We start from the raw sequence: 57,671 nt of genomic DNA on the forward strand, positions 1-57,671 counted from the left end.
CGTTGGGGATGACGATGCCGTCCAGCACCAGGTGCGCGGCCTCCAGAGTGTGGTGCAGAGCGGGCGCCATCTCGATGGGCACCTCGGATCCCTCGTCGGTGGAGCGGCCGATGCCGTGGTCGCCGGCCAGGGTGGCCGGCGACGTGCCGTCGTGGTATTGGCGCAGTAGGAGGATCGCCTGGTGGAAGCAGGTCAGGGCCCGGCTTTTTTTGGGGGTGCGGCGCCGACGGCGCTCTGCGGCCAACAGCTTCGCGACGAAATGAACGGCTTCCCTGGGGACGTCGAGGATGGCACGATAGGTGATCACGTGGAGCCTTTCACGGTAGCCCGGCGGAGCTTCGACACCTCGCCTTCTACCTGGGGCTCCACGTCTACGTCTGAGGAACGGGCACTCCGACCTTCCTGTCGCTTCCGCGCACTTCATCGCTTTCTTGGTGATCCAAAAACACTGGGATCACCCCGCTGAAGTTCCGAGCACGCTACTTCCACGTGTGAAGAATCGTGATGGAGTGAATCCGGACATCGAGCAGCGGTTTGAGGACTATAGGGGGCAGTATTGGACTGTATATAATGGAATCATGGAGGATAATAAAGATTACATGGAAGCAAAGAAGGAATGAGAATTAAATATGTCAGATGATTCGAGGCGTCGATTCCGAATATTCGGGGCCAGGACTTGGAAGTGCTCGGCGCTTGCAGCTGCCGGAGCTGTCGTTCTGGCAGCAAGCGCGCTCACCATATCCAGTTACGTCGATCTACAGCATGAAACGGTAATAGATACGGGGACCAGTCCCGACGATGCCCGTCAGGCATTTACCCAAGATGATCTAGAAAGCGTTGCATCCTTCCTGCGGGATGACTCTACATATGGAGAGTTAAGGCGGCTCATTCCCACGCGCTACGGAACGGTTGCTCTGATGGACAATGGGGCAATCTCCGTAGATAATGACACGCTCAAGATTCGCTGGTCGTATCTCGTAAACGACAAGGAAGTCTCAGCGAACGTCACGGATGTTAGCAATGTCGGGTTTGATGGTCAGAGGGTTGTGTTGGCTTTTGATTCATTTGATTTTCTAGGAAATGACCTTCGGGTTGTGGCAATCGACGTCAAGACCGGTGAACTTGTTTCGGAGAGCGCCTGTTCTAAGAATATTGCTGGTCCAGGGGATGTTGTACGGTGGGTGACAGCCGGAGAGTGGTTTAGAGAAGAAGATGACAGCAAGTCGCAGGAATTTTATGCTTATTCACTGGAGTCCGGTGAACAGCAATGGTCGTACTCGTTGCCAATTGGTTGTTCGGTAACTACGGATGATCGGGATTCCAAGAGTGTTCTAGCGACGCAGCGCGCGCTAGTGCTGTCATATTCATGTTCAGCCAATGAGACGGTTCACATAGTGACTTTGGACAGGTCTACCGGTGAACAAACGGGGGAGCGCACTTGGAGTGGTTCTGACGCTCCATCACTGGCGTACGTGGACACACTGTCAGTTCCTGGATCTGCCAGCGATGCAGCTGGAAAAATGGCGGACGGAGGTTTTGGCAAAGACTACGCAGTTCTGTACTTCGGGTCCCGAGAGAACGAGGTCCCCGATCCTTGGAAGAAGACTCCTGAACTTGATGATATTTCGCCTTCTCCCATAAAAGATTCAAATTCTCTTCCGCAGACTGTGGTCATCGGCGATGGTGCATTTATCGACATGCAGGTACCGCTGAGGGTGGCGCACCGACTTTTGGATGAAGGTGTCCTGAATTTGGACGATGCGGTAAGCGCAAGTGTCCTGGTCGAAGATCCGGACGGAGAGAAGAAGCTGCCCGTTCACCCAGTGCAGTGGCAGATACAACCTGATGAGACGGCTATCAATCTTAGCAATCTTATCAGCGACAGTATGTCAGCGAAGAGTGGATGAGATCCTGGCACTGCAGCCGTCGTTAGCCTGGATTCGTCAGAGGGGTGCGGTCGCTGACCGGTCCGGCGGTTCGCCCTGACTCCAACGGTTCCTCGGCAGGTGCACGCCTTCTTCCGGGCCCACTCACCCGGCCAGCTTCTGCAGCTAGCCGCGCCCTGGACCAGTCCGTGGTACCCGCCGGGCAACGAGCAGGACGTCAGGAAAGACGCCTAGGAGCATCGGGATCAGCAGGGCCCATGGCTTTGCGGAGGGTGCGGGACAGCTGGACGGCGACGTCCCGACGACTCATTCCACTCTTCAGCGACAGCCAGGCGCCGAAGAGCAACACCCAGAACGTCGTGATCACCCACGTCGGCGAGAGCTCGGAGTCGATCTCGTGGCCGCGCTGCCCGCGCTCGATCACCGTGACCAGGTTCTGATCGCGCTCCTCGCTGTCGTCCCAGGTGTCGGGGTCGACAGGTGCGTTGTCGGCGAACACCAGGCCGAGTACCGGCCCGAGTCCCAGGTACTCCTGCGCTAGGCGGTCCAGCGAGTTCAGCACACCTTCCTCGCCGAGCCGCGCGGCCGCGTCCGCACGAGCGAACCGGGTCCGGCACTCCTCGTCGATCGCGGCCAGCAGATCGCCCCGATCGATGAAGTGTCGGTGCAGCGTGGACCGGCTGACGTCGCCCGCGTCGGCGATCTCGGCGAGTGTGGCTGAAGGGTTCGCCGCGAGCGTCCCGATCGCGGCGTCGACGATCAGCCGGCGGGTTCGGCGCGCGGTCGGAGACGGTTCGGTGGTGTGCCGGGGCTGGGGCATGAGGCGATTGTAGATCGCCACTGCCGTGCAGTAGGTGCTGCGCGTCTGATTTTGCGACATGCGTGTGTCAAAATGATTCACATGAGACGCAGTTCTGGAGTGCGAGGCGTGTGGCTGCTGCCGACAGGTCTCGTGGTCGCTGCGCTGGCGAGTGGGATACTTGCCGTGGTCGGTCCGCCGCCCAACGGTCCGTTCGGGGTCCCGCTGATCGTGCCGGTGCTGCTGGCTGCCGCCTTTGCCGCACGGGTGCTGCCGGGCCGGATCGGTGCCGGTATCGGACTGCTGGCGGTCGTCATCGCCGTCGCGGCCGCGATCAGATTCCTTGGTGCCGATCTGGTGGGCGATCGCAGTGTGGTCGAGGTCGCGGTCGGCCTCGTCCAGTTCGCCGGACTGGGCGCTGCCGCCTACGCGGCAGTGCGGCAGCTGATCGCGCGCCGGTCGGACGCCGAAGGTCGGAGCCATGACGCGTCCCGTCCGGCCCAGATCATCGGACTGCTGGGTATGTGCGCGATCGGCGCGGAACTCCTGGCGGCCTATGACGACAGCACCGGTGATCCGGGCGCCGTCGCATTCGCTCTGATCTTCTTCGGCGCGCTCTACGGTGCTCCGGCGCTGCTGGCCCGCGATCTCGTGCGCAGGTGCGGCTGGGGCTGGCCCAGCCTGCTGCTGCTGTTCGCGGCGTTGGGCACGGCCCAGGCCTGCCTGATCGACCAGTCGATGTTCAGCGTCGACTACCAGGGATACGAGGGCTGGCAGGAGACGCGGCAGGCGACGCTCATCCCGGCTCTGGGCATCGGCGCGACCAACGCCTACAACTTCATCGTCGGCCATGTGATCTACAGCTTCGCGGCCCCGGTCGCCCTCGCCGAAGCCTGGGTACCGCGGCGCGCGCGGCAGCCGTGGCTCGGACCGATCGGAACGGTGGTCGCCGTACTGGCCTACGGGGGAGCCGCAGCGTTGATCCTGTCCGATCCGGAATCGCGCTCCGGCACACCGCCGCAGCTCGCGGTCTCGGCCGGGATGGTCGCCGCGTTCATCGCGGCCGCCGCGCTGATCGGGCGGCGACGAGCCTCCGGATCGCACAGGACGACCGAGTTCGCGGGTCGGCTGCCGGTAGGGCCGGTGTTCGCGATCGCGCTCCTCGCGGCCGTGATCCCCGCGCTCTCCTCAGAAGGCTGGGGCGGGGTGCTCGTGAGCCTGGCCGTCACCGGCGGATTCGGGATCGCCATCCTGGTCACGGCGCGGACCCGGGGATGGTCGCTCCGCCACAGCGCGGTCGTCGCATTCGCCTTCCTTCTGGTCCGCGGGCTGCTGGCGTTCACCTACTTCCCGCTCATCGGCGACGTCGCACCGGTCCCGAAGTACGCCCATAACACGATCCTGATTCTGGTCGTGGTCGCGACCGGCTGGCTGGCGGTCCGGCGAGGTGCGGGCGACGGGCGGAAAGAAGCGGCCCACGGCAGCTGAGCCGGGCCCGCAAGCACCGGATGGGAGGCCGACAGCACGGGCGCGGAGTCACCTCGCGCACCGACCAAGCGGCGGCGCGGGTACCGCAGGCGGCCAGGTATCAGGTGTTCGGTTCGCTGACGCGGCCCGGAGAACAGGGGGTCGACCTGCGTCTGCCCCGCATTTGGGCGCCGCCCCCTTGGACATGCCAACGCCTGCACTCGGCGCTGGGCTACCTCCCGTCTGCCGAATTGTCTGGGCCCGGGTTACGTACAGGAGTACTGGATACGCGCTTAGATCCACCTTGGTCGGAGGCGTGCAAGCTCTACGACGCCGCATTCAGGGGACACCCCTCCAACACCGCGCCGTCGCACGAGTACACCACCTGCATGCCCGAACCCTTTGCTCTTCCTCTACTAATCTGCCAAAGTAACTCGGCAGTTGGTCCTGGGGAAGCACTGAAATTCGGATGTCCCTGCTTACTTTGAGTGTCTCGCCCTCGGCTAGATAACGGCTGCGGCAGGGCCCCTACCTGTGGATTCGCAGGAGGGCTGCTGCCCGATCTTCCGGCCTGCATACAGACGAATTTTGCCAAAGCATGGCACGGATCTGGGTTCACAGGCGACGTAGAGATGTAATTCCATGATCGCCGTTTTCAGTGTCTCGAGTCACCACTGAAAACCCACTCAAGGAAGGATGGGACTGGCAATGGAAGAAGTGGGAGTGCTTCTCTGTTCTGCGTTGGGGCTTGCAGCCGTAGCTGGACTGACTCATTATATTAAGAACGCAGCGGAAAACGGTAGCCTGGACAGGAACTCTACGAGTGGGCTGAGGACACGGATCACGAAGTCCTCAGACGTGGCCTGGACAGCGGGCCACAGGGCAGCGGCTCCCTGGTTGATGTCCTGCGCCTTTACGGGCTACTTCATGAGTGTTCTGACCGTGGCGGCTGCACTAGTTACAGTGTCAATGGGTTCCTTTGGCCCCGCTATCTTGATCCTTCCAGCTTCCGGATTTTATGGCAGTCGTCGTCATCCTTGTGATTGCAACAGCCATCGCAAACAGGCGCGGTAAAGATGAAATCACCAATCGCGAATAACGGCAGCCAGAGGGATGTGTCGAAGCAGCGAATCACCGTCGAGACGGCCGGCGTGTCCAACCCGGGAGTCGCGTGCAGACCGTAGGCGGGTCTACTTCGCCTACAAGCACCGCGTCCTTCGCGAGACCGCAGGCCTGGACCTCCCGCTGTTCACCGTCCGGGAGCGGTTGCCGTACTCCTGCGTCATCGTCGCCACCCGCGGCGGGTCAAACGCGCACGTCACAACTCCTACCGGGCCAAACGCCTCACCGATGACGGGGTCACGCACCAGCACGGACCCGCACCCGCACTGATATTCGCCGCTTCAATTAGCGGCATTGGGCCCTGGGCCCCGAACGTGTCGCGGCCTCGGTGACGGGTGGGCCGCCGGATCAGGTGATGACGCGCTCGCCACGGCGGGCCCCAGCCCGGCCGCGGTGTCCGCGCGGCCCCGGAACCCCTGTCGGCGGGCCCTCTTCCTCCCGGTTCAGGGGCCGAAATACCCCCATCGCGACAGAACGAAATTGACGCGTGTCTTTCCGTGCGCAAAGGATGAGTCGTGTCCCCATTGCCGAATGGACGGCATTAGACGTTCAGGGGGCGCCGCAAAACAGGATAGAAGCGACAAGGAGGATGTATGAAGCTTGTCAGCTCCATCGTGAGCGTATTCACGGCCGCCGCCGTGACGGTGCTCATCAGTGCGGGGCCGGTCCACGCCGCCACCGGTGAGATCATCGTGTTCACGACCGAGTTCGAGGAGATCACGGTCTACCAGGACCCCGCTTCCGGGAGCTGCCGACGGCTTCCGGCGACCGCTCACACCGTGATCAACCGGACCGACGCGGACGTGTTCATCCACGCCGGCACGTCCTGCTTCGGCCCCGGAGTCCAGGTCGCGCCCGACCGGGGCTGGCACGCGCCGCCCTCCGGGATGTTCAGCATCTCCGTGGACTGAGGGACATGTCCGCATTCGCTCGGGTTCGGGCTGTATTCTCCGCTTAAGGAAAAAGGATTCCTTTGTAGGGAATCATCGAATCATTATCACAGGGCCGTTTCCTGCTTTTTGGACTCCTGCGCGGGTTTCCCCTTTGGCGCTTCTCGCCTGCTGTCTGAAGCTGGATCCGGCGCGCGTGACCCCGGTGGGAGAAACCGGATTCCACGGTCGATCCCACCGGCTTCACGCGTGAGACGTCAGGGCCCAATGCCGCTAATTGAAGCGGCGAATATCAGTGCGGGTGCGGGTCCGTGCTGGTGCGTGACCCCGACATCGGTGAGGCGTTTGGCCCGGTAGGAGTTGTGACGTGCGCGTTTGACCCGCCGCGGTTAGCGACGATGACGCCGGGGCGGGTTCGGCCGCTCGAGGATCTGGGCCACCACACCCCCGTACACGGCACGGAGATGCTCAGGGGATAGCCGTACCGCCCTCGGCGCCACGGCGCACCACACGCACCGTATGGGTCAACCCCATCCAGTCAGAGGCATACCCCGCCCCGTCCGCGGCCTGACACATCAACCACCGCACCGCGTAATGGGCCAACAGCAACCCCCCACACCTGGGCAGTGACCATCGGCGGTGACTGCGAGGAGAGCACCGCCCAGGGGGGGTGAGCAACCTGCTCTTGGCCTCGCCCAACGCCGATTCGTGCTCCCAGCGCTGGGCGTAGGCCCCGGCCAGCTCCACCGTGCTGAGCTCACGCGCGTCCAGCAAGGTGGTGACCCCGGTGATCAGCTCACCGTCAGGGTTGGCCTCGGGCACGGTGTAGTTCGCCGCCTGTGCCAGGCGCGCTCGGGCCGGATCCACGCCCTACCCGGCGCGGGCCGCCACCAGCGCCACACCACCAAGCGTGTCTTCGACGGCCTGGTCACCGAGCACGGCGCCACCGATCCGACCTACGGGATCATTCGCCGCTACGTGGCCCAGGGCCGCGATGAGATCCGCACCGAGGCCGGCCGTCGAGGCGTTCGTCGCCCAAGACCCTGTCCGCCGACCCCCTGATCACGTCATCTCTAATGTTCCCGCAGTACAGACCCAGAACTGTTGGATGTTCGGTGATTGCCACCGGGGCGCTAGAGCCACGTCATGGCCGTGCGCTACCCACAGTGCATCGGCCCAAAATCCTCAGTATAACCATGGTATCGGACGGATACCATAATGCATCGACCGGCCGTGTCATTTATCTCTACTGGACCTGCGTAGTATCGAAAATTCCCGAAGTCACTTTTACCGATAGGTTCGCACGGGTTACGCGGGTCGCCCGTTGGGCATACGCCGAGAAAGAGGGTCAGTGGCTCGGATTTGTCGCGGTTGACGTTCTTCTGCGCCCAAGCACAGTTCGTGCCCCCGTTGGCGCTCGAATAGGAGATGAATATCGAGATCGCCCCACCGAGAGCGTCACGGTGCGGCGACAGTTCAATGCCAGAACAGTATGCGCGGGGGCTCAGCTTCGTGTGAGCGGATGCCGGCAGGGCGGTGACGGCAAGCATCATCGCTGTCAGCGCCGCAGTCAGGGATACTCCGATCAAGGAGCGAATCGTCGACCGATGCGTTATCAGGCTCATCAGGACTCCACTCATAAATAGCGTGGCGAAAGACGCATAACCACGCGGTGGCTGGGTCCCAGTTTCGTCACAGGCTCGCGTGGCCCGCGCAGCAGTAGGTCACCCTGCCTTGCTCCGCGATGGTTCATCGGCGTCCAGTAGCGTTCGGTCCCCGCTGCCCCACAGCGGGTAAATTCCACAAGTGCCTCTGCCGCCGCCCGCCCCAGTCGTTGGTCAGCGGGATCCCCTGCGACGCGCACCCCTATGCCCCCCGAGTCAGATGGATATCGGACGAGACGATACAGGGAAGGGCGGTCCGGCGGTAGCCGTAGAAATACGTAAATCTCCCGATACGAGTGCGCGGTGGTGGGGTAGAGGTCGAGATTGTCCGTCAGCCACTCGCCGTCCCGATGCGGCAGAGAGCAGCCTGTGGCGATCTGCTGGCCGCCGCTTGGTGGTCGGGCAGCCGCAACCTCGCCGAGTCGGCCCGAGAAGCCGACGTCAGCCGCGACACCGTCCACGAGTCCCTGCGATCCCTCGGGATCGACCCCACCCACCGGACTCACCGCGTACGGCCCACGAACAGGCGCGGCATCCGCGGCCCGGTGGCCGCCCGCGCGGGCCTCGGCGATCACTTCGACGTCATACCGTTCCCCGTAGGCGGCGTTGGGCCCGTACACCTCCAGCCGCCAGGCAAACGCCTCGCCGGACACGCGCACCTCGTTCCCGTCGGCGGCGGTCACCCGCACGGTGACGTCCGCGTGTCTTGCCCAGTGGGCGCTTTGGTGGGCGAGCCGAAAGCGTGCCTGCATTCCGGAAGTTTCGGGTAGTCGGCGGATCCCCGTCAATCGGTTCCGCCGCGCCCCCACAGCAGCACATCGAACACCGGGCTGTCCGCCACAGCCTGCTGCGGTGCGCAGCGAGAGGGAGGGCATGGACATTCGCTCCGCCTATACATGCTCCCGAGGACGGGGCACGTCGGGCGGAACCACGATCCGCTCTGAAGCGGGGGCCGTTCCGGTCAACAAGGTGGCATATCGGGGAAAGCGCCGTATCCCCGTGATCATCTGCGGACAAGGACCCCACCCGGGCGACTCTGCCATTAAGTCACAGGGATGTCTGACGCCCCATGTTCAACGCCAGATGGGGCATGGTCGCCGCCAATCGGAACCCTGATCCATTCCACGACCACTTGGATAGTTGCTGGCTTGCCTGTACTTCTTATCCTTCAAGGCAGTGTGAATTGCGGCGAATAAAAACGAATAAAGCTCTCCTCGGGGGGTGGCTGCTGATAATGCCGACCACATAGCATCTCGCCTCAGATGACCGCACCCGAGCACACTCCCGTCAAATTACGTGGATGTCCGGCGCCCCGTTTTCCGCGAACCAGGAATAGAGATCAGATCCGGAGACAAGCTGGATCTCCTCCTCTTGTCCAATATCAACAGGCCCCTTAACCCAGCCGCCGGCGTTTGAGATCTTGCAGCCGGCCATCCGGGCTCCCTCTAGATCAGTCCACCCACCTGGCCCCTCAGGGCCAAACCATGCATTGCGAAAATCGGCACCTCTCAGATCCGACTCCCACATTTGTGCGCCGTTGGTGCGTGCTTTTCTGAAATCGGCGAAGGAGAGGTCTGATTCGTGAAGACGGACGCCAAGCAGGTCTGCTTCAAAGAAGCTGGCTCTGCGGGCCTCACACTCATTCATTTCCGTTCGATGCAGCCTCGCTCCAACCAGGCTGGCATCGTTCAATATTGCCCCAGTCAACTCTGCCTTATAGAAATCAACCCTGTCCAGGGTTGTGCTTGAGAAATCCGCCCCCCACAAGAAGAGCGACCTCAAGTCCATTTCCGTCAGGTCGGCACCACGAAAATCGAGTTCAGCTCCACCCAGTTCACTTCCGCTTTTTCCGCCGCTTTCCAGCCAACGGATATATTCACGCAGGGATTCAACCGTTCCCTGGTCCGCAGGCCAAGACCGAGGATGCACTGCAGATGGATTGGTGCGCTCAGGCATCTACGATTACTACCTTTCCATCCCATTGCGGGTTGCTTTGGATCAAGTCTCGCACTGCGGATATATTATCGACATTTGATAGCCCCCCGAGATCGAGAAGAATATTCTCGCCTCTGTTGAGTTCTTTTTCTATCTGTTTCTTCAGTTTATCGATGCTGAAGCCACCCTTGAATCCAGGAGGGAAGGGTTGCCCTGCCCGTGGCCCGGCGGTGGGTGGGAAGGTATCCCTGGGGCCTTTCACATCCCATTTCTGCCCATTCGCGTCAATGAAGTCGCCTCCGTCCTTCTGAAACGCGGGGTCGCTGTTATCCACCGGAGCACGCCTGATGGGTTTAGCGACCTGCTCATTCCTCTCAGCGGCAAGACCCACCTCAGCTTCCCTCTCGACCTTCGCCTGCTCATGAGAGTTGCGAGGGGTGCCGCCAGCTGGATCTTGTGATAGTTCCCGGAGCCTCGCGTCGTACCCTCCACTACCTGGCTGAGGACTCTCGTAAGGTTCACTGGACTTCGATCCAACGCGATCACCAGCGTCTTCCCCATTCAGAGGGCCATCCTCGCCTCTTTCAGGCACGCCATGGCCATTATCGTCGTCAAGCCCCTGACCGCTCCGCGTCGGCGTGTCGACTTCGGTGGGTCGCTCGTGGCTGGCGTCGGAAGCAGCGCCACTATCGGGATGGTGTGTGTCATGGCCGCTGGGCCAGTGGCCTCTTCCCTCGCCGCCGGGTGGGGAATCGAAGTGGCCGGAGCCCCCGGATCCCGTGCCACTACTCCCAGGCCTGCCGGTGTCGCCCGTGCCCCACCGGTTGCCTTCCCATGAGGTGTCGGCGGGAGCGTCGCCGGATCCACCTCTCGGGTTGGGGCCGCCGCGGTCTCCCGCCGACATCGTGGGGGTGTGGTCGCCGCTGCGGGTTCCGGCGCCGACGAGTTCGGGCTGGCGCTCGCGGATGTATTCATCCACGCCCGCGTCGATGTCGCCGTTGTGCTTCTTGACGTGTTCTTCCAGCCGGGCGATCTCCTGTTGGACCTGGGAGGTGGTCGGCTCCTTTGCGGCGGGGCCCTCGCGCGCGGGGGTAGGGGTGTCGTGTGTCGGGGCGGAACGGCCAGTGGCGCGCTCAGGGGTTGCGGAGCGGTCGGGCGCGCTGCTGGCCGGGGCCGGGTGTCCGCTATCACCGGCCGCGGCACCGGGTGCCTGCCCCTGCGGGCTATGCCCGCCATGGGGTTCCGGAGCAGGACCGGCCTGCGGAGCGTGGCCGCCCTCCAGGTTGCGACCGACATCGGGGACTTCCGGCATGTGGTTGCCCAGGCCGAGTGAGTCCTTGAGCGCGGCCTTCAAAGCGCCCTTGGCCGCGGGACCCCACAGACTCGGTGTCTTGGCCACCTCGCCGATCGTGGGCAGACCACCGGCCTTCGGCATCGGGCCGGCCGCTGAGGCCGCTCCCGCCAGGTCATCCGCTGCCCCAGCGGCCGCGGCTTCCGCGGCCCCGGCCGCGCGCGCCGCGCCCGCAGCGCCTTTGGCCCCCTGCGCCATGGCCTTGACTGCTCCCGCACCACCGAAGGCCATCGAGCCGATATTGATCCCGGCCTGCACCAACACGTAGGCCGGGCGATCGCCCCACTCCCGCCATGGCACGATCGAGTGGGCGACTTCCTTCCGCGCGTTCCACGTCTCCTCGTCCGAGGCCCAGCTCACGGAGAGGTCCGTCTCGTCCCCGACACGCACGCCGAAGAGGCTCGCTGCTCCCTGGACGAGCTGGTGCCGGAAATGGCCCCCGATTTCGAAGGAATCCCAGGGGTCTTTGGCCCACCCATCGGGGCCATAGATACCGGTCGCCCCGCCTGCGAACTGGCCGAACCCTGCGGCGATGTCCACCGCGCCATCCCAGGCGTCCACGTACCAGGGCTCATCTACGGTTTGCGGCGAACCCCACGGCGTCGGGGTTGCCTGGTCGAGATCCCAGAAACCCATCCCATAGCCCACCTCGCCGGGCTTGCACACCTGCCGGTCGGCAGGGACGAAGGTGGTGCCGCCGAAGATCGAGGTGATCTTGTTGGCGCACTCCCGCTCGGCCTCCTGATAGGCCGCCTGCTGGGAACCGACCTCGGAGATCAGGTCGTTGTGCTTGGCGATGTTGTCAGGATCGTCGCGCCAATCGTCCTTTGAGGCGACGTTGTCGATGAAGTCCTGGGCCTCCAGGCGCAGGCCCACCAGCTTCTTCTTGATCTTGGCGGCCTTCTCGGCGAAGGTCTGCAGCGCCTCGCCGACCGTGTCCATGGCATCCGAGAAGTCGTCGCCGGTAGTGGCCACCGGGTTGAGGGCCGCCACCAGCTGGTCGGACTCCGGCGCGGAATACACCCCCGACAGCCCCTGCCAGGAGGACTTGATGTCCTGGCCGGCCTGGGCGACCTCTTCGCCGTCGCTGATGAGCGTGGTGGCGGTGGACTCCAGCTCTTCAGGTGCGGTAAGGGGCACGGGGATGGCACCGGGATTGATCAGAGGAGGCTCGTCGCTCAACGCCGCTTCCGTTCCACGTCGTGACTGCTGACAGGACAGGGGGTGGGGGCGTGCACGGGCGCGGCGTCTGCGCGCGGCCCGCCCTGGAGTGAAGGACTAGGAGGGAGGAGTCACAGGTCGGGGTCGGTGACGGTTCCGGCGTTGTTCTGCGCCTCGGTGGCCATCTCCAGGTTGCCGTTCATGTAGGCGCGGGTGGCCGTGCTGCACCCGTCGATGCCGCTAGGCAGTGTTTTTCGAACGGGTGAGGTCGCGTAGCCAGATCCGTATCGAGGCGAGCTGGACGGTCCCGTCGTAGATCGCGGCGCGCTTGTCGTACCTGGTGGCCACGGCCCGGTTCTGCTTGAGCAGGTTGATCGCCCGTTCTACAGTGTTGCGGCCGCGGTAGGCACCCCGGTCGAAAGCCGGGGCCGACCGCCCGCCGATCCCCTGCGCCTGCGATTGGCCCGCTGGTCGGCGGGCTGGGCAATGGTCGCCTTGATACCGCGCCTGCTCAGGTGGGAGCGGATCGCCGCTGAGGAGTAGGCCTTGTCCGCGAGCAGCCGGTCGGGCCTGGTCCGGGGGCGCCCGACCGAGCGGGGCAGGTGCAGGGCGACCATCAGCGGCTCGAACATGGGCGCGTCACCGCGCTGGCCGGGGCTGGTCGCGGTCACCAGCGGCCGCCTGCGCTGGTCGGCGATCAGGTGGATCTTGGTGGTCAGCCCGCCCCGGGAACGTCCCAGTGCTTCCGAGCCGTCCGCTTCGTCCCGTACCGCTTCCCCTTTTTCGCGGCTCCGGCGGCGTGGGAGTGGGCGCGCACGCTGGTGGAGTCGATGCCGACCACCAGGTCTTCTCCGGTGGCGGCGTCGATGCGCAGCCGGTCGGCGATCCTTTGCCAGGTGCCGTCCAGGCACCAGCGGCGGTGGCGCCCGGCCGCGGTCTCCCAGGGGCCGTAGCGTTCGGGCAGGTCACGCCAGGGGATCCCGGTGCGGGTTCGGAACAGCACGGCGTTGATGACGCGGCGGTGGTCGGCCCATTGGCCGCCTTTGGGCGGGTTGTCGGGCATGAGCGGGGCGAGCAGGGCCCACTCGGCATCGGTGAGTTCATGACGGCCGGACACGCTCACCAAGATTGCCAGCGCGAGCCCCACTCCACCCGCCGATTCAAAAAACAGGCCCTAGCGGTCTTGGCGACCATGTTGTTCAGCTGCGGACGGTAGTGCTCGACGAACTCGCCCAGGGCGGTGTTGACCGGGAAGCTCTTGGCGCACTTGCCCGCATAATCCAGGTGCTCGCCCATCGACTTCAGGGTGGCCACCAGCCCACCCTCACCGTCCTCACCGCCCGCGCGGTCGGCGACCTTGTGCAGGACGGCCCCCACGCCTTCAGGGTCGATGTCCCATCCGCTCATGAGTCCGGTCTCCCTTCCCGCATCGGGTGCGCCGTGTCGTCGGACGAACGCGGCGAGCTTACCGGGACATAGTGATATTCGGCGGACCGTAATGGTGTGATGACCGCAACCGGCCGATCTCCGCCCACAACCGGCGGAGTTTCCCCGACAGGCATGGTCGGGCCCGTGCTTGGCGACCGACGTCAGGGGATGACGTGGGGAGGCCGCGCTGACTGCCGCTTTCGAGGCGTGACAGGTGCGCCCGACCCAGGAGTGGGCCAGAGATCCAGCTCGGCGTGTGCGGACACGTGCTGTCCGTCGACGAGGGCGATCATCGCGGTACGCCACGACCGTGGCTCTCGGACAGATGATGCCTGAGCAACAGGGACGTGAGACACCGACTGTTTGGCGCTCATGGAGGTTGGCTTGGCGAACCTTCGGACACAGCGACCAACAGCGCTGTGGGGCGCCGCTGCCGAACTCGGGCCGCTGACCCAGGCGCTGCGGATTATCCGTGTTCGATCTTCGATCAGCCACTCGCGGAAGGACGCCAGAAGCCATGAGTCAACGCGGATCGAGAACGCCGAACCCCGGAAGCGGAACTGAGGAAACGCGAGAGCGACAACACGAGGTCCCCCAAGCGCGTCGGCCCAGCAAGGGGCCGGGGGAGCAGGAGCCGCAAGTCTCCGCCGACACGCAGTGGTGGGGATTCCACGTCTACCTGAACAGGCAGGCAGTCGAGATCTTCTACGAAGGCTCCGAGGTCTTCTCGGAGCTCTTGGAGAAGGCACTACCTGAACCACTCAACCTCATCGCCAAGGCCTACATCTTCTCTCGTCAGGTGTGGGCGAAGGCAGTCGACCAGGGCACTGGCCTGAGGTTCACCTCTCCCTGGATCGCTCCTGGAGCAATGGTGCCCACCGCATGGGACGACGGCGAAGAAGCCACCGCCTCCGCCACCCCCGATGTTGCGCTGGACCGTGTGGACCTACCAGGAAGGGGAAGGCTGGAGTCCTGACCAGCAACTCCCGCTGAACCTCAGCGACTTCGGCCCGTCCCTCGCCGGAGGTTCGAGCCTGGACTGCGTGTTCGCCGGCGCCAAGGGAGACTCGCGCCTGTACCTGACCAGGTATGACCACATCAACGGGTGGATCGTCGCCCAGGCTCTCCCTAACCACTACAGTGCTGCGGCTCCGGCCGTGGCTCGGTACCAGAACAAGCTGTACTGCGTGCACCGCGGCGGCAAGGACGACGAGCAGCTGTGGTGGGCCACGTACGGCGACCAGGGCTCCGGCGTCAACGAATGGAGTGCGGACCAGAGCTTCCCCGCGCACAAAAGTTCGACGACTCCGGCGCTGGCCGTCTTCCAGGACAAGCTGTACTGCGTCCACCGGGGCGCGGTGGACGACGCCCAGATGTACTGGACCTGCTGGGACGGTAGCTCCTGGAGCGCCGACAGGCCGGTCGGCGGTTGGACCTCGTCGCACGCGCCCGCCCTGGCGGTCTACAGGGACACCAGGCGCCAGCCGTGCCTGGTGTGTGTCCACAGGCTCGACGACGGCAGCTTGAACCTGATCCGGTTCACCGGCAGCGATTGGAGGCCGGGCCTCAACGACTACCCGACGACTCTGCCTGGCAAGACGGCCAAGGCCCCGGCTCTGGCCGTCTTCGGCGGCGACCTGCACTGCGTGCAGAGGGGCAACGGCGACGACAAGAACCTCTACATCTCGACCATGGTGCAGGGGAGCCATAGTTGGTACGGTCCGCTGCGCATGGGGGAATCTGTCGCCAGCGCCGAGGGCGCGAGCCTGACCGTCTACCGCGCCCCTGACGGAACCAAGGACCAGCTGTTCTGCATGCACCGCGGCGTGTAAGTCTCCTGGATGGCCACGACGTCTGCAGCTGGACGCAGCAGATGGTGGCCACCGGCGACCACAGCGAGAACGAGGGGGAGCTGCGCCGCTCTACGCACCATCGTCACCGCGCCTTCACCGTCGTCATCGGCCTCGAGGATGTCGTTGATGATGGTGGCCATGCGCTGCGTTGGGCGGCGGAGGCGTTGTACCGACGCTTGCGCCGTGCGGCCTCCGGTCCGCCGATGGGCTGGTGCAGCATTCGGACCGCGGTTCGCAGCATGTGTCCTTGCGCTCCAGCGAACGCCTGGAACAAGCCGGGATCGCGGAGTCGGCTGGATCGGTGGCCGGATCCGTATGACAACGCGATGGCCGAGGCGCTCAGCGGCACGTTCAAGGCCGAGCTGATCGAGCATCAGGGACCGTGGGCCACCCGCGCCCAGGTCGAGCATGCGCTGCTCCGGTGGGTGGGGTGGTACAACCATGGGATAACCCGCTCAATCTCCAAACACATCATTGCCCTGAGAACACTCGGCAAGCCTTCTCGCAGGCAGCCAAGACACAAAAGACGTGTGAGCTCTCATCGCAGAACGAACGCAGGCGGAGAGACCGGGCCGGCCCAGTACCGTCACTGCCCTCTCCTGGTGTAAACAGACGGCCACGTTTCCGGTCGTCCTTGGCGTTGGACTGCGTGCGGGAAGCGCACCTGGCCCCCGCGGCGTCATCGCTGGCAGTGCGCTATTTGCAGCCAGACCGCCGAATGCTGTGCAGGATTGACCGCCTCAAGAAGTGAGATGTCCGCATGTGGCCGCCTGCGGGCAGCAGAGTGATGTTCCCCGTTGCGGAACATGCTGGTAGTGGTTTGTCGATGCGCGAAGGAGAAATGAGAAGTCGCGAGCAAATATTCCGAGCTTCACCTGCGGGCTTACGCCAGTAGCTTGGAACGTCGTGCGATGTCAACCCCCACTCATTCGATGACTACTTTCTTTGCTTCCCCGCTTCTGAAGAGGCTGTTAAGCTGCCCGCGCAAAATAAAAACTGTCCTTACTGCAAGGAAGGAATATTTGTGATCCCCCACCGCAAGAACATGGCACTAGTGGGAGCATCGGCGGCACTGATCGCACTCGTTGGCTCAATTCCTGCAAGTGCCGACGAGAAAAGTGGATGGTCGACTCCGGAAGTCGCCCACATCTCCGGCGATGAACTGATGAATGCACAGGATAGCTCTGTGGATGGCCGCGCCTCGAACGCAAGTGGCCGCCTTGAGAGTTTCCTGGACGAACAGGCAAAGCTGGGAAACCTGCTTGACGCTTCGGAGGTTGAGAGCGCCTCGATCAAGAATCCTCTCGATGGTCGAAAAATCGATATCGTATGGAGTGATGCGCTGCGGCCTACGGAGATGAACCTCTCCTCGAGAGAGGGCCCGAAGGAGAACGTGGCCGCCGGAATGGGAATCGCGGTCAGCAATAATCCCGAAGTCGAACAGGACAAGGCTCCGGCGAGTACTGCCACTGGAGCGGGTTACGGTAGCGGCACGCCTAATGGCATGTACCTGCAGGCGAATGATTGCCTGACAGCCTACTACGAGCCCCAGTTCGAATCTGAGGATGACCATCACATGGTCACTTGCTACGAGAAGTTCGCAGAATCCGGGACACGGGAATGGGTTTACAATCGATGGAGTTTGTGGACCACAGCGCAGATCGGTGATGGCGGCATCGACGGGAAAGCCGTACCGATCGACTACACGATCCGAAGCCGACCATGGCGCGGAACCAGCGGGCGTATATCGAAGATGAACGACTTCGCGCCACGGAGTCCGGAAACCAACTGTTCTCCGGGAGCGAGCTTCACTCTGGGGTATGCGGGTTCGGGGGTGACAATCCCTATGGAGAACTGCGAGGGCGTCAAGACGCTTCCGGATACCGGTGCCAAGTCCATGGGAGTGGACTGGGACCCGGGGAACAACAATGCAGTCCAGCTGGGCCTCGATTTCGGGATGCAGGTGACTGCACGCGATTCTGAAGTGGTTCCCACCTGGGCGGACTATGTCTGGGCTGAGGTCCAGAGCTGCGGGATCATCTGTACACCGCTCGACCCCTCGTACTCCTACGTGCACACAGACAGCGGCTGGTAACCATTGAAGTCTCGTCCTGATCGCGGGGTGCCTCGGTGGAATCGGGGCATCCCCTCGGTGTATGTCGCCTGCGTGGTGATCGCCAGTGCGCTTGTTGTGGGAACAATCGTCGTGCTCAACACAAATCCGAGCAAGCATCCCGCGACTGATATGGACCCCAGAGCGGACTCTTCCTGCGATAATCCGAAACCAAGAGAGGAATGTAGGGAAATAGAAGTAGGCGGAACAACCTATAGATACGCAATCATTGAAGCCGAGGTGGAGACACCCAATACGGCCATCGTGGACTTCGGGGGACCTGGAATATCGGCGCTCTCGGGGAAATACAGGATTCAGGATTTCAAAGAGTCTCTTCCCGCGCTTCGGGACTATAATCTACTTGTCATCGAAGAACCATGGGTCACTGCCGAGCCAGAGCAAAGCTGCACTGCTTTACTCTCGGCGTACTATGAGACGGCCCGGAGCGGGAAAGGTGTCACCGAGTCCTCTGTACGACTAGCCAGGTCGTGTCTCTCCGACAAAGGGAGATGGGGATTCGATCCATCGTCGTACCGCTCGGCTGTGGACCAGATCGAAGAGCACGAGAATATCTCCCTTCGAGGGTTCATCGGATACTCCTTCGGTTCGCAAAGGATCGCTTACCTGGAAGGCAGAGATATGGGGTGGGCGGTTCTGGTGCGTCCATTCCCCGTCGGGGCGAGCGGAAGTGAGCTGCTCTCCAGCCGCCTGAAACAGACCAAGAGGCTACGCTCCCTCTACAGCGAATCAGAGACCGGCGGGCAGCCCGAGGGCCTGCCTCCCAACTCTGAGACAAGCACCTTTGACTACGCCTCGGCAGAGCTCGCGCTCGCCTACCTCAACCAGACGCAACTCCAATCTCGCGGCCCCGATATCTTCGCGCGGCAGAATGACGCCCTCGCTGCACGACTTTCGGACTCACTCTGGCTTCGATATGGAGTGGACTCGATATCCCCTGGTTATCTGGCGTACTTGTCCGAAGTGTGCGTCAGGGAAGGGACGTGGGAAATTAGTGAGGGGAGCCAGGTAGCAAATGTCCTTAATTCCCTCCATGCCCCATGCTCGTCGATTGAGGAAACCGGGAAAGTGTCCAGAAGCGGACCTGCCGAGGTTCCTGATGAAACCTGCATCGTGACGTCTGAGACCGACCCGCTTGCCAGCGAATCACTTATTAAGGAGTATATTGGACAGAATGAGAATACTTCATGGCTGGACTCCCCAGAAGACTCTCATGTGGCGCAAGACGGAACTTCCGAGTGTCTGAGAGAGGTAGGACTGTAGCGATGACCGGACCCATGACCCAGGTTCGTCCCTCCGTCCACCTGATCACCGCATCTCTGTTCGCCCTGCTACTTAACGCCTCTTGTGCGCAGGTCCCTACGGATCAGGAACCTCCGCCTCCTTCTGCAGCGCATACATCCCCATCCCCGTTTCCTCCACGGATGGGACACACTTCAATCGCGACGGGGAACGGGGTGATCATCTGGGGGGGACATGAGGAGGATCAAAGCCGTCCAGAGGCCAGTGGAGCCCTGTACGACCCCGCGCAGGATTCCTGGACTCCGATCCCGCAGTCACCATTGGCCCCACGGACGCGACACAGCGCAGTCTGGACGGGGAAGGAGATGATCATCTGGGGAGGATCTGGGGAAGAAAAGGATGGTGGACGGTTTCTCCGTGACGGAGCCGCCTACGATCCCGCAACGCAGGAGTGGAGAAAGATTCGCAATGCTCCGTTCCCCATTTCTTCTGCCAGTGCACTCTATCATTCCCGGCACATATTTATGGGACCCGGCAGTCCGACTTCACGCGATGACCTCGGAAAGCTTGCCGTATATTCGCTCCTGCGAGACTCCTGGGAAACGATCGACATTGGCCTTCGAGTCTATGGAATAGCCCCGCTTGGAGAGTCATCGATTGCTGTAGTCGGAGAGTCCGAGGGGAGAACAGAGGTCCTTGAATACCGCATTGGCGCCAGGGGTGTGCGGGAGATAATTAGCCGTGGTGCTGCCGATCAGATGTCATCTATCACTCTAGTGGCGGATGGAAGCGATGTAGTCCTGGTCCTTGTTCCGGAATCTTCCTCGTCAGAGGTGCATGTCATTGATCCAGATGGAAACCTGGTTAAGGAATCTGATGTGTCCGGTGATTTACATGGTCAGGTAGACATGGTGCAGTATCCGCTCGGCCGCGGAGAGGGGTGGCTGCACGGTGAATCCGTTGTCTCGATATCGGACCGAGGGTTGAGTCGCGTTGATCTCCGGACTATGGAATCGCGGTCATGGCAGCCCAAGGAGTTCCGCGGGCGTTGCGGCGGGTTCTCTGCGTCGAGCCTGATGAACGACGATATCTTCGTCTGGGGAGGACGGAGTTGCGAAGGCTCTGCTCTCGATGCTGAGACAGCGGGCCTGGTCGTATCCCTGTGATCTCTCAGGGCCGAGATGGGTTTGTAGATCGGCGGGATTGTCCAGGTGACAGATCGATCAACTCCACACGAACGGGCACGGCACCGGCGATCACGAAGCTGTCGGGTGGGGGTGAGGGGCCGGGGAATCGGTTACTACGTCCCGCTGGAGCGTTACCCGGAGACCTACCACGGCCAGCCGCTGTGCTGCCTGCTGCTGGCCGCATAGAAGCACCACAACGCTTTGTGCCTGATGGGTATCTACGGGGCCGAGCAGGATGAGTTCCGCGAGGAATGGCGGGCCAGCTGGAAGCGGCTCGACTTGGGAAGGCGCGCGTGCGGTTCAGGACTCTGGACGGCGTCCCCCTGGTGGTCGTCGGCGCTGGGTGGCGCGTTGGCCGGTCACCGACTTCATCGCCCTGTCTGTCCGGAAGGCCGAGCTGGGGTCGAAAAGGAGTGACACCATGGCAAGCCATTGGGTCAAGCTGGAACTCGACGTGAAGAACTTCGACGCCGCGCGCTTCGCGGGATACGTAGAGCGTTGCCGAGACGCCGGCATCCGCTTGACAACGCTGGCCGAGCTAGGCGACACCCCACGCGACCGGCACGCGCTCTACGAGCTCAACAAGGACTGCTCCGCCGACATCCCCGACCGCGGCGAGTTCTACACGTTCGAGGAGTATCTCGAACACCGCATCGAGGTCCCCTCCTACGACCCCCGTGGTGTCGTGATCGCGCTGGACGACTCCGTGTGGTGCGGACTCGCCGCGACATCAAACCACCGAGCTTCCGGCTTCGTCTTCAACGAGATGACCGGAGTCAAGGCTCCCTACCGCGGTCGAGGTATCTCCATCGCGATGAAGACATTCGGCATCGGATTCGCCGGGCTGTGCGGCGTGGACAAGATCCGAACCTTCCACCACCCGGCGAACACGGCCGCTATCGAGATGAACAGGCGACTCGGTTACGTCGATGCCGAGCAGGATTGACTCCGAGCTGCCTTGACTGGTCAGATTCCACAGAACTGCCTGTAAGACCGTCTTCTGGTACTTCCACCGCTGGGCTGCCCACGGCATCCAGACCGAAGGCCCCTTCGTCGCGCATACCGCACGCTTCCTGATCGAAGCCCGAAAACCCACCTGATGCAGGCAACAGCTGTTCGCACTGCCGCGTGTCACGCATCGCGTCCGACAAGCAGCGCCCACGGCGACGCCTCGGACGTCTCACGAACCCTAGAAGGAGGGCGGGAGCACAGTAACCGGTTCGGCCCTCCAACCGGTCGTCATCCGGAGGGGAAGATGCCGGTGGCGGGTTTGGTGACCGGGGTCGTGGCTGCGTCGACGAACCACTCACGGCCAAGGAGCAGCCCGAACACGCCCACCGGAAGCCGGACGAGAACGCGCATGATGAGGGCGATTCCGCCGATTCCGTTGACTTCAGAGCGGTGGGCGGCGAGGGCTGCCTGTTTCTGCCGGGCGAAGCGTCGCACGTCTACCCGGTGGGTGATGGCCGAGCGTGGGCTGTAAGCGGCGCTGAGCGCGTCGGTGTCGTAGCGGAGGGGGATCCGCAGAGCGCGTATCAACCGGATCAGGCGCTCGACCGCATCGCGGGGGACCGTCGCTTCCAGCACGGAGTCCACGCCGGCCAGTTCAGCGGCGCGCGTGCCAACCTTGTGCACTTTGACGTGGTCGCGGTGGCCGTATCCGCCGTTGGGGTCGTAGCTGAGCAGTACGTCGGCGTTCTCCTCGCGCAGGAGCGCGGCGAGGCGCCCGGCGGCCTCCTCGGTATCGGCGCGGACGAAACGCGTCCGGTCCGGCGGGTCGGGGTAGAGGATCGCCCCGTGCCCGCTGTCGGCGTAACCCAAGTGCTCGACCCGGTGCACACCGAGGATGGCCGCGCTCGTGCGCAGCTCATCCAGGCGAGTGGGTGCACCCTCGGATACGGCGGTCACGATGCCATCCGTGGCCACCACGATCACCACCCGATGACCCTCCGCCGCGACGCGGGCGAGGGTGCCACCGGTCAGCAGTACTTCATCGTCCGGGTGGGCGTGGAACGCCACGACGGTTGCCATCGCCCCATTATGGGGACGCTGCCACGTGCCGTCTTGCCCGAGGTCGAGTGCGACCACGCGTACTACTCCCAGTAGTCTGCCGTCGCACACGATGAAGGGGAGTGGATGAGCGAGCCGGACAGAACCACGGACGTGGCGGAACCGACCCCCGGCGCGTTCGAGGAGAAACACCCGTCGGACTTGTCTCTGTCCGACAGCGGACCTGAGCTGCTGGGCAAGACATTTCGGGCCTACATCCGCCATCTCTGGCCTCTGGTCGTCGCTGTGGGAGTCCCCCTCGCTCTCTTGGTCCTGCTGGTCCAGCCAGGCATGGTGTGGATGACGCGTGACGCCGTCTACGTCAACGGTTCCCTTGAGCTGCTCTCCGCCCCGGATACCTCCATGCTCTGGACCGCCGTGGGGTTCACCGTGTTCGGTCTGCTCTGCGTTCCGATACCTGTGGGAGCTTTGGTGCTGCTCGGTGGAGGTGCGCTGCTGGGCCGCACGGTGTCAGTGCGTGATGCCTGGTGTGGGGCGCTACGTCGCTACTTCACCACCCTGACCTGGATCGTCGTGATGATCCTCCTTGTTGCGACGGCGCTCGCGGCGATCCTGGGGTTGGGGCTGGGGATGCTCACCGAGCCTCCGGAGTGGCTGGAGCCGCTGACCGAGCTCCCGGTATGGCTGGCAACAGGGATGATTCTGCTGCCTCTCCTGCTGCTCGTGGTACCAGCGACGGTCATGTTGCCGGTGGCTCTGTTGGAGGGGCACGGGCCATTGCGGGGCCTGGCGGTCGCTTGGCGGATGGGGCGGTACCGCCGACGCGTGCATGTACTGTTCGCGATCGCGTTCTTCGGAGTCTCGTCTTTGGCGAGCAGGGGCCTGGCCTGGGCGTTGCAATCCCAGCTGGGGTGGGGCGACGGACACCCGATATCTCTCGGCGTCAGCTTCCTGGTATGCCTTCTGGCAACACCCCTGTCGGTGCTGCTGATGTGCGCCCCGGTGGTCTTCCAGAAGCATTACCCAAAGGTGTCCACTGCGCCCCAGGTGCCGCGGAATTTGAATCTCGCCTGGGTCGAAAAGGAACTACCAAAGGTCCACCTTGGGGGACGCTCGTGGGCGGTCATGCCCCTGCCTGCGCTGGTCAGCGTGCTGCTTCTACCGCCGTTGGTCGGCTCGGCCGCGGTGTGGGCCAATACCTTCGACACACCGCACATGACGTCTAGCCCGATCGAGTCGGTGCGCGGCGATGAGCTCATGGTCGACCTGTCGCCCTAGGGCCCCCGCACCCTGGTCTCGGTGGCCAGACGCGGAGTGTACGTCGAGGAATGCGACCCCGAGTGCACGCCTGGGGCAGAGTTCGAGACAGACGAGTTTGGTGGCGCGGTGACGGCCACCGACAGCGGCTTTGTGCACACAGGATGGCAGGAATTCCGGTACGACCACGGCTCCGGTAAGAGCCACTACGCCCCTCACCCGGACTCCGGGCTGTATCTGTGGGAATGCCAAAGCGCCCAGGAGTGTGATGACGGCGACGGAACCCAGGTCCGGTCCTTTGGAGGGCTCCTGTACGGCACCTACTCTGCGCTGACGCCCCTGGGAAAGGGCCTGGTCATCGTTTCTTATGTGCGCCCCGATGATGAGAAGGATGTCAAAGAAGTCTCGGGCGGGGATACGGGCGGGCTGCGCGCGGATGTGTGTAAGGACCTTGCGTGTACCGATCCGCAAACGGTGCCGCTGCCAAACGACATCACCGTTGGCAGTACCAAGCTTGACGGCCCCTTCCTGGACGTAGCCGCCGCGCCCGGGGGCGGCTTCGCCATCGCCGCCTACGACGCCAACTTCGGTTCGCTCAACGTGATCGCCTGCGCGGACTCCGAGTGTGCGGAACCGAAGGTGACGCCCGTGGTGGGGGACCAGTTTCGGCGGGAGTACCAGGAACGCTTGAGATCACGATTCGGCGCGCGGATCGAGTACCGGCCCGACGGCACGCCCGTGCTTGCTTACCGCGACGCCAAGAGCGGCGGGGCGCACGTGGTCAACTGCCACGACAGCGCCTGCACCGACTTCACCGATCGAGCGATCACCGGCCCCGGCTGGGCGCGCCCCGTCCCTGGCCTGGCGGTCGACTCGCACGGTAACCCGCAACTGGTCACGTTCGACATGGTCAACGAGCGGCTAGTGCTGATGTCCTGCCTGGATGGTGACTGCGCCGATGCCATCACCACCCCGCTGAGGGGGTTCACCGAGGTGCCTGCAGTGAGTGCACTCGGTCTGGACAGCGAAGACCGGCCGCACATCGTATGGGGTCAGATAGAGGACGCCCCTCTCGCCACCAGGACCAGTGCGGAGTACCTGCGGTGTGCGGAAGCGTTGTGTGGAGCGCAGTCAGACCCCATAGTCGACAGTGAATAGGCGGGGTGAGACGCACTCCTGCCACACGGCGGGCGAGTTCATGCGCTGTGAGCGCATCCCGTCGGGAGCACAACCCTGGTACACACCGACGACCTCACCCTCCTCGGTCAGGTAGGAGGTCAGGTACCGCGTTCCGGCCCCCATGTCGATGGCAAGCTTGCCTACCCCTGGACCGTACGCCTCGACCGGAGCTGTTCTGCGATCCGCGTCCGACGCGGGCTTGTGCTCGCGCCAGGGGTAGGAGGCTCCGAACGCGTCGATCAGCGCCGTAGTGGCTCCCAAGACATCGTCATCAACGATCGCGCCGGTGCGTGCGTCCAGGCTCTGGTAGCCGTGCTGGTCGTGGAAGTAGACGAGGGTGGTGCCGTCTCGTTCGACGAGGGAAAGGATGACCGCCTTCTCGGGGTGTTCCCACAGCAACTCACCGGTTTTGGCGTCCAGCCCACTGAGTGGTTCGCCGGAGCACTGGTCCAACGGCTCTGGGCAATCAGAGGAGCCGAGGATAAGTTCACCGGACTCGGTCGCATGGAGGCGATACTTCGCCTGCAGCCCATCGGGCACGACGAAGTCGGAGATTTCACGGCCGTCGGCAGGGTCGATGAGGAAGACGCGCTCTGATTCGTCCTCGTCCTCACCCTCTTCCTCCACCACGTAGAGCACGTCATCGGTGAACGCGTACGCCTCGCCAAGCCCAGGTAGGTCCGCGGACCACTCAACCTCACCATTGGGTACCTTGACGAGGAAATACCCGTACTGCCCCCTCTTGAGCCCTCCATCGAGCTCCTTCTCCAACAGCACATGGGTGCCGTTAGCAGGGTCGTCATCGCTGAGGCTGACTCTCACTCGTATCGGGATGTCGATGCGCTGCCAGCGCGGGCTATCCTTCGTCGGGTTCACCAGGTAAAGCAACGCTTCGTCCCCGTCCCGGTTGTCCCGCGCGTACACGACCAGTGTGTCGCCGACCACCTGCACCGCCTCCACGGCCTTGGGCCGTTTCGGATCAATGTCCTCGGTCCACAGCAAATTGCCGGTCTCGGCGTCGACGGCCCTGAACCGTTCGTGTTCGTAGTAGTAGAGAGTGCCGTTGTGGGCCACCGCGCGGGGAGTGGGGTACTCGTTGCCGAGCACCTCCGACTCCGGCAGGACAGTCGCCTGGCCGTCGTCATCGCGGTACAAGTAGTAATTGCCCGTGAGTGGCAGTGACCAGCGCAGTGCCCCGGCCTCCCCGCAGTTGTCCGCGTCCTCGCAGGTGACGAGTTTGTTGGGGCTGATCACCGAGGGGGCGAGTGCGGCCGGGTCGGCTTCGTCCTCCGGGGTGCAAGCGGTGAGCGAGACAACACAGACGAACCCGACCAATGGGGCGATCCAACCTTTGGGCATGCGACGCATCGTAGCTACGCCCGCACTGGGACGGCGCATGCCCCTATTCCCACCAGCCGGTTCCAGCATGGTGATCGGCGGGACACCCGAGCATCGGGAATTCTCAGGAGCTCCGCGCTACCGGGCACTGGCTGATCAGGGGGAGCGCGTCGGCAAGACTCCCCAGGCCTGAGCCCCACACCCGACACGCCTTTGCGCCCGTCGAGGCCTGCCCACTATCCCGATACATCCGGCGCCGCAGACGGAAACACCACGCTCCCACGAGAGTCGCGACCCTGTCGTCCTGGCCCGCCCGTCAACTCGTCCCGCGACGAGTGGAGACGCGCCCACCTCGCCTTCAAACGCGGCGTCCCCTACAGAAGCACGACAGAGAGCCCGCGTGAGCGACTCGAGGCGGGGGCCGTGCGCCGCACGTCGCCGCGTAGTGGCGATGCCTACATCTCCATGGCCGAAAGCGGACAGTAGGTAACGCAGCGCAGTCAGCTGCTGCATTGACATCGGAACATATTGCCCTGAGGCGAGTGCCCGTCCGGCCGAGCGTTCCCGAACTACATCCCTTGCTAGGAACCCGATGTAGAGGACGTACTCCACGAGCAGCCCTCCGTGATCAGCTGGTCACCCACGCTGATCACGGTCTTATTCTGATCACAGGCCGCTAGGGGCGGATTCACGAGCGTCATCTAGGGATGGTAGAACAACCTGGATGCCCTTGCAGTTGGGGGAAGTGCGCCGTGCTCAGGGGCAGCTCCTAGGTAGCTGACGAGCTCCGAGTACGAGACTCCATCGTCATGCATCTGGTTGCTGCCGATCTCGGGCGCAACTTCACCGGGCATCGAGGAAGGTAACCGTATGTCTCACAAAGCCGATGATGACCCAACCAGATGCTGCTTCGATCGTGTCAACTTGCCAATATCAGGTATCAACCTACGTTGATTTCTTCCTGAGATCTCAAAATCGACCGATCAGGCGCTCGGCATACTCGATGAGACTGCTTGCCAAGTGGAGATAACAAGCTAGGGAATGATCTGTGGGTAAGAAAGACGGAGTAGGAAGTAATCCTAACGAAGCCCTCAGCAAGGGCGATACGGCTGAGGCTTTGGCTAACGCAATGAATAATCTGGACGGGAGATTCGAGGATGTTGTCTCCGATGCCGGGGCGGCTGCTAAAGAGGGTCTTAAATCGTCCTACGTAAACTACGCTGAGTGGCGCATGAGTTTCATCAAAGAGCTGCAGGTGCACGGACAGAATCTTTCCGAAAATCTTAAAGCTGGGGCTGGAGAAACGAAGAAGACAGACGATGATAACACGAACGACTTCGAATCTTCACGCCGAGGTCTGTCTAGAAGTGTGAATCACTGAAACCTGTTCGGACTAAAAAATAGGAGGAAGAAATGGCGAAAATCGAACTCGACTTCACACCGAAGGATACCGATGCGGATCCGGGTGAGATCAAAGACAGCCATGAAGATCTCAAGGGACTAAACAAGCGAATGCTTGGCCAGTCGAAGGACCTGTCGGGGCAGTTCAACAGTACGTCCATGGAGTTTTCAGAGGCAGTTGCCTGGAACATTACGGATGAGTCCAAATACAACTCCAACAAGTGGATAAACGCAAGTGAATCAGTTATGTTCTGTGCTTTTGTCACGGAATTCTGGCATGGATGCGTAAACGACTTCAAGAAAAAAAGAAAGCAAATCGTTGAAGATTGGGAAGATGCAAAAAAGGCTGCAGAAAAAGCCGTGCCTGATGACTACGAAGATGTTCCTATCACTGAGAGCAATCACCCGAGTCATGCCCCCGGAAACGACAGTGCAACTAAAAAAGCTGTAGAGGCCTACTATGGCCTGGTGAGAAAGAGAGGAGAGCTCAAGAAAGAAGACAGCACAAATTGGAGTAATCTACAGGAAGGAAAGGACGAAGTCGAGTCTCAGCTTAAAGGAGGTCCGAATGTCGAGAATATCAAGAAACTAATGGACGCTGGCTATGTAGACATGGCCTTCTTTAATCTGCGAGGGACTGATTTCTATCTGAACAAAATCGACACAAAAAACGTCGAGAAGTGGCCAGATAAGCTGTCGAAGTACTGGTCGGGAGAGAAGGAGCTCGACAGCGAGTACTACAGCATGATGATGCTCCTGAACATCATCGGCTACGAGTCTTCGCGCGTGCAGGCGCTGAGAGACTCTTCGAATCCTCCGCAACTTGACAAAAAATATAGGGATTACCTGAAGAAATTTTATTCGGGAACCGAAAATGGGTGGGGCGCCAGTGGAAACACTCTGGACCTTGCGAACTTGATCGACGGCAGCGATCTGGAGAGATCCGAGAAGGACGCAGCGCTAGGAGCCATCGGTGGCGGGCTTCTTACGCTATCAGATGAGAAAATTGGGGGAGGATTCGAAGAACTTCCCGAAAGTATTCGAAAGGCATCATCGGGTTCCTTTGTTTGGAATATTAAATCCCCTGAGGATGGATACGATACTGCCAATTGGATTGAGGACTACAAAAAACTCTCGAAGCTACTTGGTAACGCGCCTGAGAACCTTCAGGGTGGTAAAGACTTTTCAGCCGGAATCAGCATTTCCATAGGTCAGCATCTAAAATCGGACTCAAAGGATTGGATAGATGAAGACGCTGCTGGCCACCTTGTGGAAGTTGCAGCCCGGAATAAAGACGCCAACCATGGGATTCTGACAGACGACTACACCCATCCCTACATCGAAAACGCAGACCTAGACGATAAGGAGCTGAAAAAGCTCAAGTCGTTGAATAGTGACGCTGTCGAAGGGCTGTTGAAATATGAGTGGCCAGATAAGGATGAAAATGGAAATGAAAGCTGGATGAAGGATGGTAAGCCTGTCACTGGACTGATTGACTGGTTGGCTGATGACGCCCTTGAGGACAACCCAGAAGTGCGTAGGCGGGCTGGTGAGGCCAGCGAAGGTCTTATCTCGATGATAACTACAGACGAAATGTTTAAGAGCCTTACGGATACCGGGATCAAGACGTCTGGCGATGACAACGCCACGTTCAGCCGTGTGAATCCTGAGATTTGTGAAAAGCTAGCCAATATCTTCTACTCGCATATAGACGATTTCGGGATAGAGTCGGATAGCCCCCGCGATAATAAGTTCGTCATCAGCGATGATCCGAATAAGGATGAACTGACTGTGGACTCGAGGTCCCGCGCTCGCTTCATGCAGTATCTTGTCGCAAATGAGGAAACTGCAGAGAACCTTATCCAGGCTGTTGAAGCGAAACAGGACAGCACATTCAACGAATATATGAAGAATGGGGAAAATCCCACGGATAATGCTGGGAATTCGGGTCGGCTTAAGGGGCTGCTTGACGCATCTATCATAAATGAATCATTGGAACGTTTTGATGATGACAAGAAAGCCTATGAAGCTGAAATTAAACTCAAGAAGAAGGCAATGGATAAGGTCATTGATCTCAGTCAGGCCGATAGAATTCCCGGCTGGCAGTACTATGGAAATGATTTGAAGAAATCATTGACAGACGTCGTCGCGAAGGGGATGACAGAGAAGTATGAGCCTATCCATGGAAACCTGAAGGAAACCCCTGAAATCCTAAAGTATAGTAAGAACGGGAGTAAGCTAGACTTTCAACTGAAAGCCTTGGATTATCTTGAATCTCATGGGGAAATAGAAATGGAGGACATTTCCTCGGATCTAAAGAAAGGCGATAAATTGCTCTCGTCTGGAGATTTCGATCAGGGTGAATTTTCAAGAAGAAGGACTAGTGCGGAGGATGATCTGCAGTCTATCTCTGCCAAGCGTCCTGCAAGGGACCCGGATAGCGATGAATTCCACTATGCTTCTATCAAAGATATTCCCATTGGTGAGAGGGACTACTACAAATTTGGATCAGATTTTGTCGACAAGTATTCCGGTGAGCATTGGGATGGTTATGAGTACTATCTCAACAAGTATCGTAGCAATGATGTTAACGACTATGAGACCTTTGAAAAGGGTGAGGACATCAACGCCCTCCCATATTATGATCCGTCGTCCGACGATGACAAGGAGGAGAAAAAGGACGAGGACTAACAGCAGGAGGGCGGCAGGAGTTTCGTGAAAAGTTTGTAGCTTGAAGTTGGCTGTCTGTTCGGGATGATAAATCGATTTGATTTATGTGTTAGTAAGGAGGTCTTGTGCCTTTTTATTCAAGGCGTCTGAGTTCTGTGTATCGGGTAATTGGATCTGCGACAGCATCCCTTGCGTTGCTTGCGGCGGTCTCTGCGTGTAGCCCAGGGCCATCCGACGAGGATTCTAAGGGATCCAATGGGAAGGGTTCTGAAAAGTCGTCGTTAGAAGTCGAATCGGCGCAGTTGGCTCCGGAGGACCTTTGCGAAGTTCTGCCGAATGTCCTGTTGGAGAAACTACTCGATCCTTCGGGGCGGGACGAAGTCTCAGATGCAGCTCGAAGCGACAGCAGTCCATTAGAGCAACAACCTAGAGACGAAGTGTCGATGGACTGCTCCTGGAATGTAGTTGATTTGAAGGATCGAGAGCGGCGCAAGCTTTCTATATACTTGAAGATATCGGATCAACCGCAGGAGGAATTCGTTTTTAGTGTCGGAAATGATGCTGAGACTGTGCCGGGGGTTGGCGAGAAGGCAGTTATCGAGTTCGATGGAAGGTCTTCTTACTATGCATCCAATCTATCGTCTTTCGAGGGACGTTACGGTATCTATGTAAGGTATTTTGGTGTCAATATTGATACCCGGGAGTCAATCTACGATAGGAGCGAACTGCGCGAATCGGCGACAAATGTCTCAAAGCGGCTCCTCGGTGAGCTCAAGTCAATGAATTGAACATTGTTTTCTTGACGGTGTGAAAATGGTGGCGACGATGTGATCAGATTTATTTCTGGTCATCAGGAGATCAGCGAGACACGCAGAGGCGTCATGAGGAGAGGAGCGCCTTGTCCGCTGACATAGGCGTGAAGCGCTAGTAGAAGGCGAGGTGTCGAGCGAGGACCCGGAGGCGAATGGCGGCGACGGAGGACGCTGCAACGTCGGCCTCGGGGCCGCCTGCGCCTGAGCTTGGGCCCCTACCTGCCCGAGTACGGCGACATGGCGTCGAGTCGCTCACTGCTCTTCAGCTCGATGGTGGGGCCGCTGCAGCCTGTGGCCGCGAGCAGGAGCGGGGCGAGTAGTGCTGACGCTCCGACCTGACGGACGAAGGAGTCACCGGGGGCCTTTCTATCGATGTAGCGACCGAGCCTTCGGAGTTTGACTCACGATCTGACGCGACAGAATCGCTCAGGGTTCCGGCACATTTGCCCCAGGGTGTACGTATCGACGATGTGCCGTCAGTTAGCGGTCGGAAGGGCGGCGTCGTTCCCGCAGGGAGGGGAAGAACCGCCCGGAACGGAGCTCGGGGATCTTCAACTCCACGTCTCCGGCGGTGGGGGGCGGTGCCCCTGTCCCAGTGGCCGTCGTGGTGAGGGGTGCACTAGTAGGGCTCGGCGAGGGGTGACCGTTGTGGCCTCGGTCAGCCCTTGGAGCCTCCGCTCCGGAACTGGGCGGATGATGTCGGCGTCTTCGGCGGCTTGTAGAGACCCGAACAGGCGTTGTACGTCGTGCTGGGACAGAGCCGTGGTGTGCGCGTCCTATCGCGAGGACGTGCATGCTTCCTTTTGACCGCCACGCAAGGGCTCCCGATATTCCAGGCTCGGTGGACAGGTCAGGCGGCCGTCGTGTGCAGTCTTCGTCGCTAACCATCGCAAAAGCGCCACTCACTGTGTCTGACATCATCCGAAACAGTCTGTCATTCCTTGACTTCGCCGTGTCAGGATCGCTCAAGGCGCTATCGGGTCGATCCCCTATGAACAGGAAGGCAGGCGCAATGTGGAAATCCACGGGAGCAGCACTTCTCGTTCTGGCCACGGCGGGAGCCACGACCCTGGCCACAGCGACGCCCGCTTCTGCGGAGGCCGCTCATGCGCCCGCCGAGGCCCTGGAATCTTCAGGGGAGGTCGTAGTCCGCGACACCACCGGCGGGGGCGACGACGAACCAGCGGGGTCGATCATCTGCCGTTTCGATACCCGCGGGGACCGGGTCCACATCTCCTCCACCGCCAACGAGGCCTCAGGACACGGCTGGTGGGTCAACGGCGACTGCGACACCACCCAGGCCGTGGTCATGGTGCAACTGCAGCAGTACACCGGCGGATCCTGGAATGATGTGGGAAGGGTCGGCCAAGAGACCGTACGCAGCGGTGGGGGATCGGCCAACCGCGCGACCGGGCGAGCGGCGTGCAACAGCAGTGCCACGACCACATGGCGCAGCGTCGTCGACGCGGACCTGGTGGGTATCGTCGACGACCCGTTCACCCGCACCACCGAACCACGGCAGATCCCCTGCCGGAACTGAAGACGACCACGACCACACGGGGAGGAGGAGCCATGCCGGACGGCACCCTGCTGGGGGCTCTGCACGGGGACCTGGCCCACCACCCCTGGTATGACTCCAGGGCGGCGTTCTCCGACCCTTACAGCCTCTTCTATGCCCGCTCCTCGGCCAGTCGATGGCTCACCGATGCGGCGCGCAACGCTCCCCGTGACGGTCTGTGGTACATGAACGATGCGGGGCTGGACTCCGCCGGAACGGGAACCCGCAGGCTGTGGTTCCAGGTAGCGCTGAATTCGGCTGTGTCAGCTGATCGGACGCTGCCGACACAGCCGTTCCTGACTTGTGCCGGCGCTGTCGCATCCCGAGTGGGGCACCTGGAACTGAGCGCGGTGCAGATGCTCCTGCCCCTACAAGAGCTGGCGGGGCCACCGCACCACAGCAGGACGGCCGAGATAGACCTGCTGCAGGAGGCGCAATGGTTCGCCGACCCCGTTCCGGACCTGGCCAGAGAGGTCCAGCTCACCCTGGACAGCGGGCAGGATCCCGCCATCAGATCGGCGGCGCCCTCCATGGTCGGGTGGATGGGTCAGCTCAAGCAGTCGGTGTTCACCCGTATCTGCCCACCAACCCGCGACGAGGCGGCTGAAGAGCTCACGCCGGGCATCGCCGACCACCTGTGGAACGGTCCCGCCCACCACCACGCCACGTTTCGCGGCAGCCTTGTGGAGTGGTCATACGAGGCCCTGGGGTGGTTGTCCGCCTTCGTGGCCGAAGCCGCCGTGCAGCACGGCATCCAGACCCCCGTGCTCCTCTCGATCCGGCGCCTCTGAGTGCGTGTTTGCGAACCTCCAGTCGGCTCAAGCGGCCCGCGTCGCGGTCGGGCCGGTCGGCGGGGTGACCACGGCAGGTAACGGCAGCCCCCGGGTGTCGACCACCAGGTGGCGTTTCCTCCCGTTGATCTTCTTCGCCGCGTCGAAGCCGCGCGTGGGCCGGGCGGCGGTCTCCGCAGTCTTTACGCTCTGGGAGTCCACGATCACCGCGACGGCCTGCGGGGGCTTGCCCGCCCAGGTGCGCGTCCGGCGGCGCAGCTGGGCGCGGATGTGGGCCAGGACACCGACGGCGGCCCAGCGGGGACCGTGCGCCATGGGGGTACCTGCGGGGCAGGGCGCGTCACTGACAGCCGGTGTCCACGACGTAGCGGATGGCGTCCACGATCTGGCGGCGCGGGTGGGCCCCGGGCGCCCACCTGCGCCGGCCTGGCAGGCCGGGAGCGGCAACAGGGGTTCGATCAGCGCCCATTCGGCGGCGGTGGTGTCCGACGGGTAGCGGCGGCGCATCAGCTCCGCGTCCGGGGCCGCCGCCCGTGAACGGGTGGGGCCCGTGCGGCCGGGCAGCGGCCCCGGTCTCCGTGCCCTGGAGGTTGTTGTCGCGGTGTCCTGCGGCGTCGCTCAGGGTTCGGTGTGGGGTGCGGCGCTTCGCGACTCGGGGGCCAACCCGGCGGCCAGGCCGGTGATGATCAGGTCGAGGCCGCGGTCGAACGCGCGGTCGGCGTCGGTGGCGAGCGAGGGTGCGGCCTCGTTGAGCGCGGCGACGGTGGGCTGGGTGTCGGGGTCGATGCGCTCGCGGCGTGCCTCGCGGTCATAACGGGGATCCTGCTGTCCGGGGCGGGGGCGCATCCCCTGCTCCTCAATCGCGTGGCCCACGGTGAAACTGTATGTCGTGCCGAGCGCCAGCGAGGCGGTCTCGGGGGAGAAACCCGCCGCGGTCAGCACCCCCAGCGCGCGCTCCATGACGCCATACATGCTCGGGTCGGTGAGATAGGTGCCCGGCACCATCTTGGCGCCATCGCGGTAGCGCAGGAGGGCATGCCGCAGCGTGCTGCCGTAGTCGCGCAGGAAGTCCGGCCAGGCCAGCTCCTCCCACGACCCGTCATCTGCGTTGAAGGCGTCGGTCAACACCGTGGTGGCCATGGCGTCCAAGAGGTCCTGCTTGCTGGAGAAGTGCCAGTACAGAGCGGGCGCCTTGACCTTGAGGTCGGTGGCGATGCGCCGCAGCGTGAGTCCCTCCAGGCCCACTTCGTCCAGCAGCCGCAGCGCGGCACGGATCACGGTCTCACGGTCCAACGTCACTGCGTCGTCGTCCTCTCTATCGCCCTTGACAGCTTAACAACGTTTCATGCACGCTTAACGGCGTTAAATTTAACGCCGTTAAGTTCCGGAGGGTCCATGAAGGCCGCCGTCATCCATACCGTCGGAGAGCCGCCGCGCTACGACGACTTCGTCGCGCCCACGCCGCGCGACGATGAGGTACTCGTCCACGTCAGCGCGGCCTCGATCACCAACATTGCGCGCATGCGCGCGGCCGGCACCCACTACTCCCGGCGCGAGGAGCTCCCTGCCGTTGCCGGTATCGACGGAGTGGGGCGCACCGAGGACGGCACGCGCGTGTACTTCGGCGGGCCGCGCGCGCCCTACGGCACGATGGCCGAGGTCAGCCTCAGCCCCCGCGCGTGGATCGCCCCCGTTCCCGATGCCCTGGACGACGCGACCGCCGCCGCGCTGCCCAACGCTGGGATCTCGGCCTGGCTGTCGCTGTCCCACACCGCAGGGCTACGTTCCGGAGAAAGCGTGCTGGTCCTCGGAGCGACCGGGGTCACCGGGCGACTCGCGGTCCAAGCGGCCAAGCAGCAGGGCGCCGGGCGAGTCGTGGCCGCCGGGCGCGACACGACGTCACTCGCCCGGCTGACCGAGCTCGGCGCCGACGCCACGATCAAGCTCGACGCCCCTGATATCGACCTTGCCGCGGAGTTCGCCAACGCGGCGGAGGGCGGCTTCGACGTCGTCATCGACTACCTGTGGGGCGCGCCGACCGAGGCCTTGATCCGCTCGGTGAGCCGGGGCGACCTGACCCCCGCCACTTCACGGACGCGGCTGGTCCAGGTGGGCGAGATGGCCGGGCCCGCCATCTCGCTGTCCGCCGCCGCCCTGCGTTCGTCGGGCCTGGAGATCGTCGGTAACGGAACCGGGAGCATGCCCGGCCCTGAGGTCCTCCGTGCCGCCTTCACCCAGGTGATGGCCAGCGCTGCACGGGGTGAGCTGGTCATCGACACCGAGGCGGTCCCGCTCAGCCAGGTCACCGACGCCTGGAGTCGTGACGCCAAGGGCACCCGGTTGGTGCTGGTGCCCTAGGCAGTGCTGTTGTACGGGTGAGGTTGCACAGTCAGATCCGTATCGAAGCGAGCTCCACGGTCCTGCCATAGAGCGCGGCCCGTCCGTCGTACCTCGTCGCGACGCGACCACCCGGTTCTGGTTGGGCAGGTCGATCACCCGCTTCACGGTGTTGCGCGCGGTAGGCCTGCTGGTCGAAGGCCGGGGTCGGCCCCGTTGGAGCCCGTGCGCTTGCGGTCGGCCGCGGTCTCCCACGGCACACAGGGACGATGGAGGTGTCGAGCTCACCGACGGTCCGGATGCGGTGGAAGAAGGCTCCGACCCCGATACGGGGCTAGGTCGCCCGCTCCTCGCTGCACATGGCGTACCACAGCGGACCCGTGCTCGATGAGGACCAGGAGACGGGAGGCGATGCCGGCGCCCATTGCCTCACTGCCGAGTACGACCGCCGTGAAATGGCACGGACAAACCGAGCGGCGCGAATTCGCCTCTTCCCGCATTGCGTGGACTAACCTGAACACCGCGCCGCAGCACATGGCGCGACGCCGCTGACGTCGGCCCCGACAGCATTCGGTCGTTGCCCATCGACTACTCCGGCTAGGGCCAGTTTGGAATACCGCTGGTACCGGGTGAACAGCATCAAGACGGTAGCCACGGGCGCGCCCCCCCGCGCATGAGCGAAGCCCCCGGTAGGCGCGTTAACGACCAAGAAGACGAGTCCGCCGGAGGCATCGCGCCGACCCTAACCGGCCCGCGGCGCGGTGACCTCACCGACGCCCAGCGGGCTCTGCTCGAGCTACTCCTCTATGACCCCGAACCGACGCGGCGGGGCTGATCACACGGCAGGTCAACGTCGACTCCACCATCGTGCGTGCCCACCAGCACACCGCCGGGACCGCTAAAAAGGGGGGAGGGTCAAGATCACGGAACGGCCGAACCCGGCGGCCACGCCTTGGGGCGCTCCCGCGGCGGGTTGGCCACGAAAAACCATCTAGCCTGCGAGCAGCGCCAAATGCCCATGTCCGTGGTGGTCACGGCCGGGCAGAGAGGGGACGCGCCGCAGTTCGAGCCGGTCATGGAACGCATCCGGGTGGTCGCCTACGGGCGGAGCGGGCCCGCGCGCACCCGACCTGAGCGGGTGCGCGCGGATAAGGCCTACAGCTCGAAGAGGATCCGCTCCTACCCGCGTCGACGCACGGTCCCCGAGTCTGCCGATCGGTGCGCAACCCCAAGCGCAAGGGGCAGCGCGGGAGTCGTCCGCCCAGCTTTGACAGGGCCGACTACCGCGCCCGTCACGCGGTCGAGCGCAGGATCAACCAGCTCAAACACAACCGGACGGCGGCCACACGCTAAGACAAACTCGCCCTTCGCTACGAGGCCACCGACCAGATCGCTGCCACCAACGAATAGCTTTGACTACCCAAACACGCCCTAAGGCGCCCCCTGGATGCGTCGCGTGCCTCGTTACGGCTGTCTCACTCCTGGTGGTGCGGAGAGCCCGGCGTGCCCTCCTCGCCGGTGTCGTCGGCCTCGCCGAGGGCGCTGTTGTCGAGCCACTCGTCCCAGGGACGCTGCCAGTAGCCCCAGCCGTTGTCGACCTCCAGCTCGCGGTCGGTGCCGGTGATGACCACCGGGTCGCCGACGAGGCTGTTGTCGTAGTACCACTTGGAGTCGGCGACGGTCATGTTGATGCAGCCGTGGCTGGTGTTGGCCTCGCCGACCCGGGGGTTCCACGGGGCGGAGTGCAGGTACTCGCCGGACCAGGAGATCCGCATGGCGTAGTCCGCGACCTCGTAGTAGTAGTTGGGGGCGTCCTTGGCCACCCCCAGGGTCCCATTGGTCAGCGGAACGTTCTCCTCCCGCGACATGACGAGGTGGTTCCCGGCGGTGGTCGTGTACTTCCGGGTCGTGGCCATGCCTAGGCTGACCGGGAAGTCCTTGATCTTCTCGCCGTCGCGCTCGACGGTCATCGAGTGCGCGTCCTCGTCGATGTCGGTGATCTGTTCGCGGCCGACCTCGAACTCGATGCGGTGGTCCTTCACCCCGTAGACACCGGGGGCGGCCTGCACTCCTGCCAGGTGCAGGTCGACGGTCACCTTCTGGTTCGGCTCCCAGTACTCCTCCGGGCGGAACACGGCCTGCTTGTCGCCGAACCAGTTCCACGCGCCCTTGACCGGCTTCTCCGAGGTGACCTCCATGGCCGCCTCGACGCGCGCCTTGTCGTCCACCGGCATGTCGAAGTCGATCATGACGGGCATGCCGACGCCGACGGTGTCGCCGCTGTTGGGCTGGTTCTGCTTCAGCTCCAGCCGCTTGCCGGGGACGGCCTCCTGAGTGGAGAACTCACTGGTGAACTCGCTGCTCTCGCCGCCCTTGTCCACGATCGCGGTGACCGTGACGTCGCTGCCCGGGGCCAGCGTCCAGTCGCTCACCCACTCGGTCTTGTCGTCATTCAGCGTGCCCGTGGCGGGGATGTCGTCGCCGGAGTCCTCCGCGCCGCCCTCCGGTGCCGGGGTGCTCTCCTCGACTTTCACGTCGGTGATCTCGCCGCCGGAAGCGGTAACGGTGACCGGCAGGTCCGGTCGCACCTCGGTGGCGCCGTCCTCGGGCGCGATGGACACCTTCAGGGGGCCGGAGTCCGCTGCGTCTTCCGAGGCGAGCTCGCTCGTACCGCCGGAGCAGGCGGTGGCGGCGAGCACGACGGCGGCCGTGCACACGGCCGCCGACCACCGCGTACGCGGAGACCAGGGGGGAACGGGGGATGCCACAGGGGGCCTCCAGAACTTCTGTCGTCGTAGGGGGAAGGGATGGGGCGCCGCCGGACGTGCTCTGGGGAAGTGAGCGCGGGATCGTCCACGGAGTGGGAGGTCCGCGGATAAGCGGCGCCCGTGGAGGGAGGATGCGGACAAGGGCGGTTCGGTTCACCGGAAACCGGGCCGAATTACCGTGATGTCTCCGAAATCCGCCGCAATCGGGAGGAAGCAGGTGCGTCCGGAGCCGAGCGCACCCGCCCGGTCACTTCACGTCGCCGGTTGGTGCACGGGTTGGAGGTGGGGTCTCTGCCGGAGATGCCACGGTCGGCGGTGGACATGGGGGAAAGGCGCGCACCGGCGCGGACGGGCAGGACGGCGAGGGCGTCGGGCCGCCGGAGGCCCACGCACCGTCCGGGGCGGCTTCGTCGGGCGCCCCGGTCTCCAGGACGGCGTCGGTCACGGTCCACCTCGACCGGACTGCGGTGAACAACCGCTCGGTCGGCTTGGCATTCCAGACCATCCGGTCGGGGTCGGAGTGGCCGGGGATGCGGGAATGGTGGAGAAGGCGATGCCGTGCGGGTAGGCGTCGGGGAACATGGAGCCGATGCGGATCATGGTGCCCAGCTCCGGCTCGGAGTTGGTGCCGGTGCGCCCGGTGACGGCTTGGAACACCGCGGTCGCGCGGCTCGGACTGGAGAGCAGACCACGGGCCTTGACCTCCGTGGCGAGCGCGCCGAGGAACATCCGCTGCCAGCCAACGCGGCCGAGGTCGCCGCCGTCGCCGATCTCACCACGTGCCCCACGAAGGAGAACGACTGCTCGCTGTCGAGCCGCTGCTGCCCGGCGTCTTGGGCGTGTTTGGCTCGTCGGAGCCGTTCGTTGGTGGCAGTGATCTGGGCGGTGGTCTCGCAGCGGAGGGCGAGCTTGTCTTAGCGTGTGGCGACCGTCCGGTTGTGTTTGAGCCGGTTGGTCCCGCGCTCCACCGCGTGATGGGCCAGGTAGTCGGCCGCGTCGAAGCCGGGCGGACGACCCCCGCGCCGCCACCGAGGAGGTCCTCCCAGGTCAGCTAGGCATTCACTTCCCTGTTGACCGCTCCGGCGAGGGCGGTGAGTGCGCTCACCTGGACCAGCAGCACCAGTCCGATGCGGCCCAGCGCGGCACGTACGCTTCGGCCAGCCAGGGGGCCACCACCAAACGGTTAGCACGATGGCGGCGACGGCCATCAGCGCTATGAGGACGACCAACGCCGTACTCGTCGGACCGAACCCGACGCCCCGCAGCACCATCGGCGACCACGCCTCGACACCGACGCGCGCTGAGCTCTGAACGCCCCCGTCACCCAAGCAGCGCCCCCGCACCGGTCGGCTTGGCGTCCTCCGTGTGGCGACGGCCCTGCCGTCGACGCTACGAGTGGGCTTCCGCCGCTCCCAGGAAGCAGCGGCAACGTTCCTGTCAACCGAAGGGCGGGACGGGCCAGGAGGCAGGAGAGGTGTCGACCAGCGATGCTCCGCGCAGCTCCACACGATAGGCCTTGGTTCTCAACAAAGTGTGGAAGTAGAACTCGCTGCGAAAAGCTTGCTGAAGGCCTGGACCAGAGATCACTCCCTGGTCCAGGCCCTCGCCACACACGAAGCCGCCTAACCGGGCCGCGTGCCCGCTCTGTCCCCGTATTCGGGCACCTGGGCAAGGGCGGCGACCACGACGGGGGTGGAGGCCCTGCGACCCTCGATCGTCCGAGACGATGGTTTCCGCCGATATGGGCTAGCTGTCTCTTCGCGTCTCCGGAGCGGATTCGGGAAGAATTGCCCAACGCCGCCCCGGGTCCTTCGGGCACACCCAGCAGGCGACTCCATCGAGGACCTGCGGCGTCAGGGGATGGCCGTGCCCGGGACACTCGGGGGCCGGCGCGCCGCAGGCGACCTCCAACACGGCGGTCTGCAACTGGTCCGCGAGCAGCGCGACGGACTCACTCTCGTCCATGGACTCCTCCAGAGCCACTTCGATGGAGGACTCCGCACCGAACGCGAGCGTCACGACCACTCCGGAGGGGGCCGACCCGTGAACGCGATCTAGGTCTTCCTCGGCTTCTCCGTCCCAACTCACGCGCAGGTGCGAGGTGAACTCGGGGATGGCTTCGGGCGGGGCAGCGGTCCCGCCCCCGCTCGTTCGCGATGCTATGACGTCGAGCGTGTGTCCCTTGGGGGCGTGGAGTTGCCTCAGAATCTCCTCCGCCCACGCCCGGACAGTGGTCGTGGTCAGACTCATCTCTATTTCTTGGCCTTTACGTGTGATGCCCAAGCGATGGAGCCGGTCCCTGTTTTTCCACCGACCCTGACTCGGAACGTCATGTAGTCCTGGAATTGAACGACGTTGTTGTGCTTGACTGGCTTCAGGGTACCGTGGAAATGGTAACTCTTGCCGACGACATGGCCCGCGTTCTTCGGCATCCTTCTTCCGTTCTTCCACCACGCGACTCCGCGCTCGTGGACTTTTCCGGTGATAATGGATTTCACCTTCGACGAGATCTTGTAACCCCAGTTGATGGTGTTGTGGTGACAGTTGAAGCGGGCGCTCAGCGTGCCCCTGGCATCGCTCCATCTGGGGTTCTTGTCGCAGCGCAGCGTGACCGGCCCTTTCGCCTTGCCGGCCAGCTGAACGGCCTTCGACTCAAACTGTGGCGTCGAGGATCCGGGGGAAGGCTCCGATTCGGCCGCTGGCTCGGACAGCAGCTCGTCGAGCTGCGACTGCTCCTGCTCCGTGAGAGTCGGCTCGGGGGCGCCGGCCTCTCCGTCAAGGGTGATGCTCAGGGTGACTTCGGCGCCCTCCTCAACAAAAGTCGAGGAGAACGTCGGCTGCTGCGCTGTGACTTCGTCTGCGGAGGCCACTCCTGTCAGGGGAGAGAGTAGCAAGGTGAACGCAGTTACCCCCGCGAGCGCGGCCGACTTCCGCTTCAGGTTCATTCAAGTCCTCAACCATTCGGGCGAAAAAATTCTGCACCACGCGACCGGGTGCATACAGGTGAAACATTAGCGGCCGTCTGTCACATGACTAGCCAACGAGAGTGTCCAAGACTGGACATGTTATTTTGGCAACATTGTGCAATCGCGATCTATCGCCAGGTCACGCTACGAATGATGCGCAGGCCCGAGGTCGTTGCGGGGTGAAGACTTGAGATTTCCTTGGGGGGCGCATTACTCGGACTGTTGGCATTCTGCCGAAGATCGATCTCGCTCGGAGGTCGAGCTCTGGCCACCGCGCGGGGCGTGCCGCCAACGCCATCAGGTCGTTCGGGTCGCCTGGCCGTGGATATGTTCTGCGTGACTGACAGGGGCGGTCGGGGTCCCCCCAAGTTCGATCTCGCCCCCGGCGTAGGTCCCGACGAAGTCCTGGCCGTGGAAGCTCTGAGCCACGAGGTGGTAGCGCAGGCTTCCGGCGAGTGTGTGTTCCAGCGGCGTGCAATACTCGTGCGCCGCTTCGGTGCGGGCGAAGACGGTACGCACAGCGCGGCTAAGTTCTTCGAGGGAGGCATAAGTGGACTGTTTGGGGCCACGGCGGATGAAGCGTTGCAGTACCTGCTCGGCCTCTGCGGTCTCGAGACGTCGGGTGGCCTAGTTGACCATTCAGGACACAAGGGCGTCGAAGCGCTGCTGAATCAGCGGATACTCCCAGATGGTCCGACTAACATTGTGGGCACTCTTGGTTTCCCTTGGAGCCTGGAGAGCTTCGACTGCGCTTTCCACAAGCTCGATAAGATCGCTGTCATCAAGAAGGACGATGTAGCCTCTCTGATCTAGAGCCGTATCTCTGCAGCGCTTTAGGAATAGCTCCTTATTCTCGAATGACCTGCACGAGATAATGCCGAAGGTTCCGCGCAGAGGAGAGAATCGCGATGATATCTGATCAAGCTCTGGATTTCCTAGATCTCGCGAATAATTCTTGCATTCCATAAAGATGTACTTGCACGGGATTTGATGGGTGCGAAGCCAAGAAAAGAAGCCGCGATCTGATGTATTTGTGTATCTTATATCTACGCGTTTTCTTCCTTCGTTGATTTCGCATTCTTTTATGGGGTTAGAGAGTTGGGGATAAAATAGTGTCGTCATGAGAGCTTCAATGTTCGAGTGGTACTGATTCGCGTAATCGCTTCCCAGTGGCGTCTCCAGGACCTTTCTTAGAGCATCGTAATAGTTTGTTTGATCACTTCCGGTAATGCTGTCAAAATCCTCGTGGGTGATTCGCTCAGGGTGAGACTTGCACTTCACCGATTTATAATGAAGGTAAAGGTTCGGTCGCTCGACCGTCAGGGATTCTACCACTGACTTGGAGTTTCCGTAGTGGCGCCTAATGTCTTCTCTGTTGACATGTCTCGATCCATCTTTAAGTGTCTGGACAAGTTTACTACCAGGCTTCTCCAGCTCCTCATTCTGCAGGGCGGGAGTTAGATGATGAGAAAAGAACTCATCCTTCGTAAGATGCAGACCTGTCCTTACAATTACCTTAGGTGTAAGCAAGAGTTTTCCTGTATCGGTCACAGGAAGATTAACCCAGTCCTCTTCCCAAGTCTGGTTAAGTGGGTTCCAGACAAAACCGCTTGGAACTTCCTCGGTGGGAATTCCATAGAATTCACACACCCCACCTGTGTATGCGATCAACATTCCACGAATTATATTTGTTGTGATGTCAGATACTATGTCCTTTCCCACTCCCTCAATGAATAGAGCAGTATCTTCAAGGTCTTCAATGAGGCCCGTTCGTGCAGCCTTACTGTCAGACAACTGCTTAGCTAGTACACCAATCGTTTTCGGGCCAAGTGCTCGCCCCGCAGCCCTTCCCTTGGAAATTCCAAGATGAGTCTCATTGGGCTCTCTTAACTTCCCAAGCAAGGAAAGGACTCGAAATTCATCTTCGTTCCTCACTGCATCTAGCACGCTATCGAAATACGTGTTCAACATCTGATTGCATGTCGCACTCCAGTCATCTGATAACCAGCGAATCATACTAGGGTCTATATAAACTGGAGTATCATTTACTGTTTGAACATCAACAAAATCAAGTTCAGATTGGCGACGATTTATTCCGTAGTATTCGGATACTCGCAAGATGCACCTCCAGGGCAGAAATTATGTCACCTATTCAGATTTATGTCATCATGTTGTCCACATCTGGCCAAGATATTCGGATGGCGTTTAAATATTTTTGAGTTCAGCACATCAGTCGATTCACTCCCAGCCATTACGAGGCGCGAGCTGCTTGCTCAGTAGGCGCCAGAACCAGTAATGAGCGAAAAGGTGCTTTACGAGCCCCATTACTCGGCGCGGTCGCGCAGGATATGTGCTGGCGGTCGGTGTTCCAGCGTGAGGACTCCGGTAATGAACGGGGTGTTGGCCAGCCCCAGCACGAGCCAGAGAGCAGCGTGGGCGACCTCGTGGAGCGAGCCGAAGAAGGCTAGGGCGGCGATAGAGGCGAGCGTGAAGGAGTGCTGGAGGACAGCGAGGTAACGGGCCCCGGGCATGGACCGGGGCTAGGTGTTCCGTCCTGAGAGGTTGGTGACGCGGGAGGCGGGAGGACCGTCGATCGCGGTGTGGAACCGGTGGTGATTGTAGTGATGCAGCCACGCCGGGAGCGCCGCTCGCCGTTGGGCCTCGGATGTGTAGGCCCGGGCGTAGGCCCATTCGTCGGCCAGGGTGCGGTGGAACCGCTCGACCTTGCCGTTGGTCTGGGGCCGATACGGGCGGGTGCGCTTGTGCGTGATCCCGGCTCCGGCCAGGGCATCGCGCCACAGGCGTGAGGTGTAGCAGGACCCGTTGTCGGTCAGCACCCGCTGCACGGTGATGCCCGCTGAGGCGAAGTAGGCGTGGGCCCGCTGCCAGAATCCCGCCGCGGTCTCCTTCTTCTCGTCGGCCAGGATCTCGGTGTAGGCGAGCCGCGAGTGGTCGTCGATGGCGGTGTGCAGGTAGCCGTAGCCCAGCACGGGGTGGGAGTTCCTGCGGGTCGTGGTGGTAGCGCGGGCGTTGCGCTTGCCTTGGGCGCGCCCGGTGGTGCGGTGGCCGCCGCCGTCGGGGACGCGGCCGAGCTTCTTGACGTCGACGTGGAGGAGTTCGCCGGGCTGGTCGCGCTCGTAGCGGCGCACCGCCCGCCCGGTGGCCCGGTCGGTGTGGGCCAGGCGGGGCATTGGGTAGCGGGTCAGGATGCGGTGGACGGTGGAGGCGTGCATGCCCAGGTGTCCGGCGATGCGGGCCGGGCCCCACCGGCGGGTGGCGCGGAGTTTGATGACGCGGCGTTCGCGGCGGGTGGGGGTGCGTCGGGGCGAGTGGTGCGGGCGGCTGGAGGCGTCGGCCATCCCGGCCGGTCCGTGTTGGCGGTAGCGGGCGGCCCAGCGTTGGGCGGTGGTGGGGCTGACCTGGAAGCGCTCGGCGGCCCGGCGCAGGGCCAGTGGGCATCGACGATGCAGCGGGCCAGCGCGAGGCGGCCGGCGGGTGCGAGTTTGGCGTTGGTGTGGGTAGCGTGAGGCATTGAGGGCCTTGCGGTGCTCGGGGCGGACGTCAGACATCCACACCGATACCGAAGGCCCTCCTTTTATGTCCAACTTGTCCCGGTATGTCACCAACCTCAGTGGTCAGTACAGCTAGGCTGGCGGCCAGCCCGTTGGACACCGGCGACCTGCGGGGGCACCCCGAGGAAGCGGCCATCGTCTCCCTCGTGAACCGAGGAGATATGACACTCGTGTACATCCATGACAAGGAGGGCTATCGGAGCCTGGGCGCTCGTACCGGCTCGGTCATCGAAGAGGATGCCTGCGGTGACACTGAGGATCTGATCAACGCGTTCGGCGCCTATTACCCGTGGGATGATCAGGAGCACACCCCCCGACGACCCACGAATGGCCCCGGTCTCGCCGTATGGGCCTGGGGTGGGCGGGCTCTCGGTCGACATCGGAGCCGGAACGGTGTACCTGGCCTCCTACCTGACGGCCCAAGACGAGTCCGTTGGCGTATACATGGGGTGCGCGCCCGACGGAATGCGCTCGGCCCGGTTGGACGCGTCGGCGCCTTGGCAGGAGTGCGCTTCGCCCCGGCTGTTCACGGTCGATTACGGGGTTTGATCCCGTGCTCCACACAACGGTTCCGCGCACCGCAGGTACTCCGTAGAGCCAGAGCTACCGACGCCGGCGAAGGTACGCTCCCCATCCGTCCATACGATGTGCGGGCGGTCCTGGCGGTCCAGCGCGAGTGCGCTCACCACAGGCTCCCCTGTGAAGTCTGCCAGCACGGTGGTGGCGGACTCCGCACAGCTCGTGTCGTGACAGGACATGAGCACGAGCCGCTGTGCGGCCATGTCGAAGGTGGCGAGCTGGGGCTTGCCATGTGAGTCGACCGCCAAGCCCGGCACGGGACGTGCCCACCCTGGGCCGGTGACGGCGCGATCGGTGAAGTCGGTGCAGGCGCTGTCGTGGCAGTCCACGAGGTGGGCGGCACCGGTCTTGACTTCGCGGTAGGCGAGCACGGGTGTGCCGTCGGGCCGGTGCTCGATCCTCGCGCCGAAACGTGATCTGAATCCACCCTCGTACTCCCGCCGGAACTGGTCCTCGACGATCGGCGTGACCTTGGGCTTGGCGCATTCTGTGTCCGGGCAGGAGATCGCGTTGAGTGTGCCCCAGCTTCCGTCGAAAGCGGCGATGGTGAAACCGCCCTCGGGGGCGATGGCGACGTCCAGGAAGGGGCCTTCGACAGTGGAGCTGCCGACGGTGATGTCGTCCGGCAGTGGGATGCTGTGTGGATTGCTGCATGCAAGGTCCTCGCACACCTGCGCGAGGAGGCCGCCTTTGTCCCCGCCTTGGATCTCATCAAGTTGTGGTGAATCATCGGGGCTCACGTAGGAGACCACAAGAAGTCCTTCCCCGAGGGACGCCACTGCGGAATAGATGCTGAAGAGGTGGCCGCCGAATCGCCGGATCTGGGTGCCGTCGTCCTCGTCGCACTGCCGAACGCTGTCGCATTCCCACAGATAGAGCCCTGAGTCTGGGTGGGGGGCGTACGGGTTTTTGCCGGAGTCGGAGTCGTGCCGGACCTCCCGCCACCCTGTGCGCACGAAGCCGCTGTCGACGGCCGCTACAGCGCTCCCCAGTCGATTGGTGTCGTACGTGGGACCCATCGTGCAATCGGGGTCGCACACCTGCATGTAAACGCCGCGTCTAATCACAGAGACCACGGCGTGGGAGCCCTGGGGCGACAGGTCAACCATGAATTCGTCGCCGTGTGTCCCCTCGACTGGGCTCGACGTCATGTCAGGGGTGCGGAACGGGTCGGCCCACATCGCAGCAGGGCCGATCAGCGAAGGGAGGAGCAGCACGGCGACGAGCAGTGGCAGAGGCATGACGTGCCAGGAGCGTCCCGCGTGATGCGCATTCGGAAGGTGATCCGCGACGCGGGACAGGTCCAGGTTCCTCTCCCTGGGGAGGTCAGGCGCCGTGAGGTAGGGCTGCGGGGCGAAGTAGGGCTGGTGCTTCCTCGAGACCACGGGGGCACACATCAGCAGAACCGCAAGCGGGGCGGCCACCGCGGACACCAGAAAGCTGACGGCGAGCGCCATCGGGTGCATGCCACCCCACCCGACCTGGGACTGCAACACCCAGTCGAGGCCCCTGTTCGCCAGCGTCATGACGCCCCACGACCCGAGCACGCAGAAGAAGTGCACGCCTCGGTCGTATCGCCCCATCCGCCAGGCGACTGCTAAGCCCCGCCACGGCCCATGCCCTTCGATCAGGGCGACCGGCAACATGACCGTCACCGGAACGACGAGCAGCAGGAAGGGCAGCAGCGCCATCCCGGCGAGGAGCCACATCGGGGTTTCGGTGGGGAGCCACAAGCCCAGCCCCACGAACGCCGCGATCGCCACCAGGGAGAGGACGATCAGCTGGACGATCCAGGTCAGAGTGGTGAAGTAGCGGCGCAGCGCCGCGCGCCAGGCGTCGCGCACGGACACGGTTCGGCCCAGCAGAGCGCCGCCGCCGAGCAGTACCGAGGCTCCTACAGGGATCGGCGCGAGCAGGAAGCCGAGCAGGATGAGTACGCCGATGGCCACGAGCGTGAAAGTGTCCGGGCCAGAGAGCGGCTCGAGGGAACCGTTGACGAAGACGGCGTCATGCGTCAGCCATACCAGCAGAGGCTGAGCCAGCAGGACCAGGGGAGCGACCGGCACTCCCGCGGCGACGATGAGTGGCCACAGGTGCCGGTAGTAGGCCCGGAACGTCCTCTTCAGGAGGGTGGTCCCGCTGTCGGCCAACGAGAGGTCCGACGGCTGTTCTTCCTCGGTCGGCCCGGGGTCCGGTTCCGTTCGGTCCGTGGATCTCTCGGGGGCGGTCATCTACTTCCTTTCCTCGCGTGCGACGGCAGACTACTGGGAGTAGCCCAGATGACCGCATGCGGCCGTGGAGGAGACGGTGCTCGGCGGGTCCCCGGTGGTCGGGCGCTACGAAAGTGGCGTATAGAGGCGGGAACCGAGTGTGCGGGGGTATGGACCTGGCCGGAGCAGTCTTCTATCGCAGTTGCTCTAGGCCCGCGGAGAGGATCTTGTCGAACTCCTCATACCGTTCCTCGGCCTCGGCGTCGGCGATCTTCCTCTTGTAGTTCCGAGTGCACGTCGTGAGACGGGACGAGTCCAACCCCTGCTCAGCCTCGCCTAGGGAGTCGGAGCATGCGCTTGCTGCCTCCAACGCCGATGCCCCCGATTCATCCTTGGCCGTGACGCCGACGAGTGCGTAGTAGGTGCCGGAAGCCTCGCCCCACGACGCACGCGTAGTCGTCTCAGTCCCACCAGTCGAGAGGGACATGATGAGACCTTCTTTGTCTTTTGCGTCCGCGTCCGGATGCAGTCGCCGTTCCGTAGAACGCAGGCGTCGCACCGATCCCTCGAACTCCACGTCGTCTACGTAGGCCGTGAATGACCAGCAGGCCGTGATCAATCGGTCCACAGCAGCGGTGTCGAGGTCGCCGTCTGAGAAATCTCCCTCTGCCAGGGCAAAGGTGTAGAAGGTGTCAGCTTCGGACGAGGTGGTGGGGACGGCCGTCTGCATCGCGCCGTGAGTGGCCCCCTGGGGAAGCTGATCGGGCTCCATGCTCTCCATCGCTGTGGCACATTTCGCCGGCTCGACTCGGTCGAAGTCCTCGCCGGATGACGTGTCGCGTGGCTCCTCCACGTCGAGGCTCTCGACAACGTACCCGTCGGGATAGGCAGTTTCGGGCGGGAGCATGGCGTCGAGCTGTTTACTGCTCTTCGGCTCGATGGTGGGGCCGCTGCAGGCTGTGGCCGCCAGTACCAGCGGGGCGAGTAGGGCTGACACTCCGACCTGGCGGACGAAGGGAGTCACTGGGGACCTTTCTAGCGATGTGTCGACCGAGTCTTCGGAGTTTGGCCCACGATCTGACGCGACAGGATCGCACGGGGTTCCGACACGTTCGTCCCAGCGTGTGCGTATCGGCGCTGTGCCGTCAGTCGGCGGGCGCGAACACCGCTGTTCCCGACGCTTGGATAGCCCCGTCGCCAGGCGAGGAGACCACAACCGCCCCGGGTGTTACGGCGACATCGGCGCCAGCGATGGAGATGCGCGAGTCTGCTGCATCCTCGTCGATAAAAGTTCCGGGGATGCCCAATGGCGTGCATGAACCGTCGGAGGCATCGAGGAACCCCACTGCGCTGGGGGACTTGTAGACGAACAACCCCTGGTGATTGGAGGAGTAGGGAGAGTTCCAGCAGATGCGGTCGCTGTCCCACAGGATCCTCCCATCACTTACGCGCACTGCCCGCTGATGGTAGGAGCTGGTATAAGGCCACATGAGTAACGTCCCGCCAGGGACTGGCACACGGTGGCCGCGTCCCTGCGAATGTTCGAAGCTCACCATCTCCCAGGGTGCGCCTCGGTCGTCATCTTCGATCCGTTTGTGCCACGCCGACTCGCCGTCCGGGCGGTAGCCGACGAGCAGGCTTGTCTCCGCGCTCCGATTGCGGTCAGCGCGGTACGTCGACTGGACCACGACTCTGCCGTCAGCGGCCGCGATGTTCGCGAGTTCCCGCACCGGGGCGTTGTCGAAGTCCTCACGCACATCGGTGTCGAAGAGCAGTTCGCCTGTCTTCAAGTCGTAGGCGGCCAGGGCTGCTCCCGCATAGGCGATCAGCTTGCCGTCCTGAACCGCGAAGTCGAAGTCGTAGCCGAGGCCTCCGTTGCTGCCTCTGTCGGTGTCGACGCCGCACAGTACGGTTTCGTCCAGGTCGATGACTTTCCGCCGCCGGCCCGTGTCGGCGTCGAGTAGAGCGATCTTGCGTTCCTGGACGCTGCCGTAGGACTGGGCGCCGGTGACCACCGGGGCGACGATCACTTCGGGGGGTGGCTGTGTCGATTCGGGGGTCGGTGGTGTCGGCCGCGAACCAGAGCAGTTCACCGGTGCGTGCGTCCAGCGCCTGCACCGCGTATCTGGTGCGGCCGGGTTCATGGGGTCCGCCATTGTGTCGCCGGACGATCACCCGCCCCTGGGAGACGGTGATCTGCCCCGGCCAGATGATCTCTTCCTCCGGGAGGGATGAGGTTGCCTCGTCAGTATCCGGGACGTGCCAGAGCGCCTTCCCGGCGTCCGCGTCGTAGGCGGCGAAACCCCGCGCGTCGTGGAACACGAGGGTGTGCTCGTCGCCCACGACCTCGCCGGGTTGTACCGGGAGGCCCCAGCGCCCTTCGTCCAGCACGTCCTTGCCGGTGAATTGGGAGGCGCCCTATGCCAGGGTGTCGTAACCCAGTTGGGTGGTGGGATCATCAGGGCCGATCTCGGGCTCGGCCACCCCACCGGGCCGCACCTTCGTTCCGTCGATCCAATGCCCGCTACCACCCGCGATTACGCCCGTCCTGGAGCACATCTCGGCGGCGTGGGCGGCGATCGCGCCCATCTCTTCCCAGCTCGGGGGGAGCGACCCAGCACACAGCACCATGACCACCATGCCGGCTGTCCCCGCCGCTGCCCACCGCTGCCGACCGGCCATATGCCCTGATCTCCTTTCCTGCGGTGGCACGGAACACCCCCGTCGGGGCGGTCACTGATTGTCCATGAGCCACGCGTATAGGGAGAAATCGGATGATGCGCGGCTCCGGCGCGACGCGGTGTCAGTGTGGTTGGGCAGTGCCTTCACCTGGACCTCGACCGGCGTGAACGCCCCCTCGAGGTCGACGCGGTGCTCCTGCTCCTGGACGCCGGCTTCGCCAGCGCGCAGAGGTAGCGGCCAGTGCCGCATAGGCCCAGTTCACCGATCCAGTCGTTTGGGGGATCGCGCGGCGAGGCGGCCCACAAGCATTGCTGAGACAGCGGCCATGAGGACACCGACGATATGTCCAGCGGAGTTGACGATCACGTCGGCGGTTTCGCTTACACGCCCAGCTGACATGAGCCACTGGCCGGTCTCAACGGCGACGGACAGCACGGGGCCAACGCATAGGCGCGCCCACCAGGAAGAGAAGGACGCGAACGCCACAATGCCGATCGGTATGAAGATCAAGAGATTGAGGATTTTCTCTGCGGCTACGAGTCCTTCGGTGGCGTCGTGGACTGAGACGTACTCTTTGGGTGGGTTCTGCTCACTGAGCTCGGCGCGTGTTTCTGTGTCCAGGTCACGGCCATGGGAGTCGAACCAGACTGCGCCGCCGCCGGCCAAGGGGTAGCGATAGTAGGCGGCGTCGCTCGGGTCCGCCTGATGTCGGGCCTCCTCTGCCTGCTCCCGCGACAGCTCCTGCGCCCCGTAGTAGACGTAGGTGTCGTCAATGTCCGGCAGAGGAACATAGGATCCTTCGAGCTCGTCGGATTGCTCTTCTTCGTAGGAAACGAACGGGTTCCAGTTGACGGCGCGATCACCTTCGCCGATCTTCGAGATATCAGAGATCGGGGGAACAAGGATCACGATGTAGACGGCACAGGAAACGCGCAGGAGTATCCGAGCTCGGCGCGCGAACCTCGCTGGAGATCGACGTCGCAGAAATGCCATCGTTCCTGCTGCCCCCGCCAGCGCCAGCACGGATACTGCCACTGTCCATGGCGAGGTGTAGAACAGGACGTGCCACATCAAGAGAACCTTTCGCCGCTGAAGGACTGACTGGGAGAGCTGTCAGCGCCAAACAGTGTGAGCCTGATCTTCGGCGGACACGGGGCAGTGGCAGGAACGGGAATAATGACTTCTGCGGTGGCCGCGGCTGCAGCCTTGATGAGAAGCTCCCTGATGTAGAATTTCCTTCTCATGAATCCTTCGCTTTTGATGCATTGCATGCGCTGGTCGTTTATTTCCGTATGTCTCGGGCCAGCGATGGTGGCAGTGATAAATCGGATCAGCGCATGAGCAAATCGTCCGCCAGTATGGCAGTGTAGAGGGTACGGTACCTCAGGCGTCGGCAGCATTGTGACGACGTCAGTTATCATGCCATGATCCCGGAGTGGGTAAGTCCACGGTGGCCGCTTCTGGACACCTTGTAGTGCTGATCGGGTGATTTTCGTGACGTGCTTCACGGAAGCTGGGTGGTTGAGGAATGGCTTTGCCTAAGCATGGTGCGGATTTGGGCTGGCGGGCCACGTAGATGTCTGATGCCGTGAGTATCGTTTCAGTGTTTCGAGTCGCCGCGGAAATCCCAATCAGGGAGGACAAGACTGGCAATGGAAGAATCGGGAGCTCTTATCTTTGCGGCGTTTGGGCTTGCAGCCGTAGCGGGACTGGCTCATTACATTAGACACGCGACGGCAAACGGCAGCCTGGGAAGGAACTCTGCGATCGGGCTGAGGACGCGTATCACGAAGTCCTCGGACGCGGCCTGGATGGAGGGTCACAGGGAGGCGGCTCCCTGGTTGACGGTCTGTGCTGTTACTGGCTACGTCATCAGCGTTCTGACGACTGGGGTTGCAGTTGTTGCCCTGTCAATGGGTTCCGTCGGTTCCGCTGTTGTGATCCTTCCTGCTTCCGGTTTCATGGCAGTCATTGTCATTCTTGTCATTGCAGCCATCGTAGCTGGCAAGGGCGGAAAAGATGCAGTGAACAACTGCCCAGAAAAGCGCTGATAAATCGAGAATTCGAAAATGTCATCGGTCTGGTCGCCGATGTCGGTCGTTATCCGATGAGAGATGCCGAAAAAGGGGCCGGAGGCTTTCTCGGTGGGAAACCGAAGTGAGGGGCTCGGTTTGCCGTTAGCGAATGCACCACAAGCGGGGGCGGATCAATGACCACAACACTTAGCCGCTGGCAGGGCGGAGGCTGTCAAGGTGCTGGCGTAACACAGCGAGCATTGTCTCGGGGCCCGTGATATCGGGGTGCAGCAGCGCGTTCAGAGTCAGGCCGTCCAGTAGTACAGCGAGCCGTTCGGCCTCGAGGGGAACGTCCAAATCGTCAGCGAAGAGCCCCGCGTCCTGACCAGCGGACAGAAGCTCAGGGAATCCCAGGCGCATGCTCTTCTGGAGATCGTGGATGTGCGGCTCGAGTTCTGGTCGGGAAGACGCGTGGACGCAGCACGCGAGCCAGGCCTCGGTGTCCTGGCGCCTCTCCGTATCAACCGGCAGGAACTGCGCCAAGGCGTTCTCTACGGCCATGCGCTTCTCATCAGCGGTTGCGGTGGGGTCGGCAAGGGAGTGTGCGGGGTCGTGCTGGTCGAGTCGGCACGTCAACTGCATATACGCGACTTCCCGGACGAAGATCAGCAGTTCCTTCGTGTCGGTGAAGTACAAACGAATAATCTCGCTAGGAAAGCTGGACTCGCGTGCCACGCGGGAGATCGTCGCCGCGTCTGGTCCGTCACGGGCAATAATGCGAAACGCTGCGTCGGCTACGATGTTGCGATGCGCGTCAGGTCCGATGAGACAGGCCATCCCTAAAGAATACAGAGCGGCGTATGCCTGCTGGGGTGCACAGCATTGGCGGGTGCGCTGCTGGAGGTGTGATCTGCCGCTGACCGGCGGTGTCGAGCATGGCGGCCGGTTTTTGTGTGTCGTAGTCGCGTGCAGTCGGGTCGGGGCACGTGGGCAGGAACTCGGCGGAGATGTCGGCGCCGAACAGGAAGGCGCGCTCCTCCTCGAACCGGTCGAGCGTGCGGCAACTGAAGAAGGCGAGGAGCTGGCGGGCTGTTCGCGGCCAGATCCGCTCCAGGGTGGCCCAGCCGTGGGCGCTGCGGGTGCTCAGGGCGAGGCTGAACTCGTCTACTAGGCAGCGCAGTAGCCGGAACCACACCCCGGCGTGCACGCTTCGGCTGGGCTGGGTGACCCGGCCGGTGGTGAGTCCTTCGCAGGTGTATGGGTGTTGAACCGTCCGCTCGCGCATTCGACGCTCTGGTCAGGAAGCTCCGGAGGCGAGTTCCATGGCGGCGCCCCACTGGCCGTAGGCGGCTGATCGAAGACCCGCTTGTCTGGGACGAGAAGCAGAGCGAGAACGAGGCCGAGCGCTGCCACGTTCGCAACGTCGCCGAACACCGGGCCCACGAGCAACCCGACACCCAAATCGCCGACACCGCCCGACTCAAGGCCCGGAGACCGGCCGCTTGAGTCGGGCCGAGGCTCAATTGTCGCAGCCCTCAGTGACGACGAATTTCGTCCCCCCGAGTGCTGCTCCGACAGGCGTCTCAGCCCACTTGGCGAGTAGGTTCGGCTCCCGTTCGAGCTGATTCAGCAGATTGGCGATCTCATCAGCGCCCGGCGATGTGGGCAGCACGCAGCGAAGTACTATGTGACCTGTCGCGCTGCCGTCTTCCTCGTCGGGATCATCGGGTTCCCAGCGCCCGATCCCGATGTCCCAAGAACCGGAATCGTCGTCGCCGGGCTGCGGCGCCTGGATTGACATGTAATAACCGTCTGAATCGTACGGCTCAGCGAAGATCTCAAGGTGAGCGTGTTCCAGGAAAGCCAGCCCGCCGGAGCACCGAGAGAAGGCGGTGGCCAATACCCGTAGGTCCTCGATGGATTTCTCACGCTCCTCGGCGGTGATCCCCTCTTCGAGACGATCCAACTGCTCACGAATGTCACGGCTCAGCGTGTCCATTCCGCCGTCATACGTCACGAATGGATGGCCGAAGTCCCAGTGACGTCGCCCCTCTGTCTCGGGCATGGGAATTCCCTCTGAGTACTCGGCGAGTGCCTCGGACAACTCTCGCGCCTCCGCTTCCAGTTCCGCGTCGATCGCGATCCGGACCGGCTCAGGAACCGTCGCCAGGGCGTCGTCCAAATCAGCCAGCGCTTGGTGGAGCTGCAGACAGGCGTACTCGTACCACAAACTGTGTGTACCGGTCAGAAGATCGGCGCGCGAAGCTCGGTCTGTCAGCGCCGCAAGGTGCTTGCTCGGATAGCTAGCCACGCGGCGATCACGGAGATCATGGACGCTCAGGGGGACGGTGACGAGGGCGGAGATTCGGTTGAGCACGTCGATGATCGGTACTGCGAGAGCGGGGTCACCGAGGCTCGTCACAGTTGACGACACGACCCCGTCCGAGCCCTCGTACGTTGCCAGGATCTGCGTTTTCCCACGGTTCGCGTGCTGAGAGTAAATGGTCATGAAGACGCCTTTCGACTACCGGGCCGATGACGGCTCGATGGTCAGGGAAGAATGTGGAGAGAGGCGGTGGCGAGGGCGCGTTCCGACGCTCCATGCCTCGAAGGGATCGGCGGTGGCCCAGGTTCTGTCCCGAGCTCCTTGCCTACGTGAACCATAGGTGTACGCATGGCGCGCCACAACCCCATTACGGAACTCTCTGGAAGAAGGCGGCTGCTGACAAGGCGCCGCTGCCGGCGTCACCGACTCCAGGCGCGTCTCAGTCACGACCAGCCGTCTCACTGTCGGCGAGTGGCTACACGTGTGCCCCGCAGGCAGGAAAGGGCGGCCGAGCGCTGGCGCGACAGAGACCGCATTCGGATCCGGCTCCTGCGCTTACAGCCGCTTACGTGATGGAGAGTGTTACCTCCAAGGCCTGGGCTGATCCTTTCCGACAGAAATTCAGTTGACCTGTCATGGGAACATCGCACAATGAGTGCGTTCATGACACCGGAGCAGCTCGCCCACCGAACCTCACGCGCCGTGGACGCGGCTGTGCAGGGAGGGCGTGACTTCGGACTCACCGTGACGGAGCCCAGGGTGCTCCACGACCTGTTCTCCGTCGTCGTCCACCTTGCTCCCTCGCCCGTCGTGGCCCGGGTTCTCACCGTGGTGCCGCAGCATGCCGACCTCGACAGCCTGGCCGGTCGGCAGCGGGTGGAACTGGACATGGTGCGGTGGCTCGCGGACCGCGGGACCCCCGTTGTTCCTCCCAGCCTCCTCATTCCAGCGGAGCCCGTCCGGGTCGACGGGTTCTCGATGACGTTCTGGCAGTTGGTCGAGGAGGTCAAGGACCGAGAGCCCGACTACGTGGCGAACGCCGGCCTCGTTCCCGGCCTGCACGCCGCCATGCGCGACTATCCGGGGGAGCTGGGATTCCTGTCGGCGGCCGAACCGCGGTTCATCGACGACGGCATCGCCATGCTCGAACAGCGCCCCGACCTCATCGATCCGGCCGACCTGGAGCGTATGCGCCGCGAATGGCGGGTCCTGGAGCCCATCGTGCGCTCCCGCACGATGTTCGAATGGAAGTTCCCGGGGATCGACGTCCAGCCTGTTCACGGCGACTCCCCGGTCGCGAACATCTTCCACGGGGTGGGCGGGGATCTGTACGCCGACTTCGAGATGGTGACGCTGGGGCCCGTCGAGTGGGACATGGCCCTCCTCGGACCCGACTGCGAAGCCGCCTACAACTGCGCAGCTCAGCGCAGGGGCATGAGGCCGTTGAACGAGGACGTCCTCAGCTTCGTGAATGCCGTGGGGATGCTGGTGGCCTTCGCCAGCCTCGCGCTCACGCCGCAACTGCCCTTGCTCGTGGATGCCATGCGGCAGCTCCCCGAGCAGTGGCGGTCGATGCCGTTCGCCGGAAGCCTGGCGGCCTGACGGGCACGGAGGGCGGATCCGCCGCGGGTGCGGCGCGGGCACCGGATTCTCGGCTTCTCAGGTGGGGACCGTCAGGGGCAGGGTCCAAAGACTCTTGCGCATTACTGACCGATTGGTCAGACTAATGATCGCATGGTCAGTTGCCCGCTGGAGACGGGGATGATGCGTAATGAACGGGAATGCGCCGACCGGGGGCACAGGCGGGGGATCAGCGGCGTCGCGTCCGAGTCGTCCCCGATGGGGGATTCGATGGACGGTGATCGGGCTGGTGGCCGCCGCCCTCGGGGGCTGGTTGACGGTGCGGGACACCTCGCCCGTCGGGCACTTCACCTCCGCCCAGGGCCACGACGAGTTCTTCGCGGCGTACCAGCGGGCGATGGAGGACCTTCCGGAGCCGGATGCCACGCTCGACGTGCGAACGGACTACGGAGTGGTCCGGATGTACCGGTTCGACGGTGCCGCTCCCGAACAGGCTCCGCTGGTATTCCTGCCGGGCCGGGCCTCGGCGTCGCCGGTGCTGGCGGACAACCTTCCGTCTCTGCGGAAGATCCGTACCGTGTACACGGTCGACCTGCTCGGCGAGCCCGGGGCCAGTATTCAGACCCGCCCGATCCGCGACGACGAGGACCAGGCCCGGTGGCTCCACCAGGCGCTGTCGCAACTGCCCGAGCCCAGGGTGCATCTGCTTGGACTGTCGATCGGCGGTTGGACCGCCATGAATCTCGCCATCCGGCAACCGGACACCCTCGCGAGTGTCACCCTGCTCGATCCGGCGATGACCTTCGCGGACATGCCTTGGGAGACGGTGGCGCGGTCCATCCCGGCCTCGGTCCCCTGGTTCCCGAAGAGCTGGCGGGACGGGTTCAACAGCTGGACCGCAGGGGGTGCCCCGGTGGAGGACGTCCCGGTCGCGGACATGATCGAGTCGGGCATGAAGAACTACGCCCTCGAACTGCTGGTGCCCAGCCGGTTCTCGGCCGAGCAGCTGCGGACCGTCGGCCTGCCGGTGCTGGCGATCATCGCTGGTGAGTCCGTCATGCACAACTCGCCCGACGCCGCACGGCAGGCCGAGGACACGCTCTCCCGGGGCACCGTGCTGACCTATCACGACGCGTCGCACGCGATCAATGGCGAATACCCTGACGAGATTGCCGCCGACGTCGCTGCGTTCCTGAGCGAGCTGGACGAGGGCTCCGCCGACTGAATCCGAGCAGGCACGCGCCCCGGTCTGGCGCCGGCGGAGCAGCCGTTTCCGCCCACGGCTTCGGGCAGGATAGTGACGACACCTCCTGGACCACCGGACTCGGCCCTCGGCCGTGGGTCTACGCCCCCGGCGGCGGCCGTCACGGCAACCGCCACCCCTCTCAGCCACCAACAGGAGGTCGAAGAAGAGTGCCCGCCAGGTCACATGGCGTCCGCGATGCGGCGAACCGACAGCCGACATTCACCGAGCAGGCCCGGCGAGCGCAGCTGATCGCCGTC

At 63.1% G+C, this 57,671-nt stretch carries 51 protein-coding genes and 6 pseudogenes (2 of these 57 running past the window's edge); 27 read left to right on the forward strand and 30 right to left on the reverse strand.

Going from position 1 to position 57,671, the window contains the following annotated elements:
• Positions 1-307, reverse strand: the 5' portion of a protein-coding gene (locus tag CDO52_RS06940) for a hypothetical protein (RefSeq protein WP_051060833.1). The gene continues 245 nt to the left of window position 1, outside the view; only the first 307 of its 552 coding nucleotides appear in the window; it begins with the start codon at positions 305-307; its stop codon lies off the left edge, out of view.
• A gap of 322 nt (positions 308-629) precedes the next feature.
• On the opposite strand from CDO52_RS06940, the gene CDO52_RS27245 reads away from it, so the two are divergent.
• Positions 630-1,907 carry a PQQ-binding-like beta-propeller repeat protein gene (locus CDO52_RS27245; RefSeq protein WP_152471728.1) on the forward strand — a complete coding sequence of 426 codons (1,278 nt, stop codon included), beginning with the start codon at positions 630-632 and terminating at the stop codon, positions 1,905-1,907.
• 93 nt (positions 1,908-2,000) lie between these two features.
• A pseudogene (locus CDO52_RS29210) lies at positions 2,001-2,120 on the forward strand (IS630 family transposase); the annotation flags it as partial.
• Here the strand turns inward: CDO52_RS29210 and CDO52_RS06945 are convergent.
• Entirely contained in the window at positions 2,104-2,706 is a 603-nt protein-coding gene (locus CDO52_RS06945; protein WP_017619846.1) for a TetR/AcrR family transcriptional regulator, read from the reverse strand. The pseudogene CDO52_RS29210 and the gene CDO52_RS06945 overlap by 17 nt on opposite strands.
• Positions 2,707-2,787: 81 nt before the next feature.
• Here CDO52_RS06945 and CDO52_RS06950 point away from each other — a divergent pair, with 81 nt between their 5' ends.
• The 4 genes from CDO52_RS06950 to CDO52_RS27250 all read left to right on the forward strand — a co-directional run bounded on the left by CDO52_RS06950 (position 2,788) and on the right by CDO52_RS27250 (position 7,226).
• Positions 2,788-4,173 (forward strand): hypothetical protein, encoded by a 1,386-nt coding sequence (locus CDO52_RS06950; protein ID WP_232524401.1) that lies wholly within the window; start codon positions 2,788-2,790, stop codon positions 4,171-4,173.
• Positions 4,174-4,860: 687 nt separating this feature from the next.
• A complete protein-coding gene (locus CDO52_RS29405) occupies positions 4,861-5,226 on the forward strand; it encodes an SdpI family protein (RefSeq protein ID WP_157745461.1) in 366 nt (121 codons plus the stop codon).
• Between the two features lie 641 nt (positions 5,227-5,867).
• A complete protein-coding gene (locus CDO52_RS06960; protein ID WP_017619844.1) occupies positions 5,868-6,185 on the forward strand; it encodes a hypothetical protein in 318 nt (105 codons plus the stop codon).
• A 687-nt stretch (positions 6,186-6,872) separates the two neighbouring features.
• On the forward strand, positions 6,873-7,226 hold the full coding sequence (locus tag CDO52_RS27250; protein ID WP_152471727.1) for a hypothetical protein: 354 nt from the start codon (positions 6,873-6,875) through the stop codon (positions 7,224-7,226).
• A gap of 574 nt (positions 7,227-7,800) precedes the next feature.
• Here CDO52_RS27250 and CDO52_RS27255 read toward each other — a convergent pair.
• The 6 genes and pseudogenes from CDO52_RS27255 to CDO52_RS06985 form a co-directional block, all read right to left on the reverse strand.
• Entirely contained in the window at positions 7,801-8,580 is a 780-nt protein-coding gene (locus CDO52_RS27255) for a hypothetical protein (protein ID WP_157745464.1), read from the reverse strand.
• Between the two features lie 535 nt (positions 8,581-9,115).
• A complete protein-coding gene (locus CDO52_RS06970) occupies positions 9,116-9,784 on the reverse strand; it encodes a pentapeptide repeat-containing protein (protein ID WP_083919958.1) in 669 nt (222 codons plus the stop codon).
• Complete coding sequence (locus CDO52_RS06975) at positions 9,777-12,296, reverse strand: hypothetical protein (RefSeq protein WP_094932273.1); 2,520 nt, start codon at positions 12,294-12,296, stop codon at positions 9,777-9,779. The genes CDO52_RS06970 and CDO52_RS06975 overlap by 8 nt, the downstream gene beginning before the upstream one ends.
• A 110-nt stretch (positions 12,297-12,406) precedes the next feature.
• Positions 12,407-12,523, reverse strand: a complete 117-nt coding sequence (locus CDO52_RS29070) for a DUF6507 family protein (protein WP_332459820.1) — start codon at positions 12,521-12,523, stop codon at positions 12,407-12,409.
• Positions 12,516-13,410, reverse strand: a pseudogene (locus CDO52_RS06980) (IS5 family transposase). Before CDO52_RS06980 ends, CDO52_RS29070 begins: the two are co-directional and overlap by 8 nt.
• Positions 13,395-13,682 carry a DUF6507 family protein gene (locus CDO52_RS06985; protein WP_094932274.1) on the reverse strand — a complete coding sequence of 96 codons (288 nt, stop codon included), beginning with the start codon at positions 13,680-13,682 and terminating at the stop codon, positions 13,395-13,397. Before CDO52_RS06985 ends, CDO52_RS06980 begins: the two are co-directional and overlap by 16 nt.
• 538 nt (positions 13,683-14,220) lie before the next feature.
• Between CDO52_RS06985 and CDO52_RS27260 the strand changes: the two genes are divergently transcribed.
• The 7 genes from CDO52_RS27260 to CDO52_RS28060 all read left to right on the forward strand — a co-directional run bounded on the left by CDO52_RS27260 (position 14,221) and on the right by CDO52_RS28060 (position 21,062).
• Positions 14,221-14,679: a hypothetical protein gene (locus CDO52_RS27260; RefSeq protein WP_152471912.1), complete on the forward strand. Its 459-nt coding sequence runs from the start codon at positions 14,221-14,223 to the stop codon at positions 14,677-14,679.
• Complete coding sequence (locus CDO52_RS06990; protein WP_017621864.1) at positions 14,627-15,535, forward strand: hypothetical protein; 909 nt, start codon at positions 14,627-14,629, stop codon at positions 15,533-15,535. The genes CDO52_RS27260 and CDO52_RS06990 overlap by 53 nt, the downstream gene beginning before the upstream one ends.
• 260 nt (positions 15,536-15,795) lie before the next feature.
• On the forward strand, positions 15,796-16,164 hold the full coding sequence (locus CDO52_RS29410) for an integrase core domain-containing protein (RefSeq protein WP_394340788.1): 369 nt from the start codon (positions 15,796-15,798) through the stop codon (positions 16,162-16,164).
• A 416-nt stretch (positions 16,165-16,580) separates the two neighbouring features.
• Entirely contained in the window at positions 16,581-17,651 is a 1,071-nt protein-coding gene (locus CDO52_RS28055) for a hypothetical protein (RefSeq protein WP_161627278.1), read from the forward strand.
• A 72-nt stretch (positions 17,652-17,723) separates the two neighbouring features.
• A complete protein-coding gene (locus CDO52_RS27275) occupies positions 17,724-18,950 on the forward strand; it encodes a hypothetical protein (RefSeq protein WP_152471908.1) in 1,227 nt (408 codons plus the stop codon).
• Positions 18,951-18,964: 14 nt separating this feature from the next.
• Positions 18,965-20,095 carry a Kelch repeat-containing protein gene (locus CDO52_RS07000; RefSeq protein WP_449406728.1) on the forward strand — a complete coding sequence of 377 codons (1,131 nt, stop codon included), beginning with the start codon at positions 18,965-18,967 and terminating at the stop codon, positions 20,093-20,095.
• A gap of 442 nt (positions 20,096-20,537) precedes the next feature.
• The gene (locus CDO52_RS28060) at positions 20,538-21,062 is read left to right on the forward strand and encodes a GNAT family N-acetyltransferase (protein ID WP_017621862.1); all 525 of its coding nucleotides are present in this window, start codon (positions 20,538-20,540) and stop codon (positions 21,060-21,062) included.
• A gap of 293 nt (positions 21,063-21,355) precedes the next feature.
• On the opposite strand, the gene CDO52_RS07015 is transcribed toward CDO52_RS28060, so the two are convergent.
• Positions 21,356-22,147 (reverse strand): PIG-L deacetylase family protein, encoded by a 792-nt coding sequence (locus CDO52_RS07015; RefSeq protein WP_033302408.1) that lies wholly within the window; start codon positions 22,145-22,147, stop codon positions 21,356-21,358.
• 105 nt (positions 22,148-22,252) lie between these two features.
• On the opposite strand from CDO52_RS07015, the gene CDO52_RS07020 reads away from it, so the two are divergent.
• Both CDO52_RS07020 and CDO52_RS07025 read left to right on the forward strand, forming a co-directional pair.
• Positions 22,253-23,404 (forward strand): hypothetical protein, encoded by a 1,152-nt coding sequence (locus CDO52_RS07020; protein WP_017621859.1) that lies wholly within the window; start codon positions 22,253-22,255, stop codon positions 23,402-23,404.
• A 21-nt stretch (positions 23,405-23,425) separates the two neighbouring features.
• A complete protein-coding gene (locus tag CDO52_RS07025) occupies positions 23,426-24,541 on the forward strand; it encodes a hypothetical protein (RefSeq protein ID WP_198345833.1) in 1,116 nt (371 codons plus the stop codon).
• Here CDO52_RS07025 and CDO52_RS07030 read toward each other — a convergent pair.
• Positions 24,515-25,897 (reverse strand): outer membrane protein assembly factor BamB family protein, encoded by a 1,383-nt coding sequence (locus CDO52_RS07030; RefSeq protein WP_017621857.1) that lies wholly within the window; start codon positions 25,895-25,897, stop codon positions 24,515-24,517. The two genes, CDO52_RS07025 and CDO52_RS07030, sit on opposite strands and share 27 nt — an antisense overlap.
• 1,051 nt (positions 25,898-26,948) lie before the next feature.
• Between CDO52_RS07030 and CDO52_RS27280 the strand changes: the two genes are divergently transcribed.
• From CDO52_RS27280 to CDO52_RS27290, 3 genes are all read left to right on the forward strand, one after another.
• Positions 26,949-27,281 (forward strand): hypothetical protein, encoded by a 333-nt coding sequence (locus CDO52_RS27280; RefSeq protein ID WP_152471907.1) that lies wholly within the window; start codon positions 26,949-26,951, stop codon positions 27,279-27,281.
• A gap of 32 nt (positions 27,282-27,313) precedes the next feature.
• Positions 27,314-29,992: a TPR repeat region-containing protein gene (locus tag CDO52_RS27285; protein ID WP_152471906.1), complete on the forward strand. Its 2,679-nt coding sequence runs from the start codon at positions 27,314-27,316 to the stop codon at positions 29,990-29,992.
• A 104-nt stretch (positions 29,993-30,096) separates the two neighbouring features.
• Positions 30,097-30,759 (forward strand): hypothetical protein, encoded by a 663-nt coding sequence (locus CDO52_RS27290; protein ID WP_152471905.1) that lies wholly within the window; start codon positions 30,097-30,099, stop codon positions 30,757-30,759.
• A 507-nt stretch (positions 30,760-31,266) separates the two neighbouring features.
• Here CDO52_RS27290 and CDO52_RS28065 read toward each other — a convergent pair.
• A pseudogene (locus CDO52_RS28065) lies at positions 31,267-31,356 on the reverse strand (transposase); the annotation flags it as partial.
• 439 nt (positions 31,357-31,795) lie between these two features.
• Between CDO52_RS28065 and CDO52_RS07040 the strand changes: the two are divergent.
• Together CDO52_RS07040 and CDO52_RS07045 are read left to right on the forward strand one after the other, a co-directional pair.
• On the forward strand, positions 31,796-32,323 hold the full coding sequence (locus CDO52_RS07040; protein WP_017621856.1) for a hypothetical protein: 528 nt from the start codon (positions 31,796-31,798) through the stop codon (positions 32,321-32,323).
• Between the two features lie 32 nt (positions 32,324-32,355).
• Positions 32,356-33,132, forward strand: a complete 777-nt coding sequence (locus CDO52_RS07045; RefSeq protein WP_017621855.1) for a hypothetical protein — start codon at positions 32,356-32,358, stop codon at positions 33,130-33,132.
• 60 nt (positions 33,133-33,192) lie between these two features.
• On the opposite strand, the pseudogene CDO52_RS28595 reads toward CDO52_RS07045, so the two are convergent.
• Together CDO52_RS28595 and CDO52_RS07055 are read right to left on the reverse strand one after the other, a co-directional pair.
• Positions 33,193-33,642, reverse strand: a pseudogene (locus CDO52_RS28595) (transposase); the annotation flags it as partial.
• A 108-nt stretch (positions 33,643-33,750) separates the two neighbouring features.
• Complete coding sequence (locus CDO52_RS07055) at positions 33,751-34,431, reverse strand: TetR/AcrR family transcriptional regulator C-terminal domain-containing protein (RefSeq protein WP_017621854.1); 681 nt, start codon at positions 34,429-34,431, stop codon at positions 33,751-33,753.
• Between the two features lie 96 nt (positions 34,432-34,527).
• Between CDO52_RS07055 and CDO52_RS07060 the strand changes: the two genes are divergently transcribed.
• From CDO52_RS07060 to CDO52_RS29415, 3 genes are all read left to right on the forward strand, one after another.
• On the forward strand, positions 34,528-35,490 hold the full coding sequence (locus CDO52_RS07060; protein ID WP_094932275.1) for a quinone oxidoreductase family protein: 963 nt from the start codon (positions 34,528-34,530) through the stop codon (positions 35,488-35,490).
• A 652-nt stretch (positions 35,491-36,142) separates the two neighbouring features.
• Entirely contained in the window at positions 36,143-36,304 is a 162-nt protein-coding gene (locus CDO52_RS27300; RefSeq protein ID WP_157745467.1) for a hypothetical protein, read from the forward strand.
• A 36-nt stretch (positions 36,305-36,340) separates the two neighbouring features.
• On the forward strand, positions 36,341-36,904 hold the full coding sequence (locus CDO52_RS29415) for a transposase (protein WP_086003488.1): 564 nt from the start codon (positions 36,341-36,343) through the stop codon (positions 36,902-36,904).
• 40 nt (positions 36,905-36,944) lie between these two features.
• Here CDO52_RS29415 and CDO52_RS07070 read toward each other — a convergent pair whose 3' ends face one another.
• From CDO52_RS07070 to CDO52_RS07135, 14 genes and pseudogenes are all read right to left on the reverse strand, one after another.
• Positions 36,945-38,186, reverse strand: coding sequence for a L,D-transpeptidase (locus CDO52_RS07070; RefSeq protein ID WP_017621852.1), 1,242 nt, complete (start codon positions 38,184-38,186; stop codon positions 36,945-36,947).
• A 492-nt stretch (positions 38,187-38,678) separates the two neighbouring features.
• Entirely contained in the window at positions 38,679-38,966 is a 288-nt protein-coding gene (locus CDO52_RS07075) for a hypothetical protein (RefSeq protein ID WP_017621851.1), read from the reverse strand.
• A 1,017-nt stretch (positions 38,967-39,983) separates the two neighbouring features.
• Positions 39,984-40,487 (reverse strand): hypothetical protein, encoded by a 504-nt coding sequence (locus CDO52_RS07080; protein WP_017621850.1) that lies wholly within the window; start codon positions 40,485-40,487, stop codon positions 39,984-39,986.
• 2 nt (positions 40,488-40,489) lie between these two features.
• Positions 40,490-41,182 (reverse strand): hypothetical protein, encoded by a 693-nt coding sequence (locus CDO52_RS07085; protein WP_017621849.1) that lies wholly within the window; start codon positions 41,180-41,182, stop codon positions 40,490-40,492.
• Between the two features lie 318 nt (positions 41,183-41,500).
• A complete protein-coding gene (locus CDO52_RS27305) occupies positions 41,501-41,722 on the reverse strand; it encodes a hypothetical protein (RefSeq protein ID WP_152471903.1) in 222 nt (73 codons plus the stop codon).
• Between the two features lie 120 nt (positions 41,723-41,842).
• Positions 41,843-43,150, reverse strand: coding sequence for a hypothetical protein (locus CDO52_RS27310; RefSeq protein WP_157745473.1), 1,308 nt, complete (start codon positions 43,148-43,150; stop codon positions 41,843-41,845).
• A 377-nt stretch (positions 43,151-43,527) separates the two neighbouring features.
• On the reverse strand, positions 43,528-43,734 hold the full coding sequence (locus CDO52_RS07095; protein WP_017621847.1) for a hypothetical protein: 207 nt from the start codon (positions 43,732-43,734) through the stop codon (positions 43,528-43,530).
• A 9-nt stretch (positions 43,735-43,743) separates the two neighbouring features.
• Positions 43,744-44,735, reverse strand: a pseudogene (locus CDO52_RS07100) (IS481 family transposase).
• Positions 44,736-45,311: 576 nt separating this feature from the next.
• The gene (locus CDO52_RS07110) at positions 45,312-47,585 is read right to left on the reverse strand and encodes a hypothetical protein (protein WP_017620002.1); all 2,274 of its coding nucleotides are present in this window, start codon (positions 47,583-47,585) and stop codon (positions 45,312-45,314) included.
• Between the two features lie 172 nt (positions 47,586-47,757).
• Positions 47,758-48,588 (reverse strand): hypothetical protein, encoded by an 831-nt coding sequence (locus CDO52_RS07115; protein WP_017620003.1) that lies wholly within the window; start codon positions 48,586-48,588, stop codon positions 47,758-47,760.
• A gap of 121 nt (positions 48,589-48,709) precedes the next feature.
• Entirely contained in the window at positions 48,710-49,579 is an 870-nt protein-coding gene (locus tag CDO52_RS07120; RefSeq protein ID WP_152471741.1) for an outer membrane protein assembly factor BamB family protein, read from the reverse strand.
• Between the two features lie 43 nt (positions 49,580-49,622).
• A pseudogene (locus CDO52_RS29420) lies at positions 49,623-49,955 on the reverse strand (outer membrane protein assembly factor BamB family protein); the annotation flags it as partial.
• Between the two features lie 27 nt (positions 49,956-49,982).
• Positions 49,983-50,246: a hypothetical protein gene (locus CDO52_RS07125; RefSeq protein WP_017620005.1), complete on the reverse strand. Its 264-nt coding sequence runs from the start codon at positions 50,244-50,246 to the stop codon at positions 49,983-49,985.
• Positions 50,247-50,504: 258 nt separating this feature from the next.
• Positions 50,505-51,317, reverse strand: a complete 813-nt coding sequence (locus tag CDO52_RS07135; protein ID WP_026126042.1) for a VanZ family protein — start codon at positions 51,315-51,317, stop codon at positions 50,505-50,507.
• 581 nt (positions 51,318-51,898) lie between these two features.
• On the opposite strand from CDO52_RS07135, the gene CDO52_RS27315 reads away from it, so the two are divergent.
• Positions 51,899-52,297, forward strand: coding sequence for an SdpI family protein (locus CDO52_RS27315; protein WP_152471742.1), 399 nt, complete (start codon positions 51,899-51,901; stop codon positions 52,295-52,297).
• A gap of 171 nt (positions 52,298-52,468) precedes the next feature.
• Here the strand turns inward: CDO52_RS27315 and CDO52_RS07140 are convergent, their stop codons facing one another.
• The 3 genes from CDO52_RS07140 to CDO52_RS07150 form a co-directional block, all read right to left on the reverse strand.
• Complete coding sequence (locus tag CDO52_RS07140; RefSeq protein ID WP_033301013.1) at positions 52,469-53,098, reverse strand: TetR/AcrR family transcriptional regulator; 630 nt, start codon at positions 53,096-53,098, stop codon at positions 52,469-52,471.
• Positions 53,076-53,546 (reverse strand): hypothetical protein, encoded by a 471-nt coding sequence (locus CDO52_RS07145; RefSeq protein WP_017620009.1) that lies wholly within the window; start codon positions 53,544-53,546, stop codon positions 53,076-53,078. Before CDO52_RS07145 ends, CDO52_RS07140 begins: the two co-directional genes overlap by 23 nt.
• Before the next feature lie 234 nt (positions 53,547-53,780).
• Positions 53,781-54,770 (reverse strand): hypothetical protein, encoded by a 990-nt coding sequence (locus CDO52_RS07150; RefSeq protein WP_017620010.1) that lies wholly within the window; start codon positions 54,768-54,770, stop codon positions 53,781-53,783.
• Positions 54,771-55,238: 468 nt separating this feature from the next.
• Here CDO52_RS07150 and CDO52_RS07155 point away from each other — a divergent pair, with 468 nt between their 5' ends.
• From CDO52_RS07155 to CDO52_RS07165, 3 genes are all read left to right on the forward strand, one after another.
• Complete coding sequence (locus tag CDO52_RS07155; protein ID WP_026126044.1) at positions 55,239-56,189, forward strand: aminoglycoside phosphotransferase; 951 nt, start codon at positions 55,239-55,241, stop codon at positions 56,187-56,189.
• A gap of 256 nt (positions 56,190-56,445) precedes the next feature.
• Positions 56,446-57,393, forward strand: a complete 948-nt coding sequence (locus CDO52_RS07160; RefSeq protein ID WP_017620012.1) for an alpha/beta fold hydrolase — start codon at positions 56,446-56,448, stop codon at positions 57,391-57,393.
• 188 nt (positions 57,394-57,581) lie between these two features.
• A protein-coding gene (locus tag CDO52_RS07165; protein WP_017620013.1) for a TetR/AcrR family transcriptional regulator crosses the window boundary here: on the forward strand, positions 57,582-57,671 show its 5' portion. The gene runs 546 nt beyond the window's last position; only the first 90 of its 636 coding nucleotides appear in the window; the start codon lies at positions 57,582-57,584; the stop codon falls past the right edge of the window.

The sequence above is a fragment of the Nocardiopsis gilva YIM 90087 genome, assembly GCF_002263495.1.
GTDB lineage: Bacteria > Actinomycetota > Actinomycetes > Streptosporangiales > Streptosporangiaceae > Nocardiopsis_C > Nocardiopsis_C gilva.

Excerpts from the sequence above, each read along its gene's own strand:
- CDO52_RS27245 (WP_152471728.1), top strand. The coding sequence starts at position 630 with ATGTCAGATGATTCGAGGCGTCGATTCCGAATATTCGGGGCCAGGACT.
- CDO52_RS06945 (WP_017619846.1), bottom strand. The coding sequence starts at position 2,706 with ATGCCCCAGCCCCGGCACACCACCGAACCGTCTCCGACCGCGCGCCGA.
- CDO52_RS06950 (WP_232524401.1), top strand. The coding sequence starts at position 2,788 with ATGAGACGCAGTTCTGGAGTGCGAGGCGTGTGGCTGCTGCCGACAGGT.
- CDO52_RS29405 (WP_157745461.1), top strand. The coding sequence starts at position 4,861 with ATGGAAGAAGTGGGAGTGCTTCTCTGTTCTGCGTTGGGGCTTGCAGCC.
- CDO52_RS06960 (WP_017619844.1), top strand. The coding sequence starts at position 5,868 with ATGAAGCTTGTCAGCTCCATCGTGAGCGTATTCACGGCCGCCGCCGTG.
- CDO52_RS27255 (WP_157745464.1), bottom strand. The coding sequence starts at position 8,580 with ATGCAGGCACGCTTTCGGCTCGCCCACCAAAGCGCCCACTGGGCAAGA.
- CDO52_RS06970 (WP_083919958.1), bottom strand. The coding sequence starts at position 9,784 with ATGCCTGAGCGCACCAATCCATCTGCAGTGCATCCTCGGTCTTGGCCT.
- CDO52_RS06985 (WP_094932274.1), bottom strand. The coding sequence starts at position 13,682 with ATGAGCGGATGGGACATCGACCCTGAAGGCGTGGGGGCCGTCCTGCAC.
- CDO52_RS27260 (WP_152471912.1), top strand. The coding sequence starts at position 14,221 with ATGAGTCAACGCGGATCGAGAACGCCGAACCCCGGAAGCGGAACTGAG.
- CDO52_RS06990 (WP_017621864.1), top strand. The coding sequence starts at position 14,627 with ATGTTGCGCTGGACCGTGTGGACCTACCAGGAAGGGGAAGGCTGGAGT.
- CDO52_RS29410 (WP_394340788.1), top strand. The coding sequence starts at position 15,796 with ATGTGTCCTTGCGCTCCAGCGAACGCCTGGAACAAGCCGGGATCGCGG.
- CDO52_RS07000 (WP_449406728.1), top strand. The coding sequence starts at position 18,965 with ATGACCCAGGTTCGTCCCTCCGTCCACCTGATCACCGCATCTCTGTTC.
- CDO52_RS28060 (WP_017621862.1), top strand. The coding sequence starts at position 20,538 with ATGGCAAGCCATTGGGTCAAGCTGGAACTCGACGTGAAGAACTTCGAC.
- CDO52_RS07015 (WP_033302408.1), bottom strand. The coding sequence starts at position 22,147 with ATGGCAACCGTCGTGGCGTTCCACGCCCACCCGGACGATGAAGTACTG.
- CDO52_RS07020 (WP_017621859.1), top strand. The coding sequence starts at position 22,253 with ATGAGCGAGCCGGACAGAACCACGGACGTGGCGGAACCGACCCCCGGC.
- CDO52_RS27285 (WP_152471906.1), top strand. The coding sequence starts at position 27,314 with ATGGCGAAAATCGAACTCGACTTCACACCGAAGGATACCGATGCGGAT.
- CDO52_RS07040 (WP_017621856.1), top strand. The coding sequence starts at position 31,796 with ATGTGGAAATCCACGGGAGCAGCACTTCTCGTTCTGGCCACGGCGGGA.
- CDO52_RS07045 (WP_017621855.1), top strand. The coding sequence starts at position 32,356 with ATGCCGGACGGCACCCTGCTGGGGGCTCTGCACGGGGACCTGGCCCAC.
- CDO52_RS07060 (WP_094932275.1), top strand. The coding sequence starts at position 34,528 with ATGAAGGCCGCCGTCATCCATACCGTCGGAGAGCCGCCGCGCTACGAC.
- CDO52_RS27300 (WP_157745467.1), top strand. The coding sequence starts at position 36,143 with ATGAGCGAAGCCCCCGGTAGGCGCGTTAACGACCAAGAAGACGAGTCC.
- CDO52_RS07075 (WP_017621851.1), bottom strand. The coding sequence starts at position 38,966 with ATGTTCCTCGGCGCGCTCGCCACGGAGGTCAAGGCCCGTGGTCTGCTC.
- CDO52_RS07080 (WP_017621850.1), bottom strand. The coding sequence starts at position 40,487 with ATGAGTCTGACCACGACCACTGTCCGGGCGTGGGCGGAGGAGATTCTG.
- CDO52_RS07085 (WP_017621849.1), bottom strand. The coding sequence starts at position 41,182 with ATGAACCTGAAGCGGAAGTCGGCCGCGCTCGCGGGGGTAACTGCGTTC.
- CDO52_RS07095 (WP_017621847.1), bottom strand. The coding sequence starts at position 43,734 with ATGCCCGGGGCCCGTTACCTCGCTGTCCTCCAGCACTCCTTCACGCTC.
- CDO52_RS07110 (WP_017620002.1), bottom strand. The coding sequence starts at position 47,585 with ATGACCGCCCCCGAGAGATCCACGGACCGAACGGAACCGGACCCCGGG.
- CDO52_RS07125 (WP_017620005.1), bottom strand. The coding sequence starts at position 50,246 with ATGGCCGGTCGGCAGCGGTGGGCAGCGGCGGGGACAGCCGGCATGGTG.
- CDO52_RS07135 (WP_026126042.1), bottom strand. The coding sequence starts at position 51,317 with ATGTGGCACGTCCTGTTCTACACCTCGCCATGGACAGTGGCAGTATCC.
- CDO52_RS27315 (WP_152471742.1), top strand. The coding sequence starts at position 51,899 with ATGGAAGAATCGGGAGCTCTTATCTTTGCGGCGTTTGGGCTTGCAGCC.
- CDO52_RS07140 (WP_033301013.1), bottom strand. The coding sequence starts at position 53,098 with ATGGCCTGTCTCATCGGACCTGACGCGCATCGCAACATCGTAGCCGAC.
- CDO52_RS07145 (WP_017620009.1), bottom strand. The coding sequence starts at position 53,546 with ATGCGCGAGCGGACGGTTCAACACCCATACACCTGCGAAGGACTCACC.
- CDO52_RS07150 (WP_017620010.1), bottom strand. The coding sequence starts at position 54,770 with ATGACCATTTACTCTCAGCACGCGAACCGTGGGAAAACGCAGATCCTG.
- CDO52_RS07155 (WP_026126044.1), top strand. The coding sequence starts at position 55,239 with ATGAGTGCGTTCATGACACCGGAGCAGCTCGCCCACCGAACCTCACGC.